Here is a 55,965-nt window from a genome sequence, read left to right on the forward strand (position 1 = left end):
CGGCGCGAGCGGGTGGTGCGGTGTCGCGGCGATGTTGAGCGTCGAGGTCAGGAAGCGCATGAGCGACGGGTCGGCGACGTTCGCACTGACGATCGCGCGCAGGAAGACGACGGCGCCGCTGCGCTCGGCGACCGGCATCAGGCCGTTGGAACGTTCGGCGTTCCACTGGTCGATGGTGGCGAGGAGGAGCCCGTCCCAGGTGGGGAAGACATCGTGGACGACGTCGAGCGGCTGGCCCGACTCGGTGGCGACGTGCTCGTAGGTGACCTCGTGGAGCGCGCGGACCCGGAGGACACGGATCATCGCGGCGACCACCTCGACCCGGAGCAGGGAGGACGTGTCGACGGTCGCGAGCGGTTGCATGGGTCCAGTCCACTCGGTGCGGGTCCGGGCGGACACCCCCAGTACTGGGAACCGCCGATACGCGCAGTCCGTACCCTTTGGCGGCTCGAACCTGAGGGAGACGGTGAGCGCGGGCGTTGAGTGGTTCCCATGAAGTACGTGGTGTACGGCGAGAACCGTGTGATGACCGGAACGGCGATCGCCGAGGCGGTGCTCGCCTACGCGGCAGCGCTGGGGGAGAACGGGACGACGGACATCGTCGAGGTCCCGACCGCGGATGCCGAGGGCTACGGCGTGACCGCGGAGATGCTCCTCGGGCCCGCATCGCAGATCATGGTCGAGGACGCTCCCGACGACGAGCTGGAGCCGGAGGACGAGGACCTCGTCAACGAGCTCGCCCGCCGGACGACCGCGGTCGGCGGCGGCCGCTTCGCCGACGCCGCGTCGTCACACTCGGACGAGCCCGAGGCCCGCCGCCTGCGGACCGACCCGCCGCAGGTCTGAGGACCGTTCGACGCACCGGTCCACTCGGTCGGCAGCGCGGGTGACGGAGGGCTGACGACGAACCGCTGATCCGGTACGGTGTGGCGCACCAGAGGCGCAGGCGTCACGACATCGCCGGTACCCGCCGTTCCGACAGGAGCCACCCATGCCGCACGTCGTCGACTTCGTCACCGTCTCCACCGAGGGTCTCGAGTCCTCCCCGGTCGCGGAGGCGCTCGCCGGGCTCCGCGCGAACGAGGCCCGGTACTTCCGGAACAAGTACGACCTCACGTTCACCACGCAGCCCGCAGCCGAGGTCCCGGAGCTCGTCGAGTACGTCGCGACGATCCTGCGCGAGGAGCGGGGCATCGTCGTCGCGTCCCCTGTGCTCGAGGCGACCCAGTTCGAGGTCGACGGGGTGCGCTGGACGTACGTGTTCCACGAGTCCGGGTTGTCCGTCAACGTGCTGTGGGCCATCGAACCGGGCGGCAAGCGCGCGGTGGGCTTCAAGCTGTCCGACGGGATGGAGGTGCCCGACGAGCTCGGCGCCTTCAAGTTCGCGCGGCAGCGGTCGAAGCTCGCCGGCACGATCCGCGGGTCCTACTTCGTCATCAAGGGCGAGTACTGACCGTCCGTCGTGCGGCCGGCTGGCCGCAGAACGCAGAGCCCGGACGGCGACTCGGCGCCCGGCACCTACCGTCAGTGGCACGAACTGCGGGAGGGCACGTGAAGTACATCCACTACGACGCCACCCTGATCCTGACGGGGGACCTGATCGCCGACGCGGTCGTCGACTACGCGGCAGCGCTCGGTGCGAACGGCCGGACCGACGCGATCTCGGTGCCGTCGGTCGGTGACGACGGGACCGTGACGCGGACGCTGCTGCTGGTCGGCCCGTCGAGCGAGCTGACGGTGACGGTGGCGCCGGACGACGAACTCGAACCGGAGGATCCGGCGTTCATCCGACGACTCCGGGACGCCGCTCGCCGCGCGGGGCCGGAGCGGCCGGTGAACGCCGACGAGCGGGAGCACTTCCGCGGAGCGGACGACCAGCCGACCGGCTGACCAGAGGTCCCGACAGTTCCCGGACGGGAACGACGAACGCCGCCGGCGTCGTGCCGGCGGCGTTCGTGGTGGTGGCGGTGGGTCGGTCAGGCGACCGACCGCTCAGCCGATCAGGCTGCGAGGGCGAGTTCGCCGGCGCGGACGGACCCGGCGAGCAGGATGGTCCGGCTCGCCTCGCCCCGCCAGGAGCGGCCCGGCACGGTCCAGCCGGACTCGCCGTCGACGTCCACACGGGCGTCACGGGTGACGAAGGTGCGCAGGTCGTCGGCGGGGATGCGGACGAGGTACTCGCGCTGCGAGCGGTCGTCGCGCACCGGGAACTCGGCGATGCGGTCGGGGGAGACGACGGGGGCGGCGAGTGCGGTCCCCGTGATGGTGATGCGGGTGTTCGTGGTGATGGTGTTCATGGTGCGGTACTTCCTGGTCGTTCGGCGCCCGTGCTGCCCGGTGTCGGCGCGGACGTCCCAGTCCGGCGCGACGCATCGGGTGCGGGCGCGCACGTCGTGTCTCGACGTGCAGCTCGTCCGTTCGGATCGAGCGGTGGTCTCGAGGGAATGCGGCCCAGGTGGGCCGGTTGCGAGACGGTCGGTGTGCGCGAGTCAGATGGGTTCGCTGCAGTGCACCAACGAGACACTGTACGCGAGGTCGCGCTCGACGTCCAGTGTCCGCACGGGAGGCGCGGTGCGGCTGTACCCCGCGCCTCCCGTCCGGCACGGGGTTCAGTTCAGGACCGGGGTGTCCTCCGGCACGACGCCGTCGCCGTACAGGTCGGTCGCCAGGTCGCGCAGCGCACGCAGGGCGACGCGCTGCGTCAGCGGCCCGTAGGAGATGCGGGCGACGCCCAGCGCCTCGTACTCGGCGGCGGGCAGGGCACCGGGCAGGCCGATCACGGAGAGCTTGCCGCGCCCGAGCCCGTCGACGAGTCGCTCGACCACGTCGCGCTGGATCGCGCCCGGGACGAACACGAGGGCGGCGCCGTTGTCGAGGAACGCCCTGCCGCGGGCGATGGCGTCCTCGATGCTCTCGTCGATGGGGCGGTCGCCACCGCGCGCGATCGCGTCGGTGCGGGCGTTGAGCTGGAAGGCGATGCCCTCGGCCTCGGCTGCGGCGGTGATCGCAGCGACCCGGGCGACGGCCTCGTCGAAGGGACGCAGGCGGTCCTCGACGTTCGCACCGACGACGCCCGCGGCGATGGCACGCCGGATCGTCTCGGCCGGGTCCTCGTAGCCGTCGTCGAGGTCGGCGGTGACGGGCAGGTCGGTCGCCGCGACGACGGTCGCTGCCCCGGCCAGGGCGACGTCGAGGGGCATGCCGCCGTCCTCGTAGCCGTGCGACGCTGCGATCGAGTGCCCGGCGGTCGCGATCGCCTTCGTGTGCGGCAGGTCGCTGACGACCTTGGCGCTGATCGCGTCCCACACGTTCACGACGCGGAGGATCTCGGGGGCCTCGTGCAGCTGCTGGAGGGTGGTCGCCTTGTCGGCGGTGCTCGTGGTCATGCAGCCGAGAGTAGGCCGACGCGCGGCCCTGCGGAGCGGTCGCAGGCGGGTTGTGGACGACCGTCCTGTGTCCACAGGGCCGATGCGTGGAGACGTGACCACCTGTGCGACGCGGGATGACGGCCGGACTCGCACCGCGCCTCCCGGCCGATGCATGCTGGGACGCATGGCGGACGACGAGCAGGACCCGGTCGGGACGCTCCGCGGGGTGCGGACGAGCATCAAGTGGACGCGGTACGCACCCGAGGTGCTGCCGCTGTTCGTCGCCGAGATGGACCACGACGTCGCGCCGGCGATCCGGCAGGCGCTCGTCGAACGGGTGCAGCAGTCCGACCTGGGCTACCTGGACGGGCCGGGTCCGCTCGCGCCCGCGTTCGCGCGGTTCGCGGCGGACCGGTGGGGGTGGCACGTCGACCCGGCACGGATCCACCTGGCGACCGACGTCAGCGTCGGGATCGTCGAGACGCTGCGGCTCGCACTGCCCGACGGCGGCCGGGTCGCGATCACGCCGCCGGTGTACCCGCCGTTCTTCGAACTCGTCGAGGAGGCACGGTGTCAGGTCGAGGAGGTGCCGCTCGCCGAGCAGTGGGGCGTCTACCGACTCGACCTCGACGGCCTCGAGCGGGCCTTCGCCGACGGTGTCCGGGTGTTCCTGCTCTGCAACCCGCACAACCCGATGGGACTCGTGCACGACCGCGCCGACCTCGAGGCGCTCGCCGCCCTCGCCGCGCGCTACGACGTCCTGGTCGTCAGCGACGAGATCCACGCGCCGCTCACCCACCCCGGCGTCCGGTTCACCCCGTTCTCGATGGTGGCCGAGGCCGCCGGTGCGCGCAGCGTCTGCGTGACGAGCGCGAGCAAGGGGTGGAACCTCGCCGGCGTGAAGTGCTCGGTCATCGTCGCCGGAGACGACCGCACCGCCGCCCTGCTCGAGTCGCTGTGGGAGGAGGTCGCCTGCCGCACGAGCATCCTCGGGCTGCACGCGAACCTCGCGGCGTTCAGCCTGGCGACGGACTGGCTCGACGAGGTGGTCGGGCGGATCGTCGCGAACGAACGGCTGCTCGGTACCCTGCTCGCCGAGCACCTGCCCGGCGTCGTCTACACCCGTCCGCGCGCCGGCTACCTGGCGTGGCTCGACTTCCGGGGGATCGGGCTCGGCGACGACCCGGCCGTGCCGCTGCGCGAGAACGCCTACGTGGCGCTGAACTCCGGGCTCGGGTTCGGCGCGCAGGGGCGGGGGTTCGCCCGGCTCAACCTCGCCTGCTCGCCGGAGACGCTGCGCGAGGCCGTGCACCGGATCGCGGCGGCGTACCCGTCGGGGGCGCAGGAGGGGCTGGTCTGGCACGTGGCGTGACCAGCGGCCGTCGTCGCCGCGCGGGATCCCGTGCGCTGCGACGAGGCGCGGGTCGGCGTGGCAGCGGCGTGGGAGCCTTGGCGTCAGCAGAGCACCCCGGGGCGATCGGATCCGTCGCGCCGAGCTGCACGTGCGGAGGACCGACAGGAGGGGACCGACGTGACCGAGCACACCGAACGTGACTGGCGACCCGTCTTCGCCGTGCTGGCGGACGACGACCGTCGGCGGGTGTACGCCCAGGTCGTCCTCGGCGTGGTGTCGTCGCCTGCGGGGGACGGGGAGGGCGGTCAGCTCCCGGCCCGGACCCGACGTGCACTGCGGGCGCTGCAGCGCGTGGGACTCGTGACCGTCACCGACGACGGCGGGTACGTCGCGGGACCGGAGGTGTTCGCCGCCGCGCTGGCGGCCGGAACGTCAGCGCGACCGCAGGGCGTCGAGCGCTTCCTGGAGGACGGCCGGATCGCGCAGTACCCGGCATCGCCCGCGGACCGTCGAGCCGTGCTGCAGTGGGTCGTGGAGCGGGCGCTCACCCCGGAGGAGGTCCTCGACGAACGCGCCGTCACCGAGCGACTCCGGCGGTTCCACGAGGATCCCGTGACGCTCCGGCGGTACCTGGTCGACTTCGGTCTCGTCGTGCGCGACGCCGACGGCAGCGCCTACTCCCGGACGCGCACGGCCGGCTGAGGGAACGGGGACGGGGTCAGGCGTCGACGTACTGGTTGCGACCGACCACCTGGATCCGCAGGTCGTCGTCACGGTCCATCGCGAGGAACTCGCGGGCGACGAAGGCGACGGACGGCCACCGCACCACCTCGGTGACGAGGGTCCCCTCGATGAACACCTGCCACGCGCCGCGCTCTCGGACGGCCTGCACCTGGTACGTCGCCATGCCGCGAGCGTACCGGCTCACCCCAGACGCTTCTCGTACCAGCGCACCACCGGGACGGACCCGTCCGGCTTCCGCCAGTCCGCGGGTCGGCGTCCGGTCAGCTGCCACCCACGCCGCTCGTACAGCCGCCACGCTCCGGGCGTCTCCTCGGTGACGTCGAGCCGGAGGACCTGCAGGCCGCGGGCCGGCCCGGCGAGGACACCGGCCGTCGCCTCGACCGTCGCCATCAGGGTGTCGGCGACCCCGCGTCCGCGGTGGTCCGGGTGGACGAGCAGGCGGGTGACCAGCGGCGGTGCGTCCGGATCGGGAGCAGCGAGCCCCACGTGGCCGACCGGGACGTCGCCGACCAGCGCCGTCCACGCCGCGAGGAACCCGGGCGGCGACAGCCATCGCTCGGGGTCGACGGGCCAGTGCGCCGGGTACCCGCCCTCGTGTGTCCGCCGGAGCACCTCGACGAGGGGCACGAGGTCGGCGTCCTGACGCGAGCGGATGTCCATCGCGCCCGACGCTACCGCCGGTCCGGTCACGCCAGGTCGAGCACCATGTGCACGTCCGCCCGGACGTACGGGCTCGGTGCCACCTCGTCGTGCCCGAGGTGCCGGAACCCGAACGCCTCGTACAGGTGCACGGCGCTCGCGAGCTGGCTGTTGCTCTCCAGGACGACGCGTCGAGCACCGAGCTCCCGTGCCCGGTCGAGCGCGACCGCGATGAGCTTCCGGCCGGTGCCGTGCCCTTGGTGTGCGGGGGAGACCGCCATCTTCACGAGCTCGAAGACCCGGTCGCCGACCGGCATCAGGCCGATGCACCCGATCACCTCGTCGTCCAGACGGGCGACGAACACGGCGCCCCCGGGCTCGACGATGCGGCCGGCCGGGTCGCCCAGGATCGCGCGGTCCTCGTCCTCGAGCGTGAAGTACCGCTCGATCCAGGACTCGTTGAGGGTGCGGAACGCATCGGCATCGGCGGGCGTCGCGAGTTCGACGATGGCCAGGGCCGAGGCCGGGTGGGAAGCGGGTGCGGGTGAGGCAGCGGCAGCGGCAGCAGCGGTGTCGGGCATGCGTCCATCCTCGGACGGTCGATGCATGCACGTCCAATACCGATCACGGTGGATCAGTACGCTGCGTGCATGGATGTGGACCTGCGCCAGCTCCGGGCGTTCCTCGCGGTGGCCGACGAACTGCACTTCAGTCGGGCCGCCGAACGGCTCCGCATCGCACAACCGGCGTTGTCGCAGCAGATCCGCCGCACCGAGCGCGACCTCGGCGTCGACCTGTTCGTCCGGACGTCGCGCAGCGTCGCGCTCACCCCCGCCGGGCGGGTGCTGCAGGGTCGTGCGCGCTCGCTGCTCGAGCAGGCGGAACGGGACCTCGACGAGGTCGTCCGGGTCAGCCGTGGCGAGGTCGGTCGGCTCGACGTCGGGTTCGTCGTCTCGGCGCTGCCCCTCGGACCGGTCGAACGCGTCCAGGTGTTCCGGCAGCGCTTCCCCCTGGTGCGGGTGGAGCTCACCGAGGGCTACTCGTCGACGCTCCTCGCCCGGATCGTCCGCGGCGAGCTCGACCTGGCCGTCGTGCGCGACCCCGACCCGGACCCGGCCGTGGGGCTCCTGCCGTTCCGCACCGAGCGGTTCGTCGCGGCGGTCCCGCGTGGGCACCGGCTCGCCGGCCGAGCGAGCATCGCCGGGACCGAGCTCGTCGACGAGCCGTTCGTGTTCTTCCCGCCCATCGCCGGTGCGGTGGCGACGGAGCGCAACCTGGCTCCGGTCGTCGTGGACGGACGCCGCCCCCAGGTGGTCCAGGAGGCCACGACCTGGGCCACCGTGCTGCACCTGGTCGGGGTGGGGCTCGGGGTGACGGTGGCACCGGAGAGCGCGACGCTCGCGGCCCCGGACACGGTCGTGCTGCTGCCGCTGGACGGCGACGAGCACCGGAGCGAGCTGCACTGGGCGGTGCGTGCCGACGACGACCGCGAGATCCTGCGGAACTTCATCGCCGCGACCGAGCGCTGACGGCGCAGGCCGGCAGCGATCCCCGGCCCGGCATCGAGCCCCGGCCCGGCAGCGAGCCCCGACGATGCGACGGAGCCCTGACGATGCGACCGAGCCCCGTCCCGACGACCGACCGCGCTGCCACTCAACCGAGCGGCAGCACCGCCGCCCGCTGGTCCCCGAGCTCGTCCTCGTGCCACGGCCGTGCCCCACGGAGCGTCACCCCGAGCTGCACGAGCACGAACCCCACGTGCGGCTCGACGTCCGGGTCCCACGCCCCCTCGACCCCGAGCCCGAACGCGCCGAGTTCGTCGTCCGCCTCGTCCCGAACCGACAGTCGCCACCGTCCGTCGCCGAGCTCCTCGACGACGGCCCAACGAGCGGTCGCGAACCGGCTCACGCGGTCTTCGACACGTCCGCGGTGAAGTTCTGCACCCGGCGCAGCAGCGCTTCGCCACGCATCGCGATGGTCGCCGGCGGGTTCAGGTGCGGCGGGGCGGTGCGGATGAGCATCGAGCACCCGAGGTCCTCGCAGATGTACGAGCCGATCGTGTTGCCGTTGCGTCCGGACTCGCCCGCGCGTGCCGCCGAGAACAGGCGGACCTGTGTCGCGGGCTGCGGGGAGTGGCAGAAGGAGCACATCGCGGCGATCCCCGGGCGGAGCGACCCACCGGCGGAGCGCACGACGATCCCGACGGGACGGTCGTCGACCCACGACACGATGTAGCCGCGGCGGGCGGCCTGCGGGTCGCGCCAGCCGAGGAACTCGCGTTCGTCCCAGAGCATCTCGTGCAGGCCGGGGATCGGCAGCTGCTCGAGTTCCTCCGGGGTGGCGTTCACGAACGACGAACGGATGTCTGCTTCGGTCAGTGGCTTCACGGTGCGTTCACCCTATGCCTCACCTCCGACGGTGGCCGCTACTCCAGTCTGGAGGCGCGGATCGCCCCGAGTGCGCTCGTCCCGTCCGCCACGAGCACCGCCCGACGCAGCGCGTCCCGCCCGACGCGGCGTGCGGCCGCGTCGTCCGCCGCGAACTCGACGAGGACGCGCGTCGAGCGCGCCATGGCGCGCGCGCCGGGCACCCACGGGACCGCACGTTCGATCGACTCGGCGACCGCGACCGCGACCGCGTGGCGCTGGGTCAGGTGCGCGCGTTCGTGGGCGACCACGGCCTCCAGTTCGTCGGTCCGCAGCAGGTCCGCGAGCCCGGTGCTGACGAGCACCCCGCCCTCCCGGCCGGGGACGGCACAGGCCAGTGCGTGGTCCGCCTCGACGACGGCGACGGGGGTGCCGTCGATCTCACGGTGCGGTGCTGCCCCGGCCCGCATCGCCTCGCGCACGGCGACCTGCTCGGCGCCCGGCCGGACCCGCACCGCGACGACGAAGGCGAGCACGGCGAGGAGCGCGACGCCGATGTTCAGGCCGTGCGTGGGGGAGTCGTCCAGCCGGAACGGGTCGGTGAGCGGTCGGTCGGCGAGCACCACGAACGCGATGCCGAGCACGAAGCCGACGACCCCGAGCACGACCGCGAGCGACCACGACACCAGTGCGGTGCGCGGGTGGCTGATCGTCCACGCCGAACGGGTCAGCACCCGGGGGGCGACCACCACGACGACGAGAGCGGACACGACGAGCGCGACCCCGGCGACGACCACTGGCGGTGCCCGGTCAGGAACGCGCTCGCGCGTCGAGGGCCCGGCGGAGGACGTCGAGGTCGTCCGAGGCGAGCGAGCCGGTGAACTGGAGCAGGGCGGCCTCGCGGTCGGAGGCGGCGGCGAGCGCGTTCGACATGAGCGACGCGGTCTGCTGCTCACGGGTGTGCACGGCGCGGAAGGTCAGGGGTGCGTCGTCGTGCTCCTGCCGGTCCACCTGGCCCTTGCGGCCGAGCCGGTCGAGCACGGTGAGGACGGTCGTCAGTGCCGGCCGCGGCTCGGGGAACGCGTCCAGCACCTGTCGCGCGGTCATCCCGGTGTCCGCCGACCACAGCGTCTCGAGCACCGCCTGTTCGAGCTGCCCGCGGGGGCGCGATCGCTGTCCTGCCATCCCCGCATTCTACGAGTCGTCGAACGTCCTCCGCAGCCCGGATCCGTCACATGCCGGAAACGCGGCATCGCTATGCTCGTCGCGGACAACTGAACACCGGCCGATCACCCGCCGCGGGAGAGTCGAGCGCACGCGCCCGGCACCGAAGGAGCAACCTCCCCGTCAATCTCTCAGGTCCCAGACCGCAGCGGACAGGCCACTCTGAAAAGCAGCCACGGGTCCCCCACCGGGACCGGCCCGTGTCTCGCCCACGGTGAAAGCCGCCGGACCTCACGGGCCGCGGTGAAACTCTCAGGCCCATGACAGAGGGGGAGTTCCGCCCGACGACGGCCGTCGGGACCTGCCGATGCCAGGAGAACTCCGTCATGCGTTCGTCCCCCCTCGAACCCGCGCACGAAGCAGCGGGCGCAAGCTTCACCGACTTCGCCGGGTACCGGATGCCCGTGCGGTACTCGTCCGACCTCGCCGAGCACCACGCCGTGCGCACCGCGGCCGGTGTCTTCGACCTGTCGCACATGGCCGAGGTCGGCGTGACCGGTTCCGACGCCGTCCCGTTCCTCGACCACGCGCTCGCCGGGACCTTCGGCGCGATGCCGGTCGGTCGGGCGAAGTACTCGCTCCTGCTCGCCGAGGACGGCGGCATCCTCGACGACCTCGTCGTCTACCGCACCGACGAGGACGTCTTCCTGGTCGTGGCGAACGCCGCCAACCGCGAGGTCGCCGTCGCCGCGCTGACCGAACGCGCCGCCGGCTTCGACGTCGTGGTGTCGGACGACTCGGACACCACCGCGCTCGTCGCGATCCAGGGCCCCGCCGCCGCGGGCACGCTCGACGCCCTGGTCGTGGCCGACCGCCTGCAGCCCGAGACCCCGCTCGACGAGCTCCGCTACTACCGCGTGCTGCACGCCACGTTCGACGGCAGCGAGGTGCTCGTCGCCCGCACCGGCTACACCGGCGAGGACGGCTTCGAGCTCTACGTCGCCCCGGACGTCGCGGTCGCGCTGTGGGACGCGCTGCTCGAGACCGGCGCCGACCGCGGTGTCGTCCCGGCCGGTCTCGCCGCGCGCGACACCCTGCGGCTCGAGGCCGGCATGCCCCTCTACGGGCACGAGCTGAGCACCGAGGTCCGTCCGGCGCAGGCCGGGCTCGGCCGGGTGGTCGCGACCGAGGGATCGTTCGTCGGCGATGCCGGTGTCGTGCCGGCCGACGACGCCCGCGTGCTCGTCGGCCTCGTCACCGAGGGCCGGCGCGCACCCCGGGCCGGCTACGACGTCCAGCTCGACGGTGCCGTGGTCGGCACCGTGACGAGCGGGGCGCTGTCGCCGACGCTCGGGCACCCCGTCGCGATGGCCTTCGTCGACCCGGCGGCGCTCGCCGCGGTCTCGGACGCCGACGGGGGACGAGTCCTCCACATCGACGTCCGCGGCACCGCCGTCCCCAGCACCGTCGTCCCGTTCCCCTTCTACCGCCGCACCCCGAGAGGCTGAGCCCCGTGACCGACCAGACCGCACTCCAGTACACCGCCGACCACGAGTGGCTCCTCGTCGAGGGCGACACCGTCACCGTCGGCATCACCGACCACGCCGCCGAGCAGCTCGGCGACGTCGTCTACGTCGAGCTCCCCGCCGTCGGCACCACGACGACCGCCGGCCAGCAGATCGGCGAGATCGAGTCGACCAAGAGCGTCGGCGAGCTGTTCGCGCCGATCGAGGGCCAGGTCGTCGCGATCAACGACGCCGTGGTCGACGCACCCGACACCGTCAACCAGGACCCGTTCGGCACCGGCTGGCTCGTCAAGCTCAAGGTGGACGGCACCTCGTTCCCCGAGGACCTCATGGACCACGACGCGTACCGGGCGTCCATCGCATGACGACCCTCGACGCGAACCAGCAGCCCACGGTCACGCGGGACGAGAACCTGCAGACCACCTTCGCCGACCGGCACATCGGCACCACGCCGGCCGACCAGCGGGCCATGCTCGAGGTCGTCGGGCAGCCGTCGCTCGACGCCCTCGTCCGCGCGGCGATCCCGGAGTCGATCCACGCCGCCCCGGTCGAGCGCTCCTCGATCCCGGCCGCCGTCGGCGAGACCGAGGCGCTCGCCGAGCTGCGCGCCAAGGCATCCCGCAACACCGTCCGCCGCGCGATGATCGGTCTCGGCTACCACGGCACCCACACGCCCGCGGTGATCCAGCGCAACGTGCTCGAGAACCCGAGCTGGTACACGGCCTACACGCCGTACCAGCCCGAGATCTCGCAGGGCCGGCTCGAGGCGCTCATCAACTTCCAGACGATGGTCTCCGACCTCACGGGCATGGCGACCGCCGGCGCGTCGATGCTCGACGAGGGCACGGCCGTCGTCGAGGGCATGCTCCTGGCCCGTCGTGCGTCCAAGGTGACGGGCGACGCGTTCCTCGTGGACGCCGACCTCCTGCCGCAGACCCGCGCGCTCCTCGACCACCGCGCCGACGCCGTCGGCATCGAGCTCCGCGGGTTCGACGCGGTGTCCGGTCCGTCCGACGAGCAGCTCGACGGCGCGTTCGGTGTCGTCCTGCAGTACCCGGGCGCCTCGGGCCGTGTCGTCGACCCGAGCGCCACCATCGAGCGCGTCCACGCGGGCGGCGGGATCGCCGTCGTCGCGGCCGACCTGCTCGCGATGACGCTGCTCGCCAGCCCCGGCGACCTCGGCGCCGACGTCGCCGTCGGCACGAGCCAGCGCTTCGGCGTCCCGCTCGGTTTCGGCGGCCCGCACGCCGGGTACCTCGCCGTCCGTGCCGGTCTCGAGCGCCAGCTGCCCGGTCGCCTGGTCGGTGTCTCGTTCGACGCCGACGGACAGATGGCCTACCGCCTGAGCCTCCAGACCCGCGAGCAGCACATCCGCCGCGAGAAGGCGACGAGCAACATCTGCACCGCGCAGGTCCTGCTCGCCGTGATGGCCTCGATGTACGCGGTCTACCACGGCCCCGAGGGGCTGCGGTTCATCGCGGACCGCGTCGCCCGGACGACGGGCGCCCTCGCCGGGGCGGCACGCGACGCCGGACTCGCCGTCGAGCACGACGCGTTCTTCGACACGCTGGTGCTCCGCGCCGAGGGCCGTGCGGGCGCGCTCGTCGACGCCGCCCGCGACGCCGGCTACCTGCTGCACCAGGTCGACGCCGACACGTTCCAGGTGTCGGTCGACGAGACCACCACGCCGGACGACGTGAGCGCGCTCGCCCACGTGTTCGGGGCCGTGGACGCGACCGTCCCGGCGACCGAGCGCGCCGTGCGCGACGCGACCACGGGCCTCCCGTCCGGTCTGCTGCGCAGCAGCGACTACCTGACGCACCCCGTGTTCAGCGCGCACCGCAGCGAGACCCGCATGATGCGGTACCTGAAGCACCTGTCGGACAAGGACTACGCGCTCGACCGCGGCATGATCCCGCTCGGCAGCTGCACGATGAAGCTCAACGCGGCGACCGAGATGGCGGCCGTGACCTGGCCGGAGTTCGCGAACGTGCACCCGTTCGCGCCCGCCGACGACGTCACGGGGTACCTCGACATGATCGGCGACCTGGAGACCTGGCTCGCCGAGGTCACCGGCTACGACACCGTGTCCCTGCAGCCGAACGCCGGCAGCCAGGGCGAGCTCGCCGGCCTCCTGGCGATCCGCGGGTACCACCTGGCGAACGGCGACACCGAGCGCACGGTGTGCCTGATCCCGTCGAGCGCGCACGGCACGAACGCGGCGTCGGCGGTCCTCGCCGGCATGCGCGTCGTGGTGGTCGCGTGCGACGAGAACGGCAACGTCGACCTCGACGACCTCCGCGCGAAGACCGCGCAGCACGGCGCGCAGCTCGCCGCGCTCATGGTCACGTACCCGTCCACGCACGGGGTCTACGAGCACGACATCCGCGACATCTGCGACGCCGTGCACGACGCCGGCGGCCAGGTCTACGTCGACGGCGCGAACCTCAACGCGCTCCTCGGGCACGCCCGCTTCGGGGACTTCGGCGGCGACGTGTCGCACCTCAACCTGCACAAGACCTTCTGCATCCCGCACGGCGGTGGCGGTCCGGGTGTCGGTCCGGTCGCGGCGAAGGCGCACCTCGCGCCGTTCCTCCCCGCGCACCCGATGGCCCAGCAGGCGGACCGTCGGCCGGGCTCCTCCTCCGCCGACGTCACGATCGAGGGTCGGCTCGCGCACGCGGGTGGTCCGGTCAGTGCGGCACCGTACGGCAGCCCGAGCATCCTGCCGATCACGTGGACGTACGTGCGGATGATGGGGCTCGAGGGCCTCACCCGGGCGACCGAGGCAGCGGTGCTCGGGGCGAACTACGTCGCGGCGCGGCTGCGCGACGCCTTCCCCGTCCTGTACACCGGCGACGCGGGGCTCGTCGCGCACGAGTGCATCCTCGACCTCCGGCCCCTGCGGGACACCACGGGCATCACGGTCGACGACGTCGCGAAGCGCCTCGTCGACCACGGCTTCCACGCGCCGACGATGTCCTTCCCCGTCGCGGGCACGCTCATGGTCGAACCGACCGAGAGCGAGGACCTCGCCGAGCTCGACCGCTTCGTCGACGCCATGCTCGCGATCCGTGCCGAGGCCGCAGCGGTCGAGCGGGGCGAGTGGCCGGCCGACGACAACCCGCTGGTCAACGCGCCGCACACCGCGGCGTCGGCGATCACGGGGGAGTGGACGCACCCCTACACGCGCGAGCAGGCCGTCTACCCGACGCCCGGGATCGTCGCCCGGAAGTACTGGCCGCCGGTGCGCCGGATCGACCAGGCGTACGGCGACCGCAACCTCGTGTGCGCCTGCCCGCCGATCGAGGCCTTCGCCTGATCGCGTCACACACCCCCGGAAGGGGGTAACGTGAGCCCCGTCCGGTCCTGCCGGGCGGGGCTCGCTGCGTCGGTGGCGCTGTCGGTCGCACTGTCGGTGGCAGACCAGCGCGGCTGGCCCCGGACAGGGTCCCGAGGTCGTCCCGGACGGTCCCAGAGGGGCTTCGAGGGTCGGAGCGCTCCACCACATCGAGGTGGCCGGCTGCTTGCACAAGGCTGTCGAGCAGTGCAACAAGTTCGTTGCAGAAGCAACGAATCCGCTCTACGAGCCGTAGAGCGCACGGAACTTGCATCCTGCCGCAAGGATCGTGCAACTTGGTTTCCGGTTTGTAACCGATGGCCGCAGGGTTTGGTCGGCGGTCGCGCCACTGCCTACAGTGCAAGGACAAGCGCGCCCGGTAGCACCTCTGTGCCTGGCGCGTCCCATGCACCAGGAGGAACCTTGATCAAGAAGCGCGCTGGGCTCTCAGCCCTCGCCGTGCTCGGGGCCACAGCACTCGCCCTGACCGGCTGCTCGACCAACAGCAGCAGCAGCAACGGCGGTGACTCGGGCTCGACGAACGCGTCCGGGATCGTCACCACCAACGGCAGCGAACCCCAGAACCCGCTCATCCCCTCGAACTCCACCGAGACCGGTGGCGGCAAGATCATCACGTCGATCTTCGAGGGCCTCGTCTCGTACGACGCCAAGGGCAAGCCGGTCAACGAGGTCGCGAAGAGCATCACCACCGATGACTCCAAGACCTACGACATCAAGCTCAACACCAACTACACCTTCACCAACGGCGAGAAGGTCACGGCGGAGTCCTTCACGAAGGCGTGGAACTGGGCTTCACAGTTCTCGAACGCGCAGGGCGCGAACTACTTCTTCGAGAACATCCAGGGCTACGACGCCGAGAAGGACTCGGAGCTCACCGGCCTCAAGGTCAAGAGCGACTCCGAGTTCACGGTGACGCTGAACTCCCCGCAGTCGGACTTCCCGCTGTCGCTCGGCTACTCGGCCTTCATGCCGCTGCCGTCGGAGTTCTACAAGGACACCAAGGCCTTCGGCGAGAACCCGATCGGCAACGGTCCCTACAAGCTGGCGAACGACAAGGCGTGGACGCACAACCAGTCCATCAAGCTCGTCACCAACAAGGACTACGAGGGCAAGCGCAAGCCGAAGAACGGTGGTCTGACGATCACGTTCTACACCACGCAGGACACCGCCTACGCGGACGTCCAGGGTGGCAACCTCGACATCCTGGACGCGATCCCGGACGCCGCCTTCAAGACCTACAAGTCGGACTTCCCCGACTCGAACGTCAACCAGGCCGCAGCGATCTTCCAGGGCTTCTACCTGCCCTACTACCTCGACCACTGGAAGGGTGAAGAGGGAAAGCTGCGTCGCGAGGCGATCTCGATGGCGATCAACCGCAAGCAGATCACCGACAAGATCTTCGACGGCACGCGCACCCCGGCCAAGGACTTCACGTCCCCGGTCATCGCCGGCTGGTCGGACGACCTCAAGGGCTCGGACGTCCTCGACTACGACAAGTCGAAGGCGAAGGACCTCTGGGACCAGGCCAACAAGATCTCGCCGTACGACGAGACCCTGACCATCGCCTACAACGCCGACGGTGGCCACGAGGCATGGGTGACCGCGGTCACGAACTCCATCGCGAGCACGCTCGGCATCAAGGCCGAGGGCAAGGCGATCCCGACGTTCCAGGAAGCCCTGGACGCGCAGAAGAACGACAAGCTCACGGGCGGTAGCCGCACCGGTTGGCAGGCCGACTACCCGTCGCTGTACAACTTCCTCGGCCCGACCATGGGCAAGGGCTCGTCGAGCAACTACGCGCGCTACGACTCGCCGGAGTACAACGCGCTGCTCGCCAAGGGCCGCTCGGCGTCCTCCGTCGAGGAGGGCAACAAGTACTTCGACCAGGCCCAGGAGCTGCTGTTCCAGGACCTGCCGGAGATCCCGCTCTGGTACGCCAACGTGACCGGTGTCTGGTCCGCTGACAACGTGTCGAACGTCAAGTTCGGCTGGGACTCGGTGCCGCTGTACTACGACGTCGAGGTCAAGAAGTAACACCCGTCTCCTCGGAGACACACCGCGAGCAGGTATCCTGCTCCGCGGCCACCGGACGGGGGTCCGGGGACCACACGGTCCTCGGGCCCCCGTACCACGGCGGTCACACCTTCCCCCACAACCGCGGGCGCCGCCGCCCGCACCGGACACCCGTGCCGACCCGCGGACCGTCCACCCCTCACGACATGAACCTGAACGACATGCGCGCCGCACAGGACCGGGCGATCTGATGCTCTGGTACCTCGGCAAGCGCCTCCTGCAACTCATCCCCGTGTTCTTCGGGGCCACGTTCCTCATCTACTTCATGGTCTTCTCGCTGCCCGGCGACCCGATCGCCGCGCTGTTCGGCGACCGCCAGCCGACGCCGCAGGTGATCGAGCAGCTCCGGCAGCAGTACAACCTGGACAAGCCGTTCATCGTCCAGTACCTGCTCTGGATCGGCGGGGTCTTCAAGGGCGACCTCGGCGTGACCTACTCGGGCCTGCCGGTCTCGCAGCAGCTCGCGTCGGCCTTCCCGATCACGGCACGCCTCGCGATCCTCGCGCTCGTCTTCGAGGCCGTCGCCGGCATCGTCGTCGGCGTGATCGCGGGCCTCAAGAAGGGCAAGTGGTTCGACGCCACGGCCCTCGTCGTGTCCCTGCTGCTCATCTCGGTCCCGACCTTCGTCGTCGGCTTCCTGCTGCAGTACGTGTTCGGCATCCAGCTCGGGCTGTTCCGCGTGACCGTCTCCGGACAGGCACCGTGGTCGGAGCTCGTCCTGCCGGCGATCGTGCTGGCGTCGGTGTCGTTCGCGTACATCGTCCGCCTGACCCGCGCGAGCGTCGCCGAGAACATGAGCGCCGACTTCGTGCGGACCGCGACGGCCAAGGGGCTCCCGCGCCGCCGGGTCGTCGGGGTGCACATCTTCCGCAACTCGCTCATCCCCGTGGTGACCTACCTGGGTGTCGACATCGGCAACCTGATGGTCGGCGCGGTCGTCACCGAGGGCATCTTCAACATCAACGGTGTCGGTGGCACGGTGTTCCGGGCCGTCAAGCTCGGCGAGGGCCCCACGGTCGTGTCGTTCGTCGCCGTGATGGTCATCATCTTCATGCTCGCCAACCTCCTGGTCGACCTGCTCTACGCCGTCCTGGACCCGAGGATCCGCTATGCCAAGTAACGCCGAGTCCCGTTCCGCGACGCACTACGTCGCGCCGATCGAGGAGACGCCGCTGCAGGCGGTCGACCAGGTCAACGAGGACGAGAAGACCCGTTCCACCTGGACGGACGCATGGGACTCCATGCGCACCCGTCCGACGTTCTGGATCTCGTCCGTCCTCATCCTGCTCGTGCTGGTCGTCGCGATCTTCCCCGGGCTGTTCACCCACGTCGACCCGCGTGCGGCGAACCTCGACTTCAGTGACGAGGGTCCCCGTCCGGGCCACCCGCTCGGGTACACCCGCCAGGGCTACGACGTGTACGCCCGTGTCATCTGGGGCGCGCAGAACTCGATCATCGTCGGCCTCGTGGCGACGGTCCTCGTGTCGATCGTCGGCATCGTGGTCGGCGCCCTCGCCGGGTTCTACGGCGGCTGGCTCGACACGATCGTGTCCCGCATCGGCGACATCTTCTTCTCGATCCCGACCATCCTCGGCGCGATCGTGATCATGTCGGTCATCCCCGCCCGCAACGCGATCACCGTCGCGCTCGTGCTCGCCGCGTTCGCGTGGCCGCAGATCGCGCGCATCATGCGTGGTGCCGTGCTCAGCGCGAAGCAGTCCGACTACGTGACCGCCTCGGCGGCGCTCGGCGTCGGCCGCTTCACCACGCTCGTGCGCCACGTCATCCCGAACGCGCTCGCACCGGTCATCGTCGTCGCGACGGTCTCGCTCGGCACGTTCATCGTGGCCGAGGCGACCCTGTCGTTCCTCGGTATCGGTCTGCCGCCGTCGGCGCTCAGCTGGGGCCTCGACATCGGCACCGCGCAGACGTCGATCCGCACCAACCCGGCGACGATCTTCTGGCCCTCGGCCGCCCTGTCCATCACCGTGCTCGCGTTCCTGCTCCTCGGCGACGTGGTCCGTGACGCGCTCGACCCGAAGGCGAGGGCCCGTCGATGACCGAGACGCTCACCGATCCCACCACCGACCGCCGCCGCACCCCCGGCACCCCGCTCCTCGAGGTCTCCGGCCTCCAGGTGGGGTTCCGGACCCAGAGCGGTCTCGTCCAGGCCGTCCGCGGCGTGGACTTCACCCTCGACCAGGGCGAACGCCTCGCCATCGTCGGCGAGTCGGGCTCCGGCAAGTCGACCAGCGCGCAGGCGATCATCAAGCTGCTCGCCGGCACCGGTGAGGTCACCGGCGGGTCGATCAAGTTCAACGGGCGCGAGCTCGTCGGGCTCAGCGACAAGGAGATGTCGGAGATCCGCGGGAAGGAGATCGGCTACGTCCCGCAGGACCCGATGTCGAACCTCAACCCGCTGTGGTCCATCGGTTTCCAGGTCGAGGAGGCCATCAAGGCCAACGGCATGGCGACCGGCAAGCACGCCATCCGCGCGCGCGCGGTCGAGGTGCTGCAGGAGGCCGGCCTCGGCGACGCCGCGACCCGGCTCAAGCAGTTCCCGCACGAGTTCTCCGGCGGCATGCGGCAGCGCGTGCTCATCGGCATCGGTCTGTCGAGCCGCCCGCAGCTGCTCATCGCCGACGAGCCGACCTCGGCGCTCGACGTCACGGTCCAGCGCGTCATCCTCGACCACCTCGAGACCCTGACGCGCGACTTCGGGACCTCGGTCCTGTTCATCACGCACGACCTCGGCCTCGCGGCCGAGCGCGCCGAGAAGCTCGTCGTGATGTACAAGGGCCAGGTCGTCGAGTCGGGTCCGTCCAAGGAGATCCTGGCGAACCCGCAGCACCCGTACACGCAGCGCCTCGTCGCGGCGGCACCGTCGCTCGCGAGCCGTCGCATCCAGTCGAAGGTGCAGCACCAGCGCATCGACATCGCCGACGCGGGGAGCGAGGACGACGAGCTCATCGCCCGCGCCCACGAGCGCGAGCAGCGTCCCGCCGAGGACCTCATCGTGGTGAAGAACCTCGAGAAGGTCTACAAGCTGCGCGGCAAGAACCTGCAGAGCCGCGAGCTGAAGGCCGTCGACGACGTCTCGTTCTCGATCCCGAAGGGCACCACCACGGCGCTCGTCGGCGAGTCCGGTTCGGGCAAGTCGACCGTCGCGAAGCTCGTCCTGCAGCTCGAGTCGATCACGTCCGGGTCGGTCACCTTCGACGGCACGGACATCGGCGCGCTGAAGGGCAAGGAGCTCTTCGACTTCCGCCGTCGCGTGCAGCCGGTGTTCCAGGACCCGTACGGCTCCCTGGACCCGATGTACAACGTCGGCAACACGATCGCGGAGCCGCTGGCGACGCACAAGGTCGGCGACAAGGCAAGCCGCCGGGCCCGCGTGCTCGAGCTGCTCGACCAGGTCGCGCTGCCGAAGTCGATGGTGAACCGCTACCCGAACGAGCTCTCGGGCGGTCAGCGGCAGCGCATCGCCGTGGCCCGTGCGCTCGCGCTCAAGCCCGAGGTCATCGTGCTCGACGAGGCCGTCTCGGCGCTCGACGTGCTCGTGCAGGGGCAGATCCTCGACCTGCTCACCGAGCTGCAGACCGAGCTCGGCCTGACGTACCTGTTCATCACGCACGACCTCGCGGTCGTCCGCCTCGTCGCGGACAACGTGTGCGTCATGCGCAAGGGACAGATCGTCGAGAAGGCGACCACCGACGAGGTCTTCGCCTCGCCGCAGGAGCAGTACACGAAGGACCTGCTCGCCGCCATCCCCGGCGCCGGGTTCGAGTTCGGGCGCTGATCCCGCTGCCCCACCCCGAGGCCGGACGCCCCGTCGTCCTCCGCGCTGGTCGCGGAAGTGCGGTGGCGTCCGGCCTCGTCGTGGTGCTGGGGGTGCTCCTGCTGGCCGACGCCGCGGCGCGCGGGAGCTGGGACGTGGTCCTCGTCGCCCTCGGTCCCGTCGCGGCCGCCGTGTGGGTCACCTGGGTCGCCACGGTCCGGCCGTGCATCCGGTTCGACGACGACGCGGTCACGGTCGTGAACCCGCTCCGGACGACCCGGGTGCCGTGGCCGGCGGTCCGGGCGGTCCGCCAGCGCTGGCAGGTCCTCGTCGACACGGTCGACGGGCGGACGGTCACCTGTCGCGGTGGCCCCGCGCTGCCCCGCCGTCGTCCCGGGGCCGGGGGACCGGCGGACGCCCCGGCGGTGCGGCCGCTGCTCGACCGCCTCGCGGAGCGACGGAGGGTCGCCGGAACGGTCGCTCCGGTCGCTCCGGTCGAGACGACCTGGGACCGCGTGCCGGTCGTCCTCGGCGCGGTCGCGGGCGTCCTGCTCGTGGTCTCCGTCGTGACCGCGACGGTGACCGCGGTCGCCTGACGGCGCGGCCCGTCGGGAGGCGCGTGGAGGCTCGGTCGTGCCCGTCACGTCCGGTGGGGGACCGGTCGGGAGGCGCGTGGCGGCTCGGTCGTGCCCGTCACGTCCGGTGGGGGACCGGTCGGGAGGCGCGCGGCGGCTCCGCCCCGCGCGTCCCGCTCCGGCGACTCCGGTCGGCCGCCCGGCGGATCCCGACGCGGCGGTCAGAGCTGCGCGGCCGCCATCGACGCGGCCACACCGAGCACGATCATCGCGAGCACCGACCACCCGTGCGCCCGGTGCGTGATCGGCTGCGCGACGACGGTCGCCGGCGGCGGACCGTCCGTCGCGACCACGGTCGGGACCAGCGCGCGCACCTCGGCAGCCGCAGCCTCGACGTCGACCGGTGTCGCGCCTCCCGGCCGACCGTCGTGCCGGACCGCGAGCCGGGCCGTGGGCCGGGTCGCCAGCCAGGTCCGCCGCACGCCCTCGCTGGAGACGACCTCGATGCCGTACTTCGTCCGGACCTCCTGCACGCGCGGCCAGGCGTAGGTGCTCGTCCGGCGCACGTCGACGACGACCAGTGCGTCCGGGCGGAGCTCGAACCGCGGACGCCAGAGGACCGCCCAGGCGACGAGCGCGATGAACAGGGTCGGGACGGGGGCGAGCCAGGGGTGGTCGCCGGTGACCAGTGCGAGCGGGAGGAGCACGACCGCGACGACCCAGAGGACGATCGCGAGCTGCCGCATGCCGGGGGCGATGATCGTGGTCACCGCGTCATCGTACGGGAGCGGTGCGGCGGGACCGCGGCGGCGGGTGGCTCCACGGTGCCTGCTCCACCGGGTCGGCTCCACGGTGCCTGCTCCACCGTGTCCGACCCACCGGGGGACGTGAGTGCCTCCCCGGGGACGTCCGGGGAGCGGATGTGACACACCGGCGCGTACCCTCGGACGACCTGGTTCCCCGGGGAGGCTGACCCTCGTGGTCGGTTCGTGCAGACCATGTTCCGCGCACCCCCGTCCGGGTGTCAACGGTCGACGCAGAACCTTCAGGAAGGGTCGTTCTCCGGGCGCCCCGGGTCAGCTGACGAGCTGTTCGACCTGCTCGCGGATGGTCGCGGCGCGGGGGAATCGGAGCCCGACCAGCCCGACGTGCCGCCAGCGCACCACGCCGTCCGCGTCGACCACGAACACCGACCGGCGCAGACCGATCCCGGGCGCCTGCACGCCGTAGGCGCGGACGACGTCGCCCGAGGTGTCGCTGAGGAGCGGGAACGTCAGCGAGGCACCGCGGGCGAACGCCTCGTGGGAGTCGAGTGCCTGCGGGCTGATGCCCCACACCACGGCACCGAGCTCGACGAAGTCGTCGAGCTCCTCCTGGTACGAGCACAGCTGCGCGGTGCACCGCGGGGTGGCGTCACCGGGGTAGAAGGCGAGCACGACCGGTCGCCCGATCGCGGCGGCGAGGGCGTACTCCCCGTCGATCCGGGTGCCGGCGTGCAGGGTCGTGCCGGGGAGGGTGAAGTCGGGTGCCCGGTCGCCGACCTCGGGGATGCTCATGCGCTCACCGTAGGGGCACGGTGCGCCGCGAGGGGACGACGCGCGGCCACGGACGTGGGACGGGCCCGGACGCGGGGTGCGTCCGGGCCCGTCGAGGGGTGGTGCGGTGTTGCGCGAGCGCTGTCGCTCGTGCGGTGTTACTTGGTGAAGCCGACCTTGGTCCAGTCGATGTTCTGGGCCCCCGCGAACGCGCCGTAGTTGGCGAGCTTCGGGTTCTGGGCCACGAGTGCGGGCTTGGCGGTGATCGGCATGGAGTGCCCGATCGCCCAGACCTTCTCGTCGATCTGGTTCCAGATCTTGTTGGCCTTGGTGGTGTCCGGCTCGGCGATGGCCTTCTTCACGAGCGCGTCGATGGTGGAGTCAGCGATGCGGCCGTAGTTCTGGCCGGTGTCGCCGGTCGTGTAGATCGATGCGCTGCTCGAGTGGAAGCCGGTGCCGCCCCAGACGAAGATCGTCATGTCGTAGTTGCCCGGCGTGACGTACTGCTCGAAGAAGTCGTCGACCGCCACCGACTTGAGCTTCAGCTGGATGCCGACGTCCTTGAGCTGCTGCTGCATGACCTCGGAGAGCTTCTGCGACGACGTCGCGCCCGACGGGATCGTGATCGACAGCGAGAGGGTCTTGCCGTCCTTCTTGCGGTAGGTGCCGTCGGTCTTCCACCCGTCGTCGTCGAGGATCTTCTTCGCCTTCTCGACGTCGAAGGTCCCGTTCGGGTCGGTGTTCGACTGGTAGCCGTCGTCCGTCGACAGGAACAGGTGGTTGTCGAGCGTGCCGAGCTTGTAGGGGAGGGTCCCGCCGATGACCTGCGCCAGTGCCTCGCGGTTGACGGAGTGCTGGATCGCGAGTCGGAGCTGCTTGTCCTTCAGGATGCCCTTCGACGAGAAGTCGACGTGCGTGTACTGCGCTGAGGTGGACGCGTAGATCTTCGAGTCCTTCGCGTCCTTGACGCGGTCGAACCGCTCGGACGTCGTCGTCAGGACCGAGTCGATCTCCTTGTTCAGGTAGGCATCCACGTCGGCGTTGCCGTCGAGCGCGCGGAAGATGACCTGGTCCAGCTTCGGCTTCTCGCCCCACCAGTTGCTGTCCGGCACGATCGTCACGGTCTGGGCGGTCTCGTCGAGCTTCCCGACCTTGTACGGACCGGACGACACGGGGACGTTGCCCTTGTACGCCTCGTTGAACTTCTCCGGGGTGTCCGTCTGGCTGGCCGGGTAGAGCGGGCTGAACAGCGACTTCCAGTCGGAGAAGGGCTTGGAGAACACGACCTTCACGTCACGCTCGTCCGAGCCCTGGGACACCGATGCGATGTCCTCGTAGCCCGTGGTCGAGCCGACGAGGTACTCCTTGTTCGACCCGTTCAGGGCCTTCCACTCGTTCTCGAAGTCCTTCCACGTGATCGCGGAACCGTCGTTCCACTTCGCGTCCGGGTTGATCGTGTACTCGATCGTGAGCGGGTCGTCGCTCGTGGCCTCGGCCTTCGAGACGTAGTCGGTGTCGAGTTCGGGGGCGCCCTTGCCGTCGATCGTGTACACGAACGGCATCGTCGCCTGTTCGATCGTCGCCGCGTCGACCAGTGCGCCGTCGACCTGGTTGTAGTTCCACTGGGTGATCCACTGCGAGATCGGGAGTCGCAGTGTGCCGCCCTGCTCCAGGTCGGAGACGGGGTGCTCGTTGATCTGCGCCGTGGTGGGCAGCGTCTTCTTGCCCGAGTCGTCCGAGGCGCCGCCGGACCCACCGTTGGATCCGCTCGAGCAACCGGTGGCGACGAGCGCGAAGCCGGCGAGTGCCGCCGTCAACGCGAGGACGTTCCTGTGCTTCATGTTCTTCCCCTCGTGAAGTTGGGGATCACTGTACGACCCCTGGGCGGGGGTGGTCGACCGGTTCTGTTGCACATGCCAATTCGTTACGCGGCGGGTCGGTGCACGACATCTGCCCGAAACAATCGGGGTCGTATGGTGTTCCGCATGACCCGCTTCCTGGCGCGTCGACTCGTGTACTACGTCGTGCTCGTGTTCCTCGCCACATCGTTGACGTACTTCCTCTCGTCGGCGACGTTCAGCCCCCGTTCCGTCTACGCCGAACGCAACCCGGCCCCGCCCGCTGCGACCATCGACCGGAAGCTCGACGACATCGGCGTGAACGACAAGACGCCGATCGTGGTCCGCTACGGACACTGGCTCGGCGACGCCGTGCAGGGCAACCTCGGTCAGACGATCCAGGACCGTCCCGTCGCCGACCAGTTCTGGCCGCGACTCGGGGTGAGCCTGCGGCTGCTGCTCGTGGGCACGATCGTCGGCATCCTGCTCGGGGTGCTCCTCGGGGTCTGGAACGCGATCCGGCAGTACCGGGTGTCCGACCGGGTGAGCGCGGTCGTGTCGATCGTCCTCATCTCGACGCCCGTGTTCCTGACGGCGGTGTTCCTGAAGATCGGAGCGACGAAGCTCAACCAGGACACCGGGACGCAGATCATCAACTTCACCGGTGAGGCGACGCCCGGGCTGTCCGGGAGCTGGGCCGAGCTCCTCCTCGACCGCGGCGTGCACCTGCTGCTGCCGACGATCTCGATCGCACTCGGCCTCATCGCGATCTACAGCCGGTACCAGCGCGCGACGATGCTCGACGTCCTCGGGTCGGACTTCCTCCGCACCGCGCGGGCGAAGGGCCTGACGAAGCGCCAGGCGACCTTCAAGCACGGGCTCCGGACGGCGTTGTTGCCGATGACGACACTGTTCGCGTACGGCTTCCTCGGCATCCTGACCGGCGCGATCTTCACCGAGAAGATCTTCGGGTGGAACGGTCTCGGGGCGTGGTTCATCGACTCGGTGAACAACAACGACGTCAACGCCGTCACGGCCTACTCGCTGTTCGCCTCGGTGATGGTGCTCATCGCCGGGTTCCTGGCCGACACCCTCACGGCTGTCCTCGACCCGCGCGTCCGGAGGAACTGACATGACCGACACCCGCATCGAGCCCGTCGACGGGACGACCGTCGGACGTGCGGACACGCCCCTCCCCGGCACGTCGGAGCCCGGCCGCAAGCAGCGCAGCCGCTTGGCGCAGACGATCGCCCGCGTCTTCATGAACCGCGGTGCCGGCGTCGGCGCCGTCGTGATCGTGCTGCTCTTCGCCTTCGCGTTCATCGGTCCGCTGGTGAGCCCCTACGGCTACGCCCAGATCGACTACACCGCGTTCTCGCAGCCGCCGAGCGGCGCCCACTGGTTCGGGACCAACGGCATCGGGCAGGACGTCTTCGCGCAGACCGCCCGGGGCATGCAGAAGAGCCTGCTCATCGGCCTGCTCGTCGCGGTGTTCTCGACCGCCATCGCCGCGCTCGCCGGAGCAGCCGCAGGCTACTTCGGTGGCTGGACCGACCGCATCGTGATGTTCTTCGTCGACATGCTGCTCGTGCTGCCGTCGTTCCTCATCATCGCGATCATCAGCCCGCGCATCCAGAACGCCGGGTGGATCGTGCTCGTCGTGCTCATCGCCGGCTTCGGATGGATGATCACCGCCAGGGTCGTCCGGTCGATGACCCTGTCGGTGAAGGAGCGCGAGTTCGTCCGGGCAGCCCGCTACATGGGCATCGGTCCGTTCCGGATCATCTTCCGGCACATCCTGCCGAACGTCGCGTCGTTCCTCATCATCGACGGGACGATCCAGGTCGGCGCCGCGGTGCTGTCCGAGACGAGCCTGAGCTACTTCGGCTTCGGCGTGCAGCCGCCGGACGTCTCGCTCGGCACGCTCATCGCGCAGAACCAGGACGCAGCACTGACCAGCCCGTGGCTGTTCTTCTTCGCCGCCGGCGCGCTCGTGGTCTTCGCGATCGCGGCGAACCTGCTCGGCGACGGCCTGCGCGACGCCCTCGACCCGACCTCGGCGACCGGCAAGCGGCAGAAGCGCACGGGCCGCAAGCGGGACCAGAACCAGGCCGCGGTCGACGCGGCGACGATCACCACGCAGGCGGGGGCCGGCGCATGAGCACCACCACGACCACCACCGACACGGTCCTCCGGGTCCGCGACCTCGACGTCCGCTTCCCGACCCCGCGCGGCGTCGTGCACGCCGTCCGCGGTGTCGACCTCGAGCTGCGCCGGGGCGAGGTCCTCGGCATCGTGGGGGAGTCCGGCTCGGGCAAGTCCGTCACGAGCATGGCGATCCTCGGGCTGCTGCCGGAGACCACGAAGGTCACCGGCTCGATCGAGCTCGAGGGCGAGGAACTCCTCGGCCGCAGCGACAAGCAGATGAGCCGGCTCCGCGGCGCGAAGGTCGCGATGGTCTTCCAGGACCCGCTGTCGGCGTTCACGCCCGTCTACACGATCGGCGAGCAGATCGCCGAGACCGTGCGTCTGCACCGAGGGGCGTCCAAGCAGGAGGCCCGTGACCGTGCGATCGAGCTGCTCCGGCTCGTCGGCATCCCGCAGGCCGACCAGCGCGTCGACGCCTTCCCGCACGAGTTCTCGGGCGGCATGCGCCAGCGCGCGATGATCGCGATGGCGATGGCGAACGACCCCGACGTCATCCTCGCCGACGAGCCGACGACCGCCCTCGACGTGACGATCCAGGCGCAGATCATCGACGTGCTCCGGACCGCCCAGCGCGAGACCGGCGCGGCGCTCGTCTTCGTCAGTCACGACCTCGGCGTCATCGCCGGGATCGCCGACCGCATCGCCGTGATGTACGCCGGACGCATCGTCGAGACCGCCACGGCCGAGGAGCTCTTCGCGCGGCCCCGGATGCCGTACACGATCGGGCTCATCGGCGCGCTGCCCCGGCTCGACGAGTCGAGCGGCGACCCGCTCGTGCCGATCCCGGGCTCGCCGCCGTCGCTGATCGGTCTGACCGACGCCTGCCCGTTCGCGGACCGCTGCCCGCTCGCCGCCGCGGTGTGCCGGGGTTCCGAGCCGCCGCTCGCCGCGGTCGACGTGGCCGCCGGCGTCCCCGGCGAGGAGCCCGTCGACACGGCTGCTCCGCACGCGGTCGCATGCCACCGGACCGACGAGGTCGCGGCGGCCCACGCGGACGCCGGTGCGATCTTCCACCTGCCCGAGGCCGTCGACACCGGCGCCGCACGGACCGCGACCGACCGGGCCGACCGGCCCGCCGTCGTGCAGGTCGAGGGCCTGACGAAGACGTTCCCGCTGCTCAAGGGCGCGCTGTTCAAGCGGAAGGTCGGCGAGGTCTTCGCGGTCGACGGGGTGGACCTCGACATCCGGCAGGGCGAGACGCTCGGCCTCGTGGGGGAGTCCGGGTCGGGCAAGTCGACGACGCTGCACCAGCTCATGGACCTCGAACGACCCGAGCACGGCACCGTCGAGCTGTTCGGGCAGCCCGTGGTCGCGTCGAAGCAGCTCCGGCAGCGCATCTCGATGGTGTTCCAGGACCCGGCAGCGAGCCTCGACCCGCGCATGTCGGTGTACGACGTCGTCGCCGAGCCGCTCCGCGCGGTCGGGGCGTCCGCCGACCGCATCGCCGCACGGGTGCCCGAGCTCCTCGGGCTGGTCGGCCTGCGCGCCGCCGAGGCTGATCGCTTCCCGCACGAGTTCTCGGGTGGCCAGCGGCAGCGCATCTCGATCGCGCGGGCACTCGCCACCGAGCCGGAGCTCATCGTGCTCGACGAGCCGGTCTCCGCGCTGGACGTCTCGATCCAGGCGGGCGTGCTCAACCTGCTCGCCGACCTCAAGGCGCGGCTCGGGCTGTCGTACCTGTTCGTGTCGCACGACCTGTCGGTGATCCGGCACGTGGCCGACCGCGTCAGCGTGATGTACCTCGGCCGCACGGTCGAGGAAGGATCCGTCGACGAGGTCTTCGAGCGGCCGATGCACCCGTACACGGCGGCGCTCATGTCGGCGGTGCCGGTGCCGGACCCCGCGGTCGAGCGCGCGCGGCGGACCATCCTGCTGCCCGGTGACCCGCCGAGCCCGACCGAGCGTCCGACGGGCTGCCGGTTCCGGTCGCGCTGCCCGCTCTACGCGATGCTGCCCGAGGCCGAGCAGGCCCGGTGCCGCGACGAGGTCCCGGACAAGGAGCCGCGCCGCGGCGAGGCCGTCGACCACCGCGCGGCGTGCCACTACCCCGAGAAGGTCCCGCAGCTCGTGGCCTGACCCACCGGACGCGACCCACGGGCGGTCGCGACCCACGGACGGACGGGAGGCGCGGTGCGGGCCCGCACCGCGCCTCCCGTCCGTCCCGCGGTCCCGTCCACCGCACGGATGGAGCAGCACCCGTCGGGTCCCGTCCGCCCACCCGACGGTTCCTGCTCCATCCCCGGACGCTGGCCGCGCAGGCCGGCCGGCGCTACCGGAACAGCTGCGGGAACGCGTGCGCGACGTACGGGTACCCGACGAACACCGCGGCGTCGAGCAGGCAGTGCGTGATGACCAGGGGGAGCAGCCGCCCCCACCGTGTGTAGATCCACCCGAACACCACGCCCATCACCGCGTTCCCCACGAACGCACCGAAGCCCTGGTACAGGTGGTAGCTCCCGCGCAGGACCGCCGTCGACAGCACGACCTGCCAGCGACCCCAGCCGAGCCCGCCGAGCCGCTCGTACAGGTAGCCGACGACGATGACCTCCTCCTGCAGCCCGGACCGGACGGCCGAGAGCAGCAGGACCGGGACCGTCCACCAGTACGAGTCGAGCGCCGCCGGGTCCACATCGACCGTGATGCCGAGCGCGCGGCCCGTGAAGTAGAGCGCGAGCCCGGGGACCCCGATGCAGAGCGCGATGAGCGCCGCGCCGCCGAGGTCGGGGCGCACACGGAACCGGTCGATCCCGAGTCGGGACAGGTGCGGCCGGGTCGTGCTCCAGAGGAGGTAGCACACGAGCGCGACCGGGGCGAGGTCGACCGCGACGCCCAGGAGCTGCCGCGCGAGGTCGACGTACTGCACGGTCGTGGTCGACTGGTTGAGCGCCGTGGACTGCTCGCCGAGCGGGGTCGTCTGCGACAGGTCGTCGATGATCTGCAGGACCGAGTACAGCGCGCTGGCACCCAGCGAGAGCATGAGGACGATCGTGATCTCGACCCACGTTCGCCGTCGGCTCATGCGCTGTACTCCTCACAGTTGCGAACTACCGGTAGACTGGCGTGTCGGGCGTTCTGCCCGCGGGTGTGGCGCCGGAAGGCTGCAGCCCCGACCCTCTCCAAAAGATCTTGAAGGATGTCCTGTATGGCGCTCGCCACCCGGTCCGACCTGCGCAACGTCGCCATCGTGGCACACGTCGACCACGGCAAGACCACCCTCGTCGACGCGATGCTCACGCAGACCAACTCGTTCGACGCCCACTTCGAGGGCGAAGACCGCATGATGGACTCGAACGACCTCGAGCGCGAGAAGGGCATCACCATCCTCGCGAAGAACACCTCGGTGCTCTACAACGGGGTGCACGCGAAGGAGTTCGGCGACGGCGGCCCGATCACGATCAACGTGATCGACACCCCCGGCCACGCCGACTTCGGTGGCGAGGTCGAGCGCGGCCTCTCCATGGTCGACGGTGTCGTGCTGCTCGTCGACGCGTCCGAGGGCCCGCTGCCCCAGACGCGCTTCGTGCTCCGCAAGGCGCTCGCCGCCAAGCTCCCGGTGATCCTGCTCGTCAACAAGACGGACCGCCCGGACTCCCGCATCGACGAGGTCGTCTCCGAGTCGCAGGACCTGCTGCTCGGCCTGGCGTCGGACCTCGCGGACGAGGTCGACGACCTCGACCTCGACGCGATCCTCGACGTGCCGGTGGTCTACGCCTCCGGTCGCGCCGGCGCCGCGTCGCGCAACAAGCCCGAGGACGGCACCCTGCCGGACAACGACGACCTCGAGCCGCTGTTCGAGGCGATCCTGCAGCACGTCCCGGCCCCGAAGTACGACGACGAGCACCCCCTGCAGGCGCACGTCACGAACCTCGACGCCTCGCCGTTCCTCGGCCGCCTCGCGCTGCTGCGCATCTTCCACGGCACGATGAAGAAGGGCCAGACCGTGGCCTGGGTGAAGCACGACGGCACCGTCGCGAACGCCCGCATCACCGAGCTGCTCATCACGAAGGCGCTCGACCGCTACCCGGCCGAGTCCGCGGGCCCCGGTGACATCGTCGCCGTCGCCGGCTTCGACACCATCACCATCGGTGAGACCCTGAGCGACCCCGAGGACGTCCGCCCGCTGCCGACCATCACGGTCGACGACCCGGCGATCTCGATGACGATCGGCACGAACACCAGCCCGCTCGTCGGCAAGGTGAAGGGCCACAAGCTCACCGCCCGCATGGTCAAGGAGCGCCTCGACCGCGAGCTCGTCGGCAACGTCTCGCTCAAGGTCCTCGACATCGGTCGTCCGGACGCCTGGGAGGTGCAGGGCCGCGGTGAGCTGGCGCTGGCCATCCTGGTCGAGCAGATGCGCCGCGAGGGCTTCGAGCTCACCGTGGGCAAGCCGCAGGTCGTCACGCGTCGTGACGAGAACGGCAAGCTCCAGGAGCCCTACGAGCACATGACGATCGACACGCCGGAGGAGCACCTCGGCGCGATCACGCAGCTCATGGCCGCGCGCAAGGGGCGCATGGAGAACATGACGAACCACGGCACCGGCTGGATCCGCATGGAGTTCATCGTGCCGTCGCGTGGCCTCATCGGCTTCCGCACGTCGTTCCTCACCGAGACCCGCGGCACCGGCATCGCCAACGCGATCTCGCACGGCTACGACGACTGGGCCGGCCCGATCCAGACCCGCATCAACGGCTCGATCGTGTCCGACCGCTCGGGTGTCGTCACGCCCTTCGCCATCACGAACCTCCAGGAGCGGATGACGTTCTTCGTCAACCCGACCGAGGAGGTCTACGAGGGCATGGTCATCGGCGAGAACTCGCGCGCCGACGACATGGACGTGAACATCACCAAGGAGAAGAAGCTCACGAACATGCGTTCGGCGAACGCCGACTCCTTCGAGTCGATGACGCCGTCGCGCCAGCTCTCCCTCGAGGAGTGCCTGGAGTTCGCGCGCGAGGACGAGTGCGTCGAGGTCACCCCCGACGCCGTCCGCATCCGCAAGGTCGAGCTCGACGCGCAGGCTCGCCAGCGCGCCTACGCCCGCCTCAAGCGCCAGGACGCGTAGCGGCAGGTCGCGTCAGCGACACGGCAGCAGCCGGGAGGTACGCCCTCCGTCCGACGGCCCGGTCACCTCGTCGAGGTGGCCGGGCCGTCGGCGTCGGTGCCGCCGGTCGCGCAGCCGCCGGTGGTCCTGTCGTCGGTGTGCGGGGTTACGGTGGACGGGTGACCCTCGATCTGCTCTCGCTGTACCAGGACCTGCACGCCCACCCGGAGCTCGGCTTCCAGGAGCACCGGACGGCCGGCGTCGTGGCCGACCGCCTCGCCGAGATCGGCGGGCTCGAGGTCGCGACGGGCGTCGGCGGCACGGGTGTCGTCGGCGTGCTGTCGAACGGCGACGGTCCTGTCGTCTGGCTCCGCGCCGACATGGACGGTCTGCCCGTGCAGGAGCGCACCGGGCTGCCCTACGCGAGCGAGCACACCGGTCGCGACGACGAGGGCAACGACGTCCCGACCATGCACGCCTGCGGCCACGACATCCACGTCACGTGGCTGCTCGGCGCGCTCGAGCGGCTCGTCGCCACCCGTGCGGACTGGCACGGCACCGTCGTCGCGGTCTTCCAGCCCGCAGAAGAGGTCATCTCCGGTGCACGCGCCATGATCGAGGACGGGCTCGTCGACCGCTTCCCGACGCCCGACGTCGTGCTCGGGCAGCACTCCGCGCCGGCCCCGGTGGGCGTCGTCGCGGTCGGCTCCGGCCCGGTGATGGCGTCGAGCGACCGCCTGACGATCACGTTCAACGGCCGTGGCGCGCACGGCTCGGCACCGCAGGCGTCCCTCGACCCGATCGTCACCGCGGCCAGCGCCGTCGTGCGACTGCAGACCGTCGTCTCGCGCGAGGTGTCCCCGTCGGACGCCGGGGTCGTCACCGTCGGCAGCTTCCACGCCGGCACCCGGCCGAACATCATCCCGGACCAGGCCGTCATCGAGATCTCCACCCGGGCCCGCAACGAGGAGACCCGCGAGCGCATCATCGCCTCGATCGAGCGGATCGTGCGCGCCGAGAGCGACGCCGGCGGGCTGCCCGCCCCGACGATCGAGCGTGCCCCGGGCGCCGAGGTCACCGTGAACGACGCCGACGCCGCCGCACGCGTGCTCGAGTCCCTGCACGGGGTGGTCCCGGACGCGCGCGACCTCGAGATCGGGCTGGCGATGGCGTCGGAGGACGTCGGTCAGCTCGCCACCGCCGCCGGTGCGCCGCTCGTGTACTGGTTCACGGGCATCACCGACCCCGAGCTGTTCCGGAGCGGGGCCGACGTGCCGAGCAACCACTCGCCGTTCTACGCGCCGCGGGCCGAGACCGCGATCCCGGTCGGCGTCGACGCCCTCGTGGCGGCGACCCGCGCGCACCTGTCCTGACCGACGGGCGGGGTGCCCGCTGTGCCCATGCGTGGTGTGGTCGCGACCCCGGCGCGGACCGGCGGCTTCCCAGGGAACGCACGCCGGGCCTCCCGGCAGTCGTCCTAGGGTGACCGCATGCGAACGTCACGGACCCTGATCGCCGCCGTCACGGCGGGCATCGCCCTCGCCGGTCTGACCGGCTGCTCGGCCGACGCGGTGCGGCAGGCGACCGACCTCGGCTCGTCCGTCGCGTCGAACGTGAGCGAGACCGTGCAGGGCATCGACGGCGGGGCGATCCAGGACGGCATGTCCTCGGTGGCCGGCGGCATCGACGGCGCGCTCGACACGGCGCTCAAGGGCACGGGTGTCACCTCGGACGGCAAGGTGCCCGACGGGTTCCCGACCGCCCAGGTCCCGCTCGTCGACGGCACGGTGCTCGGCGGCGGTTCCGGCCCCGACGGGTCCGGGTGGGTCGCGCAGGTCCGGGTCGCCTCGGTCGACGACTTCACGGTGGCCGCGCAACGCCTCGCGGACGCCGGGTACACCGAGTCGGCGAAGCGGGCGGACGCGTCGAGCGCGTTCGGCATGTTCCGGAGCGACGCGTACCGCGTGGTCCTGACGTTCTCGCAGACCGGCGACGGCGTCACGGCGACGTACATCGTGACCCCGCGCTAGCGAAGTAGCCTGGGGGACGATGTCCAAGGTCCCCGCCACGCGCCCCGAGCGCGTCCTCTTCGTGCACGCCCACCCCGACGACGAGACCCTCGTGTCGGGCGGCACCATCGCGACGCTGCTCGAGCTCGGCGCCGAGGTCACCGTCCTGACCGCCACGCGCGGGGAACGGGGCGAGGTGCTCGTCCCCGAGCTCGCGTCGATCGTCGGCGACGGTGCCCGCGTGGCCGCGCACCGCGAGACCGAGATCGCCGCGGCCCTCGCCGCCCTCGGCGGCCCGGCGCACCTGTGGCTCGGCGGACCGGGTGCCCGTCCGACCGACCTGCCGCACCGGCGGTACGGCGACTCGGGCATGCAGTGGGGCGCGGACGGTCGCGCCGTCGCGGCCGACGACGCACCGGCCGACTCGCTCACCGCCGCGGACCTCGGCGAGGTCGTCGACGACGTGCGCGCCGCCATCCGGTCGACCGGGGCCGACGCGGTCGTGAGCTACGCCGACGACGGCGGGTACGGGCACCCCGACCACGTGCGGGTGCACCACGCGGCGCGGTACGCGGCCCGTGCCGAGGAGGTCCCGTTCTCGATGATCGTCGAGCCCGGGTCCGCCGAGGTCGACCTGACCGTCGACGTCCTGCCCGTGCGGGCGAAGGTGCGTGCGGCGCTCGAGCAGTACCGGTCGCAGGTCACCGTCGACCCGGCCGACCCGGAGCAGCCCCGCGCGCTCAGCTGGGTGATGCCCCACGGCGAGCGGCAGCACGCCCCCGCGGTCGAGGCGTACCGGCACGACGCCGACCCCGTGCCGCAGGCCCCGCAGACCTTCGCCGAGATGTCCCGGCAGGGGAAGGCCGCCGCGGTGGTCGTCGCCGCGGTGCTCGGACTCGTCGCGGGTGCGCTCGGCACCGTGACCCACCAGCAGACCCTCGGCGGCTTCCCGGTCGGTGCCGTCATCACGACGCTGCTCGTGGTCGGGTTGCTCGTCGGGCTCCGCCTGCTCTACCGGTCGCGGGCGATGGTCGCCGCGGCCGGGATCGCGGTCATGGTCGCGACCCAGGTGCTCTCGTCGGTCGCCGGACCGTCCTCGCCCCTGGTCCCGCAGAACCTCGCCGGCTACGTGTGGACGTTCGCGCCGGCGGTCGTCGCCGCGTTCACGCTCGCCTGGCCGGACCTGTCCGGCCTCCGTGCGGCGCGGTCAGGGGCCCCGGCGGCCCGCGAGTAGACTCGGGTTCGCTCAGTCCGAAGGGAGCACCCGCACCGTGACCTACGTGATCGCCCAGCCCTGTGTCGACGTCAAGGACCGCGCCTGCATCGACGAATGCCCGGTCGACTGCATCTACGAGGGTGACCGGTCGCTCTACATCCACCCCGACGAGTGCGTGGACTGCGGGGCCTGCGAGCCCGTCTGCCCCGTCGAGGCGATCTACTACGAGGACGACCTGCCCGATCAGTGGGCCGACTACTACAAGGCCAACGTCGAGTTCTTCGACGAGGTCGGCTCGCCCGGCGGCGCCGCCAAGGTCGGCGTGATCCACAAGGACCACCCCGTGGTCCTCGCCGAGCCCCCGCGCGGCTGAGCCCGGGGCAGCACGTGGCGCTCGACCTCCCCGACTTCCCCTGGGACCAGCTCGTCCCGTTCAAGCAGCGCGCCGCGGCGTACGAGGGCGGCATCGTCGACCTCAGCGTCGGCTCGCCCGTCGACCCGACGCCCGCGGTGGTCCGGACGGCCCTCGCCGAGGCCACCGACGCGCACGCGTACCCGCAGGTCGCCGGTACCCCGGCCCTGCGCGAGGCGATCGCCGACTGGTACGGACGCCGACAGGGGATCGCCCTGACGCCGGAGCAGGTCCTGCCGACGATCGGCTCGAAGGAGTTCATCGCCGGGCTCGCGCTGTGGCTCGGCATCGGTCCGGGCGACACCGTCGTGTTCCCCGAGGCCGCCTACCCGACCTACGAACTCGGCGCCGCACTCGTCCGCGCCGAGGCACTGGCGTCCGACGACCCCGCCGCGTGGCCGGCGACGACGAAGCTCGTGTGGCTGAACTCGCCCGGCAACCCGGACGGCCGCGTCCTGTCCGTCGAGCAGCTCCGCGCCGCCGTCACCCGGGCCCGCGAGCTCGGTGCCGTGGTCGTCGGGGACGAGTGCTACGCCGAACTCGGGTGGGAGCCGCCGTACGACACCGCCCCGACCCCGTCGATCCTCGACCCGCGGGTCGTCGGCGACTCGGTCGACGGCGTCCTCGCCGTCTACTCGCTGTCGAAGCAGTCGAACCTCGCGGGCTACCGTGCCGCCTTCGTCGCCGGGGACGCCGCGCTGCTCGCCGAGGTCCTGGCCGTCCGCAAGCACACCGGGATGATGCCGCCGCTGCCGGTGCAGCAGGCGATGGTCGTCGCCCTCGCCGACGAGACGCACGTGCAGCAGCAGAAGGCGCGCTACCGGAACCGCCGGAACATGCTCCGACGGGCACTCGACGGGGCGGGCTTCCGCATCGACCACAGCGAGGCCGGCCTGTACCTCTGGGCCACCCGCGGCGAACCCGCGCTCGACACGGTGGGGTGGCTCGCCGACCGCGGCATCCTCGTCGCCCCGGGCACGTTCTACGGTCCGGCGGGCGCGGAGCACGTGCGGATCGCGCTCACGGCGACCGACGACCGGATCGCAGCTGCCGCGCAGCGGCTGGCGAGCACGCGGCGACTGTCCGCGTCCTGACGGGCGTGGGCCGCGCCTCCGGGCCGGTCCGCGGGTTCCGCACCGCCGGGCGTTCCGTGCACAATCCGCGGTTCCCACCAAATCCCGGGTCCCGGGTGGTGCACGACCGACAGTCGCCGCGATTAGGCTGTCGTCGTGACTGACACTGCCAACGACGCTCAGAAGACGGCCACACCGCCCACCACGCCCGTCCCCGTGAGCCCGGGCGCCGCCGAGTCGACGGAGACCGCGACGCTGACGTTCCCGGGGGGAACGGCGGAGTTCCCGATCCTGCCGAGCGTCGACGGAGCGTCGGCGATCGACATCTCGTCGCTCAAGAAGCAGACGGGGCTGAACACGCTCGACTACGGCTTCGTCAACACCGGGGCCACCCGCAGCGCCATCACGTACATCGACGGCGACGAGGGCATCCTGCGGTACCGCGGGTACCCGATCGACCAGGTCGCCTCCGGCTGCACGTACCTCGAGGTCGCCTGGCTGCTCATCTACGGTGAGCTCCCCACGGCCGACGAGCTCGCGTCGTTCGACGCGCGGATCCGTCGCCACACGCTGCTGCACGAGGACCTCCGTCGCCTGTTCGACGCGCTCCCGCACTCGGCCCACCCGATGTCGGTGCTGTCCAGCGCGGTCAGTGCGCTGTCGACGTACTACGAGGACGACATGGACGTCGACGACCCCGAGAAGGTCGAGCTGCAGACCGTCCGGCTCCTCGCCAAGCTCCCCGTCATCGCGGCGTACGCGCACAAGAAGGCGATCGGGCAGGCCTTCCTGTACCCGGACAACTCGCTGTCGTTCGTCGACAACTTCCTCCGCCTGAACTTCGGCACCATGGCCGAGACCTACGTGCCGAACCCGGTGCTGTCGAAGGCGCTCGAGCGGCTGCTCATCCTGCACGAGGACCACGAGCAGAACGCCTCGACCTCGACCGTGCGGCTCGTCGGCTCGACGAAGGCCAACATGTTCGCGTCGATCTCGGCGGGCATCAACGCGCTGTACGGGCCGCTGCACGGCGGTGCGAACGAGGCCGTGCTCGAGATGCTCCAGCAGATCAAGGACTCGGGCGAGCCGGTGTCGCGCTTCGTCGAGCGGGTGAAGAACAAGGAGCGCGGGGTGAAGCTCATGGGCTTCGGGCACCGCGTCTACAAGAACTACGACCCGCGCGCGAAGCTCGTCAAGGAGTCCGCGCACGAGGTGCTCCAGTCGCTCGGCGTGCAGGACGACCTGCTCGACATCGCGATGGAGTTGGAGCAGATCGCGCTCGAGGACGAGTACTTCGTCAGCCGCCGGCTCTACCCGAACGTCGACTTCTACACCGGCATCATCTACCGGGCGATGGGCTTCCCGCCGCGGATGTTCACCGTGCTGTTCGCCATCGGGCGGCTGCCCGGCTGGATCGCGCAGTGGCGTGAGCTGAACAACGACCCGCAGAACAAGATCGGGCGCCCGCAGCAGCTGTACGTGGGGCACCCGGAGCGGGACCTGCCCGCGCGCTGACGCGCGGCCCCGGTCCGGGCGGAAGGCCCGCTCGCGTCCCGCGAGTGGCGTCGGACGGGAGGCGCGGTGCGGACTGGCACCGCGCCTCCCGTCCGACGCTCCGCCCGTTCCTCCCATCCGCCCGGTTCGGCCGGTCAGGCCCGGTTCCAGGCGCGGAGGCGCGGGCGGCTACGCGTGCAGCGCGGTGTTCAGCTGGATGCCCTTGCCCTTGCGCTGCAGGGCTTCGACCGCGCCCGTGAGCGAGTTGCGGCGGAACAGCACGTTCGGGACGCCTGAGAGCTCGGCAGCCTTCACGGTGCGGGCGGTCCCGTCGGGCGCCGGGGCCGCGCCGACGAGCACGACCTTGGTGCCCGCCGTGACGTAGAGCCCGGCCTCGACCACGGAGTCGTCGCCGAGCGAGATCCCGAGACCGGCGTTCGCGCCGAGCAGGGCCCGCTCACCGAGGGACACCCGGTGCGTGCCGCCGCCGGACAGCGTGCCCATGATCGACGCCCCGCCGCCGATGTCCGTGCCGTTCCCCACGACGACGCCCTGGCTGATCCGGCCCTCGACCATCGCGTCACCGAGGGTGCCCGCGTTGAAGTTCACGAAGCCCTCGTGCATGACGGTCGTGCCCGGGGCGAGGTGCGCGCCGAGGCGGACCCGCGAGGCGTCGGCGATCCGGACCCGTTCGGGCACCACGTAGTCGAGCAGGCGGGGGAACTTGTCGACCGCGTGCACCGCGATGCCCGCGCGCTGCAGCACCGGGTGGAGCCGGACGAGCGCGTCGGGGTGGACCGGTCCGGCGTTCGTCCACGCGACGATCGGCAGATGCGCGAAGACGCCGTCGAGGTTGACGGTGTTCGGGCGGACGTGCAGGTGGCTGAGCAGGTGCAGCCGGAGGTACGCGTCGGGCGTGCTCGCCGGGGCGTCGTCGATCGCGACGGCGGTCGTCACGACCTCGGTGCGGACCTCGCGGCGCGGGTCCTCGCCCACGTGCGCGAGGAGGTCGGCGGGGGCGGCGGCGTCGGAGGGCAGGGTACCGAGGTGCGTCTCCGGGTACCAGGTGTCGAGGGTGGTGCCGTCGGCGGCGATCGTCGCCAGGCCGTGGCCCCAGGCGTGGGTGGGCTGCGCGGTGGAGGTCGTCTCGGTCACCGGACAAGGGTAGCGAGCGCCCGGAAGGGGCGACCGTCCGGGCGGTCCGGACGACGGCACCGGCGTCGCGGACTGCGGGGCCTGCGGTGCTCCACAGGTTCGCCACCGTCCACGGGACCGGCAGGGCTCGGCCGGTAGGCTGCCCGCATGCCGGAGCTGCTCGACCTCACCGCCTCGTCCATCGACATCACGCGTGCCATCTGCGACATCGAGTCGGTGTCCGGGAACGAAGGCCGCCTGGCCGACGCGATCGAGGCGACCCTCGCCCCGCTGGAGCACCTCGACGTGGTTCGCGACGGCGACGCGATCGTGGCCAGGACGCAGCTCGGGCGCGACCGCCGGGTCGTCATCGCGGGGCACATCGACACCGTGCCGCTGAACGGCAACCTGCCGACCGAGTTCCGCACCACCGACGACGGCACCGAGATCCTCTGGGGCCGCGGCACCGTCGACATGAAGGCCGGGGTCGGTGTGCAGCTCAAGCTCGCGCACGACCTCGTCGCACCGTCGGTCGACGTCACGTGGGTCTTCTACGACCACGAGGAGGTGAGCGACTCCCTGAACGGCCTCGGTCGGCTCGCCCGCACCCGACCGGAACTCCTCGCCGGCGACTTCGCGATCCTGGGGGAGCCCTCGGGCGCCCAGATCGAGGGCGGCTGCAACGGCAACCTCCGGGCCGAGGTCCGGACGTTCGGCAAGCGCTCGCACAGCGCCCGGAGCTGGATCGGCGACAACGCGATCCACAAGACCGCGCCGATCCTCGCGACGCTCGCCGCGTACGAGCCCCGGACCGTGACGGTGGACGGGCTCGAGTACCGCGAAGGCCTCAACGCGGTCGGCATCTCTGGCGGCATCGCCGGCAACGTCATCCCCGACGAGGCGATGGTCCACGTCAACTACCGCTTCGCGCCCTCGCGCAGCGCCGACGAGGCCGTCGCGCACATCCGGGAGCTCTTCGACGGGTACGACGTGCAGATCGTCGACCTCGCCGCCGGCGCCCGCCCCGGACTCGACGCTCCGCTGGCCCAGGACTTCGTCGCGGCCGTCGGCGGCCCGGCCCCGCGCCCGAAGTACGGCTGGACGGACGTCGCCCGGTTCTCGGCGCTCGGCGTCCCCGCCGTGAACTACGGCCCGGGTGAGCCGGTCTTCGCGCACCACGACGACGAGCAGGTCCCCGTCGACCAGATCACCGCGGTCGAGGACGGTCTGCGGCGGTGGCTGACGGCGTGACCACCGGTCCCGCGCCGGTCGTCGCGGGACCCCGGAGCAGTGCGCACTGGCGTGCCCGCTACCGCGCCGTGCCCTGGTGGGTGCGCATCACCGTCGTCTACGTCGCCGCCCGGCTCGTCACCGGCGCCATGCTGCTCGCCTTCGCGCGCGTGCAGACCGCCAACTCGTTCACGCCCGCGCACCCGTCGTACCTGTCCTTCGCGTCCATCTGGGACGGTGCCTGGTACCGGGTGATCGCGACGGGCGGCTACCCGTCCGTGCTGCCCGTCGACGCCGTTGGCCACGTGACCGAGAACGCGTGGGCGTTCATGCCCGCGTACCCGTTCCTGGTCCGCGGGCTCATGCTCCTGACCGGTGCGTCGTTCGAGGCCGTCGCGGTCACGGTGTCGCTCGTCGCCGGATGGGGTGCCGCCCTGGTCTTCCGGCGGCTCGTGGGCCGGTTCCTCGACGACCCGCGGGCCACCTTCGCGACGGTGCTGTTCTGCGTCGCCCCGGTGTCCGCGGTCTTCCAGGTCGCCTACGCCGAGGCGATGGGCCTGTTCCTGCTCGTCGTCGCGCTGTTGCTCATGGTCGACCGGCGCTGGTGGACGATGCTGCCCGTCGTGCTCCTGCTCGGCATGACGCGGCCCACGGGACTCGCCTTCGCGCTCGCGGTGGGGCTCTTCGTGGTCGTGTGGGCCGTCCGTCCCGCCTGGGTCCGCGAGGACGCTCGTCCGACGGTCCGGGGCGCGCTGCCACCGCTCGTCGTTGCCGTGGTGTCCGGCCTGGTCGGGCTGGCGTGGCCGGCGATCGCCTGGGCCGTCACCGGCGTCCCGAAGGCGTACACCGACACCGAGCTCGCCTGGCGGTCGTCGTACATCGGGTGGGGTGACCTCGTGCCCTTCGCGCCGTGGGTGCAGGGCTTCGGCTGGTGGTTCCGGCAGCCGGTGGGCGGGGTCCTGCTCGCGCTCGTGCTCGTCGGGTTCGCGGTCTTCGTGTTCCAGCCCGCCGCGCGGCGCATCGGTCTGGAGCTGCGGCTGTGGGCCGTGGCGTACCTGGTCTACCTGCTCGCGGTGTTCTTCCCGCAGTCGAGCACGTGGCGCATCCTGCTGCCGATCGCGCCCCTGCTCGGGATCGTCGCGCTGCCGCGGTCGCGGGTGTACCGGGTCCTCCTCGTGGCGGTCTGCCTCGGGCTGCAGTGGACCTGGTTGTACTACTGCTGGTGGGTCGACGGCTACGACTGGACCCCGCCGTGATCGGCGGCCCCCGCCGCTGAGTCCGACGACGCCCCGCCGGGGAGCACCGCGCCGTCCGGCCCGGTGCCGTCCGACCCCGCGCCGACCGAGCCCGCGCCGACCGAGCCGGCGCCGTCGGGCCCGGTGCCGTCGGGCTTCCACGCGGCCGCGGCGGTGACCATCGCGTTCACGGTGGCGATGAACGGCACCGCGAAGAACGCGCCGACCACGCCGGCGATGGTCGTGCCCGCGGTGACGCCGAGCACGACGCCGAGCGGGTGCACCTTCACGGCGCTGCCGGTGAGGAACGGGTGCAGGACGTGGCTCTCCAGCTGCTGCACGACCACGACGATGCCGAGCATCACCAGCGCCGGCACCCAGCCGCTGAAGACGAGCGCGATCACGACGGCCACCGTGCCGCCGACGATCGCACCGACGACGGGGACGAACGCACCGAGGAACACCACGACACCGATCGGGATCGCGAGCGGGAGCTGCAGGGCGAGCGCACCGATCACGATGCCGAGCGCGTCCGTGACCGCGACCACGAGCTGCACGCGGATGAAGCTCGTCAGGGTCTTCCACCCGGCGTTCCCGGCCACGTCGATGCGGGCACGGGCGCGACGGGGGAACAGCCGGACGACCCACGCCCAGATGCGCTTCCCGTCGATGAGCACGAACAGCGTCGTGAAGACCACGATGAACAGCCCCTCGAGCGCGTGCACGACGCCGAGTCCCGCGGCCTGGAACCCGGAGAGGATCGACGAGGCGTGCTTCTCGATGAAGTCGGTGCCCTGCGAGATCCACTTGTCGACCTGCGACGACGTGATGCCGAACGGCTCGGTGTTCAGCAGCGACTGGAGCGAGTCCGCGGTGTGGTGCAGTCGACGCTCGAGCGACGGCAGGTCGTACCGGATCTGCGCGGTGACGACGAGCGCGAGGACAGCGATCACGACGGCGACCGCGAGGAAGCACGAGAGCACCGCGAGCCACTTCGGCCACCGGTGCCGTTGCAGGAACGCTGACATCGGCGCGAGCAACGCGCAGAGCAGCAGCCCGATGCAGAACGGCACGACGATGTCCTGCAGGAGCACCACGAACGCGACGACGACGGCCAGCGCGGCGAGCACGACGAGGAACCGCCACGAGAAGGCGCCCGCGGTGCGCATGCCCGCCGGGACGGCCTCGACGGCGGGGTCGAGGGGGCGTGCACTGCGCGTGGAGCGGATGAACGGCATCCGCGCAGCGTACGCACGGGAGCCGAACGACAGCGGCGATCCGACACCCCCAACCTGGGCGGTTTCGCAGTTCGCCCCTCGATACGGGATAATGGCCAGGCATGTACTGCGCGAAAGGGGACATCTGATGGCAGCGATGAAGCCGAGGACCGGTGACGGGCCGATGGAGGCTGTCAAGGAGGGTCGACTCATCGTCGTGCGGGTTCCGCTCGAAGGTGGAGGCCGCCTGGTGGTCTCGGTCAACGACGCCGAGGCCAAGGAACTCCACGACGCACTCGCCGAGGTCGTCTCGGCATAGTCCGTCGAAGCACCACGTCGACAGGCCCGGAGCACGTACGCTCCGGGCCTGTCGTCGTCTGCGGGAGGCCGGGCGGCCGCGCCCGACAAAGCGGCCGCGCTCGACGAAGCGGCCGCGCTCGACGAAGCTGCCGCGCTCGAGAACGCGGCAGCGCTCAGGCGCGGACCGCTACGCGGACACCTTCGTCATCTGCAGCAGCCCGTCCCCGGCGGGGGAGAGCGCACTCCGCACCGCGCCCGAGGTCGACACCTCGGTGAGCAGCAGTCGGAAGTCCGTCGTCGCCCGGTCCCGGCGCACCGGGTCGGCCACGCGACCGCGCCACAGTGCGTGCGGGACGAGCACGGTGCCGCCGACACGGGCGAGCCGGAGCCCGTGCTCGACGTACTCGATCACGTGCTCTGGGTCGGCGTCGACGAGCACGACGTCGTACGACGCCTCGTTCATGCGCGGGAGCACCTGGTTCGCCCGGCCGGGGATGAGCCGGATCCGGGCGGGGGCGGTGCCGGCGGCGATGTACGCGTCGCGGGCGTACTGCTGGTGGTCCACCTCGACGTCGATCGTGGTGAGGGTCGCGTCCGGGGCCCCGGCGAGCAGGTACAGCCCGGAGACGCCGAGCCCGGTGCCGATCTCGATCATCGCCGTCGCACGCGAGGCAGCGGACACCACGGCGATCTGGGCGCCGATGGCGGGGGAGATCGCCTCGACCCCGAGTTCCAGGGAGTGCTCACGCGCCCGGGCGATCACCTCGGGCTCCGAGACGAGGTCCTCGGTGAACTTCCAGTTCGACTCTTTCTCTGACACGCACACTCCGTTCGGAGGACAACTCTACGGGTGCGGCGCAGTGGGACGGGTTACGCTCGTTTGCGTGTCCATCGACTTCAACAAGATCCTGATCATCGGGATCATCGCGGTGCTGCTCCTCGGCCCGCAGCGGTTGCCGATGTACGCGCAGAAGCTCGCGGAGTTCGTCAAGGCGGTCCGCCGGTTCGCGGACACCGCGAAGGACCGGATGCGCGAGGAGATGGGCCCCGAGTTCGACGACGTCGACTGGCAGAAGCTCGACCCGCGCCAGTACGACCCGCGGCGGATCATCCGCGACGCGCTGCTCGACTCCGGCGGCACGACCGCGGGTGGGATGGCGGCGGTCGAGACCGCGCAGGTCACCGCGTCGCGTGTCCGCGCGACGGCACCCGTCGTCCCGCTCGCCGCGGGCGAGCCCGCCCCCTTCGACGCCGAGGCGACCTGACCCCTCACGGCTGACGGACCCGACGTCCTGCTGATGGGCCCGACGCGCGGCTCACGAGCCCCAGGGTCCGACGAGCGGCCCACGTCCGCGACGTGCCCCGCTGACGGACGGGAGGCGCGGTGCCGGCCCGCACCGCGCCTCCCGTCCGTCAGTCCCTGGTCGCGACGACCGTGAACGTCGTCGGCATGCGGTCGCGGTCCGCCGCGGGCCAGACCCACGAGCCGTGGCCGTCCTCCTCCATGCGCGGGCTGAAGCGCCACGGGAGCGTCCGGCCCTCGTCGAGGAGCCGCAGTCGGAGGCCGGCCCCGAGCAGCGCGTTCACGACCTCGGACAGCGGGTGTGGCCACTCGTACGTGCGGGTGTTCGCGACGGTGCCCTCGCCGGCGTAGGTGCCCGCGCCCTCCCACTGCTGCGCGGTGCCGTCCGGGAAGTACCGGTACCGCGTGACGAGCTCGGACGCGGTCTCGTCGACCGCGTACAGCGCCGGGTGGCCGTCGCGGATGAAGAACACGCCGCCGGGGCGCAGGAGCGCGGCGACCTGCGCCGCCCAGCGGTCGAGGTCGTCGAGCCAGCAGATCGTGCCGATGCTCGTGTAGACGACGTCGAAGTCGCCCGTGACGGCCGCGCGGGCGTCGAGCACGTCGGACTCCACCCACGTGACGTCGAGCCCGAGCCGCTCCGCGAGCGCCGCACCGGAGGCGAGCGCGGGCGCGGAGAAGTCGACCCCGGTGACACGGGCGCCCTCGCGCGCGAGCGAGACCGTGTCGGTGCCGATGTGGCACTGCAGGTGGCAGACGTCGAGGCCGTCCAGCGAGCCGGACGGCAGCCAGCGCGCCAGCACCGGCAGGTCGTCGCGTACGACGTCGGAGCGGTGGCCGGGGTCGTCCAGCGCTGCGACGTCGTAGGCGCCCTCGTGGATCGGTACCCGGTCGTCCCAGTTCGCTCGGTTGGCGTCGCGGGCGGCGTCCCAGTCGACGGTGACGTGGTCGGTGTTGCTCATGCCGCCACGGTAGCGGGGGACGGGAGCGGTCCGCGCGCCGTGCTCAGGAGAGCGTCAACCCGAGCTTCCGCCCCGCGAGGCCGCGCCCCATCGTGGTGATCGTCTCCGCGACCTCCCGGAGCGCGCGGGCCGCGGGGTCCGCCGGGGCGCCGAGGACGACCGGCACACCGGTGTCCCCGCCCTCCCGGAGCGGCACCGACAGCGGCACGCGGCCGAGCACCGGCACCGGGACGTCCTGCCCGCGCGACAGACGTGCCGCGGTCTCGTCGCCGCCGCCCTCGCCGAACAGGTGCAGGACGCTGCCGTCGGGCTGCACGAGCCCGGCCATGTTCTCGACCACGCCGATCACCCGCTGCCCGGTCTGACGCGCGACGACGCCGCTCCGCTCGGCGACGTCCGCCGCGGCGGCCTGCGGGGTGGTGACGACGATGACCTCGGCGTGCGGGAGCAGCTGCCCGACCGAGATCGCGACGTCGCCGGTCCCGGGCGGCAGATCGAGCAGGAGCACGTCGAGGTCGCCGAACCACACGTCGGTGAGGAACTGGGCGACCGTGCGGTGCAGCATCGGTCCGCGCCAGGACACCGCGGTCGAGACGTCGTCGACGAACATGCCGATCGAGACGACCTTCACGTCGTGCGCGACCGGCGGCAGGATCATGCTGTCGACCCGGGTCGGTCGGGGTGCGACGCCGTCCGCGTCGGTCAGGCCCATCAGCCCGGGGACGCTGAAGCCGTGCACGTCGACGTCGACCACACCGACCCGCTGTCCGGCGGCGGCGAGGGCCACCGCGAGGTTCACGGTGACGGTGGACTTGCCGACCCCGCCCTTGCCGCTCGTCACGGCGATCACCCGGGTCAGCGAGTCCGGGGTGAACTGCACGCCGCGCGGGCGGTCGCCCCGCAGCCGCTCGGTGAGCGCTGCGCGCTGCGCGGGCGACATGACGGAGACGTCGACGTCGACGGCGGCGACGCCGTCGACCGAACGGGCGGCCGCGCGCACGTCCCGCTCGATCGTGTCGGCTGCCGGGCACCCGACGATCGTGAGCTGCAGGTCGACGCGCACCGTGCCTCCCGGCTGCACGTCGACACCGCGGATCATGTCGAGCTCGGTGACGGGTCGGCGTATCTCGGGGTCGAGGACGCGGCCGAGCGCAGCGAGGACCGCCGCGCCCAGCCGTTCGTCGTCCTCGTGCCGGTCGGCGGGGTCAGCCACGACCGGTCCGGCCGGCCTCGTCGGCCTCGGCCCTGCCGTGCACCGCTGCGTCGTCGGCGTCGCGCCGGTCGAGTTCCTCGAGCAGCGACCGGATCTCGGCGCGGATGAAGTCCTTCGACGCCATGTCGCGCATGGCGAGCCGGAGGGCGACGACCTCGCGGGCGAGGTACTCGGTGTCGGCGAGGTTGCGCTCGGCGCGCTGACGGTCCTGCTCGAACTGCACGCGGTCGCGGTCGTCCTGGCGGTTCTGCGCGAGCAGGATGAGCGGCGCGGCGTACGAGGCCTGGAGCGACAGCACGAGGGTCAGCGCGGTGAAGCCGATCGCCGCCGAGTCGAACTGCCACTTCGGCGGTGCGACCGTGTTGTAGATCATCCAGACGGCACAGAACACCGTCAGGCCGACGAGGAACCAGGGTGTTCCCATTGCACGTGCAATGCCCTCGGTCGCGCGACCGAAGGTGTCCCCGCGGCCACGTCGGCGGGTCGGGAGCACGCGCGTGCGCATGCCCTTGGGCGAGTCGAGCCGCACCTGTCGTGCGTCATCCGTTCGGGCCACGGGTGGTCCTCCTTCCCGTCGTCACGGGCGTCTTGCGCGGGCGTTGGCGGAGTCGCGAGGGGGAGTCCCCCTCGCCCCGACTTCGCCAGTCGTCCGGCAGGACGTGGTCGAGGACATCGTCGATCGTCACCACCCCGACGAGACGGTGGGCGTCGTCGACCACGGGGACGGACACGAGGTTGTAGGTCGCCATGACGCGCGTGACCTCGGCGGCGCTGGCGTCGACCCGCACCGGTTCGGTCTGCTGGTCGATGAGCGTGCCGAGCCGTTCGTTCGGCGGGTACCGGAGCATCCGCTGGAAGTGCACGAGGCCCAGGAACCGGCCGGTCGGCGGCTCGTACGGCGGCAGCGTGACGCACACGCTCGCACCGAGCGCCGGAGCGAGCTCGTGCCGACGGATGAGTGCGAGTCCCTCGGCCACGGTCGCGTCGGCCGAGACGATCACCGGCTCGGTCGTCATGAGACCACCCGCGGTGTCCGGCTCGTACTCGAGCAGCATGCGGACGTCCTGCGCCTCCTCGGGCTCCATGAGCTGGAGGAGGGCTTCGCTGCGGTCGTCCGGGAACTGGGCGAGCACGTCGGCGGCGTCGTCGGGCTGCATCTGGTCGAGCACGTCCGCGGCGCGGGCGTCCTCGAGGCGGGTCAGGATGGCGATGCGCTCCTGGTCGGGCATCTCCTCGAGCACGTCGGCGAGCCGGTCGTCGGGCAGCTCCTCGGCCACCTCGAACCGGCGCTCCTCGGGCAGGTCGAGCAGGGTCGACGCGAGGTCGGCCGGGACCAGGTCGGAGTACGCCGCGATGACGTGCTCGGCGGACTGGGCCTCACCGGGGAGCTCGTCCTCGGTGACCTCGTTCCAGGTCGAGAACGTCGTCGGACCCTTGCCGAACGGCGACGGGGTCGTCTTCGGCTTGCGGAGGAAGAGCTGCGAGACCTCCCAGTCGCCCTGCCCGCGGTCCTCGATCGCGACGTCCTCGATCGTGGCGCGGATGCGCTCCTTCTTGATGAGGACCTTGCGGCCGAGCATCTCGGCGATGACACGGACCTCGCCGCCGCGCTGCTCGAAGCGACGCATGTTCACCAGACCGGTCGTGATGACCTGTCCGGCGCCGATGGAGGTGATGCGGCCGATGCTCACGAAGATCCGACGCTTGCCGGGGACCTCGACGATCAGGCCGACCACATGGGGAGGGTCGACGCGACGGTAGACGACCAGGACGTCCCGGACGCGACCCACGCGGTCGCCCGCGGGGTCGAAGACGGAGCACCCGGCGAGGCGGGCGACGAAGACCTTCGTGGCGCTCACCCGGCCAGCGTAGCCGCTCGTGCCGGGGAGCCGCGGCAGCGGCGGGGGACGGGCCTGAGGAGACGCAGATGCGGCTGCGGTGGTGGCCGGGGTCCGGCGGTCGTCCGGGTGTCTCCCGTGAGGTGCACGTGCGATCGCAAGGTGCCCGGTGGATGATGGCTGGGTGAGCAACCAGAGCCCGTTCGCCGGACGCACCGCCCAGGCCTTCCCGACGCTCCCGCGCGGAGACGTCCTCGGCACCTACGACAGCTACCCCGACGCCCAGCGCGTCGTCGCGAAGCTCGCCGAGGCGGACTTCCCGGTGGCGAAGATCGCGATCGTCGGCAACGACCTCAAGACGGTCGAGCGCGTCACCGGCAAGATGACCTACGGTCGTGCCGCCATCGCCGGCGCGCTGTCGGGCCTCTGGCTCGGGTTCTTCCTCGGCATCGTGCTGACGCTGTTCTCGCCGAGCGCGGGCGGCCTCATCTTCGCCGCCGCGATCATCGGTGCGGCGTTCGGCATGCTCTACGGCATCGTCTCGTTCGCGATCACGAAGCGGCAGCGCGACTTCACGAGCGTGCACCAGGTGCTCGCCACGAACTACCAGATCGTCGTGGACCCGCAGCTGACGGGGCAGGCGCAGCGGATCCTCGGGCAGCACGGCGCGACGCCGTCCACGCACTGGAACGAGGCGCCGTCCGGTCCGCAGGGCACCCAGCCCCGCCCCCTGCAGGGGCAGCAGCCCTGGCGTCCGGGCCCGTCCCAGGGATCGCCCTACGGCGGGCACGCCACACCCCACCAGCCGGGAGGCGCGCAGCAGCCCGGGACGTCGGCCAGCGGCCAGCAGACGGGAGCGCCCCAGGGCGGGGCGCCCGGCCAGGACGCGCCACGGTACGGGACGAACGACGGCCCGCGGTACGGCACGAACGACGGCCCGCGGTACGGCACGAACGACGGCCCGCGGTACGGCACGAACGACGGCCCGCGCTACGGCGAGACCGCCGGGACCGCGCCTGCTCGCCAGCCCGCCGACCCGCGCGGTCCGCAGTCCCGACCCGACGAGCCGCCGCAGTACGGGGAGCGCGTCACCGGACCGGCGCCGACCGAGCCCGCACGTCCCGAGGACGGCGACGGCGCAGCCGACCAGGAGCGTCGGGGCTAGAGCACCTTCGAGTAGCAGATCGACCGGGCGGCACCGACGTACGGGCCGAACTGGGCGATGCGCGAGAAGCCCTCGCGCTCGTAGAACCCGATCGCGCGCTTCTGCTCGTCGCCGGTCTCGAGCACGAGGGCCGGCGAACCGAGGTCGATCGCCGCTTCCTCGAGTCGACGCAGGATCGCCGTCGAGACGCCGGCGCCGCGGGACTCCGGCCGCACGTACATGCGCTTCACCTCGGCGACGCCGTCCTGCACGATGCGCAGGCCACCGCAGCCGAGGGGCGTGCCGTCCTCGTCCCGGGCGAGGAAGAAGACCGCGATCGAGTCGGCGGTCGGCTTCTCGCCCGGTTCGGTGTCCCCGCCGTACGCACGGTCGATCTCGAGACGCTGCGCGGCCCGGAGGCGCTGGGCGTCGGGAGAGTCGAAGTGCTCCACGTCGATGGTGATCGTGGGGCGGTCGGAGGGCGTCGTGTCGGTGGGGGCCTCGGGCGTGGTCACGCCTTCAACCTAGCGGCCGGAGCGGGCGATCCACCCCTCCACTTCCGAGGGGGTCCGGGGGATGCCCACGGACAGGTTCTCGGCGCCGTCCTCGGTCACCAGGACGTCGTCCTCGATGCGGACGCCGATCCCGCGGAACTCCTCCGGCACGGTCAGGTCGTCCTGCTGGAAGTACAGGCCGGGCTCGATCGTGAACACCATGCCGGCCTGCACCACGCCGTCGAGGTACATCTCACGACGGGCCTTGGCGCAGTCGTGCACGTCGAGGCCGAGGTGGTGGCTCGTGCCGTGCACCATGTACCGGCGGTGGAACTGGTTGTCCGGGCGCAGCGACTCCTCCGCGGTGCCGGGCAGGAAGCCCCACTCGGCGGTCTTCCGCGCGATGACCTCCATCGCGGTGGCGTGCACCTCGCGGAAGGTGATGCCGGGCTGCACGATCGCGAACGCGGTGTCGGCCGCCTCGAGCACGGCCTCGTAGACCATGCGCTGCACGTCGGTGAAGGTGCCCGAGACCGGGAGGGTCCGGGTGATGTCGGCCGTGTAGAACGAGTCGACCTCGACCCCGGCGTCGATGAGGATGAGGTCGCCGGGCTGCACGGCACCGTCGTTGCGGGTCCAGTGCAGGATGCAGGCGTGGTGCCCCGAGGCGGCGATGGTGTCGTAGCCGACCGTGTTGCCGTCGGCGCGGGCACGGCGGTTGAAGGTGCCCTCGACGATGCGCTCGCCGCGGGGGTGCGCGAGGACGGCGTCGAAGTCGGCGATGACGTCGTCGAACCCGTGCTTCGTCGCGGCGACGGCCGCGCGGAGCTCCTGCACCTCGTAGCGGTCCTTCACCAGGCGCAGCTCGGACAGGTCGCGGGCGAGCACGTCGTCGGTCGCGGGGACGCCGTCGGTCTCGGACGCACCGCCGACCGCGGTGCCGAAGCGGGTGTCGAGTGACCGGGTGAGTTCCTCGTCGGCGTCGCGGACGACGAGGACGGCCGGGTCGAGGTCGTCGACCACGGCGTCGAACGCTCCGAGGTCGGCGGTCGCGATGCCGAGGTCGGCTGCGACCTCCTCGAGCGAGGGACGCGGGCCGACCCAGAACTCGCCGATCTCCGGGTTGGCGTAGAACTCCTCGGAGTCACGCCCCGCGGTCGCGCGGAAGTACAGCGTCGCGTCGTGGCCGGAGCCGGACGGCGTCATCACGAGCACCGAGCCCACCACGGTGTCGGTGCCCCAGCCGGTGAGGTGCGCGAACGTGGAGTGCGGGCGGAACGGGTAGTCGCAGTCGTTCGACCGGACCTTGGCGCGGCCCGCGGGGACCACGATCGTGCGGCCGGGGTGCAGCTCGGAGATCCGGGCACGGCGCTCGGCGGCGAAGGGGGCCTGCTCACGGGGCTCCGGCAGCGGCCGCTCGCGCTCGGCCCACTGCGAGGCGATGTGGTCCTTGAAGGTCGAGGAACCGGGGGTGGTGGAACGGTTGCTCGTCGCGCGGGGAGTCGTGTCGGCCATGTGCCCCATCATCGCACCGACCTGGACTGACGGCCTGAGCGGCTGTTCACCTGTCGGTACGATGGGCCGGTGCCCGATCCGTTCATCGACCTGCACACGCACTCGAGCGTGTCCGACGGCACCGAGCCGCCCGCCGACCTCGTCGCCGCGGCCGCCGCGGCGGGCCTCGACGGTGTCGCCCTGACCGACCACGACACCACCGCCGGTTGGGACGAGGCGATCGCCGCCGTCGCCGACCGTCCGATGACCCTGGTCCCGGGCCTCGAGCTGAGCACGCGCGTCGGGTACCGGAGCGTGCACGTCCTCGGCTACCTCGTCGACCCGACCGACCCGGACCTCGTCGCCGAGACCACCCGCATCCGCGAGGGCCGGCTCGCCCGTGCCCGCCGCATGGTCGACCGCATCGGCCGCGACCACCCGATCACCTGGGAGGACGTGCTCGCGCAGTCGAGCGAGGGTGCCACGATCGGTCGGCCGCACATCGCCGACGCCCTCGTCGCCCGCGGCCTGGAACCCGACCGGAGCGCGGCGTTCCGCGGCATCCTGCACCCGGCCTCGGGCTACTACGAACCGCACGACGCGCCGTCGCCCCTGCGCGGCGTCGAGCTCATCCGCGGGGCCGGTGGCGTCCCCGTCATCGCGCACCCCGCCGCCTCGTCCCGCGGGATCGTGATCGTCGAGCCGATGCTCCGCGAGCTCGTCGACGCCGGACTCGGCGGCCTCGAGGTCGACCACCGCGAGAACCAGTCGCACGGCAAGCGCACGCTGCTCGACTGGGCACGGCGCTCCGGCCTGTTCGTCACCGGGTCGAGCGACTACCACGGCACCGGCAAGCCCAACCGCCTCGGGGAGCACCGCACCGCGCGGGTGGCCTTCGACGCGATCGTCGCGCAGGCGACGGGCAGCGCCCCGGTGCACGGACCCGGCTCCCGCCTGGCCTGAGCCGTCCGGCTCGCCGCCGTCGGCCCCGGCCCCGACGTCATCGCCCCCGTCGTCGCCGTCGTCGCGGGATGGAGCAGAAAACGTCGGGCCGCGGGCGGGTACCCGACATCGTCTGCTCCATCGGTGAACGCTCCGCGTCTGCTCCGCCGGTGAACGCTCCGCGGCTGCTCCATCGGTGAACGCTCGGGCGGGTGGGGACGACGAAGGCCCCGTCGCGTCAGCGACGGGGCCTTGCGGACGGGAGGCGCTACTCGCCCTCGCCTGCTGCCTGCGGTGCCGAGCTGGTCGCCTCGGCGGAACCGCCGCTGCGACGGCGGCGGCGACGGCGACGCTTCGCGGCGCCGTCCGTCGTGCCCTCGGGGGAGGAGGCGTCCACCGCGGGCTGCGCGGTGTCGGTGGTGGTGGCTCCGGAGTCGGCCGACCCGGCGGCGCGAGCCGACGTGCCGGACTGCTCCGCGCCTCCAGACCGGGTGCGGCTCCGGCCGCGCGAGCCGCTGCGCTCACCGGCGGGGCGGTCGCCGCTGCGCTTGTCGGTGGTGCGTCGTTCGGTGCCCGCCGTGGCGGCGTGGCTCGACGCACCGGGCAGACGGCCCTTCGTGCCGGCCGGGATGTCGAGGTCCGTGAACAGGTGCGGCGACGACGAGTAGGTCTCGACGGGCTCGGGGATGCCGAACTCGAGGGCCTTGTCGATGAGCGTCCACTTGTGCAGGTCGTCCCAGTCGACGAACGTGACCGCGATGCCGGTCTTGCCGGCGCGGCCGGTGCGACCCGCGCGGTGCAGGTACGTGTCGGGGTCGTCCGGGATCGTGTGGTTGATCACGTGCGTGACGTCGTCCACGTCGATGCCGCGGGCCGCGACGTCCGTCGCGATGAGCACGTCGCGCTTGCCGGCCTTGAACGCCGCCATCGCGCGCTCGCGCTGCTCCTGGTTGAGGTCGCCGTGGACGGCTGCGGCGTTGAAGCCGCGGTCCTTGAGCTCCTCGACGATGCGGGCCGCCGCGCGCTTGGTGCGCGTGAAGATCACGGTCTTGCCGCGACCCTCGGCCTGCAGGATGCGGGCGATGACCTCGTCCTTGTCGAGCGAGTGCGCGCGGTAGATGACGTGCTTGATGTTCGCCTGCGTCAGGCCCTCGTCGGGGTCCGTCGCGCGGATGTGCACCGGGCGGGTCATGAAGCGGCGGGCGAGCGCGACGATCGGCGCGGGCATGGTCGCGGAGAACAGCATGGTGTGCCGGACGGCCGGGATCGCCTGGAAGATGCGCTCGATGTCGGAGAGGAAGCCCAGGTCGAGCATGCGGTCGGCCTCGTCGAGGACGACCTCCTGCACGTGGGAGAGGTCGAGCATGCGCTGGCGCTGCAGGTCGATGAGGCGGCCGGGCGTGCCGACCACGATCTGGGCGCCGGCCTTGAGCTGCTCGATCTGCCCCTCGTACGCCTTGCCGCCGTAGATCGAGACGACCTTGGTCGGGCGGTTCGAGGTCGCGAGTTCGAGGTCCTCGGTCACCTGCACCGCGAGTTCACGCGTGGGGACGACGACGAGTGCCTTGACACCGTGCTCGGGGTCGGGGCCGAGGCGCTGCACGAGCGGCAGGCCGAAGCCGAAGGTCTTGCCGGTACCGGTCTTGGCCTGGCCGATGATGTCCTGGCCGGAGAGGGCGAGCGGGATCGTCTGCTGCTGGATCGGGAAGGGCTCGCTGATGCCCTTCGTCGCGAGCGCGTCGACGATGTCCTGCTCGATGGAGAGGTCTGCGAAAGTCAATGGATCACCTTGGTCCTGGTGGGAGTCGCGGTCAGTCTACCGGCGGGGCGGGGCACCGCTGCCCGGCCGGTATGCTCGGGGCGTGGTGTCGTGGTGGAACCGGAAGCGCGCGGCGGAGCTCGCCGCCTCGTGGCTGGCGTCGCGGAACCCGCGGAACGCCTCGACGGTGGAGCGTCTGCAGCTCGACGACGTGAGCCCCGAGCTCGACGTCTACCTGGGCCAGGCCGCGTACCTGCAGCTGTCGCTGTACGAGACGATGGGCCGCGCCGGCGTCGCCGCCCCGACCATGTCCGGCCGCCTCGTGACGGGCGTGCTCGCGACCGCGGCCCTCGACCGGCACCGCACCATCGTCGCCGAGATCGAACGCGGCGGGGGTGACCCTGCCGAGCTGATGGAACCCCACCGCGAGGCGATCGACCGGTTCCTGCTGCGCACGAGCGGTGCCGACTGGTACGAGTCGATGCTCACCGGCTACGTCACGGCGGGCATCCTCAACGACCTGTTCAGCAGCCTGCTCCGCTCGCTGCCGACCGACGTGCGGCAGCGGCTGCGCACGGTGTTCGACGGCCGCGAGGAGCGCGCCGTCGTCGACGAGCTCGCGGCGCACATCGAGCAGGACCCGCGCGTGGGCTCCCGGCTGGCGATGTGGGGGCGACGGCTCGTGGGCGACACGCTGCTCGTGGCGCGGTCGGCACTGGCGTCGCACGCCCGCGAGGACCAGGAACGGCTCGAGCCGGTGTGGACCGAGCTCATCGCGGCGCACACCCGGCGGATGGACGCGCTGGGCCTGACGGCGTGACCGCAGCGCACCGCGCATCGCAGGACCTCGTCCGCGGTGCCGCGACCTGGCGTCGTGCGGTCCTCGGCGGTGCGTCCGCATGGGCGTTCTCGCGCGTGCTCGTGACGACGGTCGCGATGGTGTCGCAGTGGGCGGCGACGGGCTTGTTCCTGGGCGGGCGACCGTTCGTCGACCTGCTCGCGCAGTGGGACTCGGTGCACCTGGCCGAGATCGCCCGGCACGGCTACGACGCGGACTCGACGAACACGGCGTTCTTCCCGGGGTACCCGCTCGCTGCGCGCGCGGTGGCCACGCTCCTCGGCCCGTGGAGCCCGGACCCGGTCGCGCTGGCGCTCGCGGTCGTGGCGGGCATCGGGGGACTGGTCGCCAGCGTGCTGCTCTGGCGCCTGGTCGACACGAGCTCCGGGGTCCGTGCGGCCGAGGTCGCGACCGCGCTCTTCGTGCTCGGGCCGTACGCCGTCTTCCTGCACGCGTCGTACGCGGAGTCGTGCTTCGCAGCCGCCGCGATCGGAGCGTGGTACGCCGCGACGCGGGACCGGTGGCTGCTCGCAGGCGTCCTGACGGCGGTCGCGGGCGCGATCCGACCGAACGGCCTCTTCCTGCTCGCTGCCATCGTCGTCCTCTACGTCGTCCGGCGTCGCGCGGCCGGGCGTCGGCTCGTCGCGTGGCCGGCGCTGGGACTCGCCACGGGTGTGGCCGGCTTCCTCGGCTACATGCTGTACCTGTGGACGTCGACCGGCCGGTGGGACACCTGGTCGCGGGCGCAGGGATCCGGGTGGGGACGGCGGATCCAAGCGCCGTGGGACACGTTCTCGTACACGGTGCAGTCCGTCGCGCACCACGAAATGCCGTCCGCCCAGCCGCAGTTCCTGCTGGACATCGTCTTCGCGGGGCTGCTGCTCGCCGCGATCGCGTACTTCCTCGTCCACCGGTCGTGGGCGGAGGCCGTGTTCCTCGTGATCACGGCGGTGTCGCTCATGACGAGCTCCACCTACGTCTCGCTCGCGCGGAACACGCTGCCGCTGTTCCCGATCTGGGTGGCGCTCGGCGCCGCGTCGGTGCGGCACGCCACCGGACGGCGCGTGGCGCTCGTCGTGCTGGTG

The 55,965-nt window shown here is 71.7% G+C and carries 56 protein-coding genes and 1 riboswitch (2 of these 57 only partly in view); of the genes, 32 read left to right on the forward strand and 24 right to left on the reverse strand.

Annotated elements, in window-relative coordinates:
• Window positions 1-363 carry the 5' portion of a TetR family transcriptional regulator C-terminal domain-containing protein gene (locus tag QOL15_RS04500; RefSeq protein ID WP_071248361.1) on the reverse strand. Its footprint begins 273 nt before the window's first position, so the window shows 363 of its 636 coding nt (coding positions 1-363); it begins with the start codon at window positions 361-363; its stop codon lies beyond the left edge, outside the window.
• A 129-nt stretch (window positions 364-492) separates the two neighbouring features.
• Here QOL15_RS04500 and QOL15_RS04505 point away from each other — a divergent pair, with 129 nt between their 5' ends.
• The 3 genes from QOL15_RS04505 (at window position 493) to QOL15_RS04515 (ending at window position 1,890) form a co-directional block, all read left to right on the forward strand.
• Window positions 493-846 carry a hypothetical protein gene (locus QOL15_RS04505; protein ID WP_065959728.1) on the forward strand — a complete coding sequence of 118 codons (354 nt, stop codon included), beginning with the start codon at window positions 493-495 and terminating at the stop codon, window positions 844-846.
• A gap of 145 nt (window positions 847-991) precedes the next feature.
• Complete coding sequence (locus tag QOL15_RS04510) at window positions 992-1,453, forward strand: phage tail protein (protein ID WP_071248367.1); 462 nt, start codon at window positions 992-994, stop codon at window positions 1,451-1,453.
• A 98-nt stretch (window positions 1,454-1,551) separates the two neighbouring features.
• Complete coding sequence (locus tag QOL15_RS04515; RefSeq protein WP_071248370.1) at window positions 1,552-1,890, forward strand: hypothetical protein; 339 nt, start codon at window positions 1,552-1,554, stop codon at window positions 1,888-1,890.
• A 110-nt stretch (window positions 1,891-2,000) separates the two neighbouring features.
• Here the strand turns inward: QOL15_RS04515 and QOL15_RS04520 are convergent, their stop codons facing one another.
• On the reverse strand, window positions 2,001-2,297 hold the full coding sequence (locus QOL15_RS04520) for a hypothetical protein (protein ID WP_139197538.1): 297 nt from the start codon (window positions 2,295-2,297) through the stop codon (window positions 2,001-2,003).
• 312 nt (window positions 2,298-2,609) lie between these two features.
• The gene (locus QOL15_RS04525; RefSeq protein ID WP_071248376.1) at window positions 2,610-3,386 is read right to left on the reverse strand and encodes an isocitrate lyase/phosphoenolpyruvate mutase family protein; all 777 of its coding nucleotides are present in this window, start codon (window positions 3,384-3,386) and stop codon (window positions 2,610-2,612) included.
• A 166-nt stretch (window positions 3,387-3,552) separates the two neighbouring features.
• Between QOL15_RS04525 and QOL15_RS04530 the strand changes: the two genes are divergently transcribed.
• Together QOL15_RS04530 and QOL15_RS04535 are read left to right on the forward strand one after the other, a co-directional pair.
• Window positions 3,553-4,740, forward strand: a complete 1,188-nt coding sequence (locus QOL15_RS04530) for a MalY/PatB family protein (protein ID WP_254784143.1) — start codon at window positions 3,553-3,555, stop codon at window positions 4,738-4,740.
• Window positions 4,741-4,899: 159 nt separating this feature from the next.
• Window positions 4,900-5,424 (forward strand): DUF2087 domain-containing protein, encoded by a 525-nt coding sequence (locus tag QOL15_RS04535; RefSeq protein ID WP_071248381.1) that lies wholly within the window; start codon window positions 4,900-4,902, stop codon window positions 5,422-5,424.
• A 16-nt stretch (window positions 5,425-5,440) separates the two neighbouring features.
• On the opposite strand, the gene QOL15_RS04540 is transcribed toward QOL15_RS04535, so the two are convergent.
• Genes QOL15_RS04540 through QOL15_RS04550 form a run of 3 tightly spaced genes read right to left on the reverse strand, consistent with a single transcriptional unit; the run spans window position 5,441 to window position 6,686 of the window.
• Window positions 5,441-5,629: a hypothetical protein gene (locus QOL15_RS04540; RefSeq protein WP_065959716.1), complete on the reverse strand. Its 189-nt coding sequence runs from the start codon at window positions 5,627-5,629 to the stop codon at window positions 5,441-5,443.
• A 17-nt stretch (window positions 5,630-5,646) separates the two neighbouring features.
• Window positions 5,647-6,126, reverse strand: coding sequence for a GNAT family N-acetyltransferase (locus QOL15_RS04545; protein WP_071248384.1), 480 nt, complete (start codon window positions 6,124-6,126; stop codon window positions 5,647-5,649).
• A 26-nt stretch (window positions 6,127-6,152) separates the two neighbouring features.
• On the reverse strand, window positions 6,153-6,686 hold the full coding sequence (locus tag QOL15_RS04550) for a GNAT family N-acetyltransferase (RefSeq protein WP_071248387.1): 534 nt from the start codon (window positions 6,684-6,686) through the stop codon (window positions 6,153-6,155).
• Between the two features lie 69 nt (window positions 6,687-6,755).
• Between QOL15_RS04550 and QOL15_RS04555 the strand changes: the two genes are divergently transcribed.
• Window positions 6,756-7,634 (forward strand): LysR substrate-binding domain-containing protein, encoded by an 879-nt coding sequence (locus QOL15_RS04555; protein ID WP_071248390.1) that lies wholly within the window; start codon window positions 6,756-6,758, stop codon window positions 7,632-7,634.
• A gap of 124 nt (window positions 7,635-7,758) precedes the next feature.
• Here the strand turns inward: QOL15_RS04555 and QOL15_RS04560 are convergent, their stop codons facing one another.
• The 4 genes from QOL15_RS04560 to QOL15_RS04575 are packed head-to-tail and all read right to left on the reverse strand — an operon-like array spanning window position 7,759 to window position 9,656.
• The gene (locus QOL15_RS04560; RefSeq protein WP_065959710.1) at window positions 7,759-8,013 is read right to left on the reverse strand and encodes a hypothetical protein; all 255 of its coding nucleotides are present in this window, start codon (window positions 8,011-8,013) and stop codon (window positions 7,759-7,761) included.
• Complete coding sequence (locus QOL15_RS04565; protein ID WP_065959705.1) at window positions 8,010-8,492, reverse strand: FBP domain-containing protein; 483 nt, start codon at window positions 8,490-8,492, stop codon at window positions 8,010-8,012. Before QOL15_RS04565 ends, QOL15_RS04560 begins: the two co-directional genes overlap by 4 nt.
• Before the next feature lie 38 nt (window positions 8,493-8,530).
• Window positions 8,531-9,268: a M56 family metallopeptidase gene (locus QOL15_RS04570; RefSeq protein ID WP_071248392.1), complete on the reverse strand. Its 738-nt coding sequence runs from the start codon at window positions 9,266-9,268 to the stop codon at window positions 8,531-8,533.
• Window positions 9,269-9,281: 13 nt separating this feature from the next.
• Window positions 9,282-9,656 (reverse strand): BlaI/MecI/CopY family transcriptional regulator, encoded by a 375-nt coding sequence (locus QOL15_RS04575; RefSeq protein ID WP_065959699.1) that lies wholly within the window; start codon window positions 9,654-9,656, stop codon window positions 9,282-9,284.
• Between the two features lie 104 nt (window positions 9,657-9,760).
• Window positions 9,761-9,851, forward strand: a riboswitch (glycine riboswitch).
• A gap of 170 nt (window positions 9,852-10,021) precedes the next feature.
• Here QOL15_RS04575 and gcvT point away from each other — a divergent pair.
• The 8 genes from gcvT to QOL15_RS04615 all read left to right on the forward strand — a co-directional run bounded on the left by gcvT (window position 10,022) and on the right by QOL15_RS04615 (window position 20,969).
• Complete coding sequence (gene gcvT, locus QOL15_RS04580) at window positions 10,022-11,143, forward strand: glycine cleavage system aminomethyltransferase GcvT (RefSeq protein ID WP_253181531.1); 1,122 nt, start codon at window positions 10,022-10,024, stop codon at window positions 11,141-11,143.
• A gap of 5 nt (window positions 11,144-11,148) precedes the next feature.
• Window positions 11,149-11,526: a glycine cleavage system protein GcvH gene (gene gcvH / locus QOL15_RS04585; RefSeq protein ID WP_065959696.1), complete on the forward strand. Its 378-nt coding sequence runs from the start codon at window positions 11,149-11,151 to the stop codon at window positions 11,524-11,526.
• Window positions 11,523-14,483, forward strand: coding sequence for an aminomethyl-transferring glycine dehydrogenase (gene gcvP, locus QOL15_RS04590; RefSeq protein WP_083394052.1), 2,961 nt, complete (start codon window positions 11,523-11,525; stop codon window positions 14,481-14,483). The genes gcvH and gcvP overlap by 4 nt, the downstream gene beginning before the upstream one ends.
• A gap of 441 nt (window positions 14,484-14,924) precedes the next feature.
• Window positions 14,925-16,556, forward strand: coding sequence for an ABC transporter substrate-binding protein (locus QOL15_RS04595; RefSeq protein ID WP_065959694.1), 1,632 nt, complete (start codon window positions 14,925-14,927; stop codon window positions 16,554-16,556).
• 229 nt (window positions 16,557-16,785) lie between these two features.
• Window positions 16,786-17,715: an ABC transporter permease gene (locus QOL15_RS04600; protein ID WP_065959693.1), complete on the forward strand. Its 930-nt coding sequence runs from the start codon at window positions 16,786-16,788 to the stop codon at window positions 17,713-17,715.
• On the forward strand, window positions 17,705-18,655 hold the full coding sequence (locus QOL15_RS04605) for an ABC transporter permease (RefSeq protein WP_065959692.1): 951 nt from the start codon (window positions 17,705-17,707) through the stop codon (window positions 18,653-18,655). The genes QOL15_RS04600 and QOL15_RS04605 overlap by 11 nt, the downstream gene beginning before the upstream one ends.
• Window positions 18,652-20,394 (forward strand): ABC transporter ATP-binding protein, encoded by a 1,743-nt coding sequence (locus tag QOL15_RS04610; protein ID WP_065959690.1) that lies wholly within the window; start codon window positions 18,652-18,654, stop codon window positions 20,392-20,394. The genes QOL15_RS04605 and QOL15_RS04610 overlap by 4 nt, the downstream gene beginning before the upstream one ends.
• Window positions 20,395-20,456: 62 nt before the next feature.
• Complete coding sequence (locus QOL15_RS04615; RefSeq protein ID WP_071248395.1) at window positions 20,457-20,969, forward strand: PH domain-containing protein; 513 nt, start codon at window positions 20,457-20,459, stop codon at window positions 20,967-20,969.
• 200 nt (window positions 20,970-21,169) lie between these two features.
• Here QOL15_RS04615 and QOL15_RS04620 read toward each other — a convergent pair whose 3' ends face one another.
• From QOL15_RS04620 to QOL15_RS04630, 3 genes are all read right to left on the reverse strand, one after another.
• Complete coding sequence (locus QOL15_RS04620) at window positions 21,170-21,718, reverse strand: hypothetical protein (RefSeq protein ID WP_071249586.1); 549 nt, start codon at window positions 21,716-21,718, stop codon at window positions 21,170-21,172.
• 306 nt (window positions 21,719-22,024) lie between these two features.
• Complete coding sequence (locus tag QOL15_RS04625) at window positions 22,025-22,504, reverse strand: peroxiredoxin (RefSeq protein ID WP_071249588.1); 480 nt, start codon at window positions 22,502-22,504, stop codon at window positions 22,025-22,027.
• A 137-nt stretch (window positions 22,505-22,641) separates the two neighbouring features.
• The gene (locus tag QOL15_RS04630; RefSeq protein WP_071249593.1) at window positions 22,642-24,324 is read right to left on the reverse strand and encodes an ABC transporter family substrate-binding protein; all 1,683 of its coding nucleotides are present in this window, start codon (window positions 24,322-24,324) and stop codon (window positions 22,642-22,644) included.
• Window positions 24,325-24,468: 144 nt separating this feature from the next.
• On the opposite strand from QOL15_RS04630, the gene QOL15_RS04635 reads away from it, so the two are divergent.
• Genes QOL15_RS04635 through QOL15_RS04645 form a run of 3 tightly spaced genes read left to right on the forward strand, consistent with a single transcriptional unit; the run spans window position 24,469 to window position 28,605 of the window.
• Complete coding sequence (locus tag QOL15_RS04635) at window positions 24,469-25,452, forward strand: ABC transporter permease (RefSeq protein ID WP_065959770.1); 984 nt, start codon at window positions 24,469-24,471, stop codon at window positions 25,450-25,452.
• Window position 25,453: 1 nt separating this feature from the next.
• Complete coding sequence (locus tag QOL15_RS04640; RefSeq protein WP_083394163.1) at window positions 25,454-26,482, forward strand: ABC transporter permease; 1,029 nt, start codon at window positions 25,454-25,456, stop codon at window positions 26,480-26,482.
• A complete protein-coding gene (locus QOL15_RS04645; protein ID WP_065959683.1) occupies window positions 26,479-28,605 on the forward strand; it encodes an ABC transporter ATP-binding protein in 2,127 nt (708 codons plus the stop codon). The genes QOL15_RS04640 and QOL15_RS04645 overlap by 4 nt, the downstream gene beginning before the upstream one ends.
• A 193-nt stretch (window positions 28,606-28,798) precedes the next feature.
• Here the strand turns inward: QOL15_RS04645 and QOL15_RS04650 are convergent, their stop codons facing one another.
• Window positions 28,799-29,548, reverse strand: coding sequence for a CPBP family intramembrane glutamic endopeptidase (locus QOL15_RS04650; RefSeq protein ID WP_071249595.1), 750 nt, complete (start codon window positions 29,546-29,548; stop codon window positions 28,799-28,801).
• 123 nt (window positions 29,549-29,671) lie between these two features.
• On the opposite strand from QOL15_RS04650, the gene typA reads away from it, so the two are divergent.
• The 7 genes from typA to QOL15_RS04685 all read left to right on the forward strand — a co-directional run bounded on the left by typA (window position 29,672) and on the right by QOL15_RS04685 (window position 37,798).
• Window positions 29,672-31,594, forward strand: coding sequence for a translational GTPase TypA (gene typA, locus QOL15_RS04655; protein ID WP_065959680.1), 1,923 nt, complete (start codon window positions 29,672-29,674; stop codon window positions 31,592-31,594).
• Window positions 31,595-31,752: 158 nt separating this feature from the next.
• On the forward strand, window positions 31,753-32,946 hold the full coding sequence (locus QOL15_RS04660; protein ID WP_071249597.1) for an amidohydrolase: 1,194 nt from the start codon (window positions 31,753-31,755) through the stop codon (window positions 32,944-32,946).
• A 117-nt stretch (window positions 32,947-33,063) separates the two neighbouring features.
• Window positions 33,064-33,603 (forward strand): hypothetical protein, encoded by a 540-nt coding sequence (locus QOL15_RS04665; RefSeq protein WP_071249599.1) that lies wholly within the window; start codon window positions 33,064-33,066, stop codon window positions 33,601-33,603.
• Between the two features lie 19 nt (window positions 33,604-33,622).
• Entirely contained in the window at window positions 33,623-34,816 is a 1,194-nt protein-coding gene (locus QOL15_RS04670) for a PIG-L family deacetylase (RefSeq protein ID WP_071249601.1), read from the forward strand.
• A 37-nt stretch (window positions 34,817-34,853) separates the two neighbouring features.
• Entirely contained in the window at window positions 34,854-35,171 is a 318-nt protein-coding gene (gene fdxA, locus QOL15_RS04675) for a ferredoxin (RefSeq protein ID WP_065959672.1), read from the forward strand.
• Between the two features lie 14 nt (window positions 35,172-35,185).
• Window positions 35,186-36,304, forward strand: coding sequence for a succinyldiaminopimelate transaminase (gene dapC, locus QOL15_RS04680; protein ID WP_071249603.1), 1,119 nt, complete (start codon window positions 35,186-35,188; stop codon window positions 36,302-36,304).
• 195 nt (window positions 36,305-36,499) lie between these two features.
• Window positions 36,500-37,798, forward strand: coding sequence for a citrate synthase (locus tag QOL15_RS04685; RefSeq protein WP_083229989.1), 1,299 nt, complete (start codon window positions 36,500-36,502; stop codon window positions 37,796-37,798).
• Between the two features lie 168 nt (window positions 37,799-37,966).
• Here the strand turns inward: QOL15_RS04685 and dapD are convergent, their stop codons facing one another.
• Window positions 37,967-38,932 (reverse strand): 2,3,4,5-tetrahydropyridine-2,6-dicarboxylate N-succinyltransferase, encoded by a 966-nt coding sequence (gene dapD, locus QOL15_RS04690; protein WP_071249606.1) that lies wholly within the window; start codon window positions 38,930-38,932, stop codon window positions 37,967-37,969.
• Between the two features lie 147 nt (window positions 38,933-39,079).
• On the opposite strand from dapD, the gene dapE reads away from it, so the two are divergent.
• Together dapE and QOL15_RS04700 are read left to right on the forward strand one after the other, a co-directional pair.
• Window positions 39,080-40,162, forward strand: coding sequence for a succinyl-diaminopimelate desuccinylase (gene dapE / locus QOL15_RS04695; RefSeq protein ID WP_065959667.1), 1,083 nt, complete (start codon window positions 39,080-39,082; stop codon window positions 40,160-40,162).
• Window positions 40,159-41,397 (forward strand): hypothetical protein, encoded by a 1,239-nt coding sequence (locus QOL15_RS04700; protein WP_139197623.1) that lies wholly within the window; start codon window positions 40,159-40,161, stop codon window positions 41,395-41,397. The genes dapE and QOL15_RS04700 overlap by 4 nt, the downstream gene beginning before the upstream one ends.
• On the opposite strand, the gene QOL15_RS04705 is transcribed toward QOL15_RS04700, so the two are convergent.
• Window positions 41,376-42,614: an AI-2E family transporter gene (locus QOL15_RS04705; protein ID WP_071249608.1), complete on the reverse strand. Its 1,239-nt coding sequence runs from the start codon at window positions 42,612-42,614 to the stop codon at window positions 41,376-41,378. The genes QOL15_RS04700 and QOL15_RS04705 overlap by 22 nt on opposite strands.
• 127 nt (window positions 42,615-42,741) lie before the next feature.
• Between QOL15_RS04705 and QOL15_RS04710 the strand changes: the two genes are divergently transcribed.
• Window positions 42,742-42,912, forward strand: coding sequence for a DUF3117 domain-containing protein (locus QOL15_RS04710; protein ID WP_022905043.1), 171 nt, complete (start codon window positions 42,742-42,744; stop codon window positions 42,910-42,912).
• 168 nt (window positions 42,913-43,080) lie between these two features.
• Here the strand turns inward: QOL15_RS04710 and QOL15_RS04715 are convergent, their stop codons facing one another.
• Complete coding sequence (locus QOL15_RS04715; RefSeq protein WP_065959663.1) at window positions 43,081-43,713, reverse strand: O-methyltransferase; 633 nt, start codon at window positions 43,711-43,713, stop codon at window positions 43,081-43,083.
• A 64-nt stretch (window positions 43,714-43,777) separates the two neighbouring features.
• On the opposite strand from QOL15_RS04715, the gene QOL15_RS04720 reads away from it, so the two are divergent.
• Window positions 43,778-44,158, forward strand: coding sequence for a twin-arginine translocase TatA/TatE family subunit (locus tag QOL15_RS04720; RefSeq protein ID WP_065959660.1), 381 nt, complete (start codon window positions 43,778-43,780; stop codon window positions 44,156-44,158).
• A gap of 148 nt (window positions 44,159-44,306) precedes the next feature.
• On the opposite strand, the gene QOL15_RS04725 is transcribed toward QOL15_RS04720, so the two are convergent.
• The 4 genes from QOL15_RS04725 to QOL15_RS04740 are packed head-to-tail and all read right to left on the reverse strand — an operon-like array spanning window position 44,307 to window position 48,230.
• On the reverse strand, window positions 44,307-45,158 hold the full coding sequence (locus QOL15_RS04725; protein ID WP_071249610.1) for a bifunctional 2-polyprenyl-6-hydroxyphenol methylase/3-demethylubiquinol 3-O-methyltransferase UbiG: 852 nt from the start codon (window positions 45,156-45,158) through the stop codon (window positions 44,307-44,309).
• A gap of 43 nt (window positions 45,159-45,201) precedes the next feature.
• Window positions 45,202-46,371 (reverse strand): P-loop NTPase, encoded by a 1,170-nt coding sequence (locus tag QOL15_RS04730; protein WP_071249613.1) that lies wholly within the window; start codon window positions 46,369-46,371, stop codon window positions 45,202-45,204.
• Complete coding sequence (locus QOL15_RS04735) at window positions 46,364-46,876, reverse strand: DUF1003 domain-containing protein (protein WP_065959653.1); 513 nt, start codon at window positions 46,874-46,876, stop codon at window positions 46,364-46,366. Before QOL15_RS04735 ends, QOL15_RS04730 begins: the two co-directional genes overlap by 8 nt.
• Before the next feature lie 34 nt (window positions 46,877-46,910).
• A complete protein-coding gene (locus QOL15_RS04740; protein ID WP_065959650.1) occupies window positions 46,911-48,230 on the reverse strand; it encodes a magnesium transporter MgtE N-terminal domain-containing protein in 1,320 nt (439 codons plus the stop codon).
• Window positions 48,231-48,393: 163 nt separating this feature from the next.
• Here QOL15_RS04740 and QOL15_RS04745 point away from each other — a divergent pair, with 163 nt between their 5' ends.
• Window positions 48,394-49,374 carry a general stress protein gene (locus tag QOL15_RS04745; protein ID WP_065959648.1) on the forward strand — a complete coding sequence of 327 codons (981 nt, stop codon included), beginning with the start codon at window positions 48,394-48,396 and terminating at the stop codon, window positions 49,372-49,374.
• Here the strand turns inward: QOL15_RS04745 and QOL15_RS04750 are convergent.
• Entirely contained in the window at window positions 49,371-49,868 is a 498-nt protein-coding gene (locus QOL15_RS04750; protein ID WP_253181530.1) for a GNAT family N-acetyltransferase, read from the reverse strand. The two genes, QOL15_RS04745 and QOL15_RS04750, sit on opposite strands and share 4 nt — an antisense overlap.
• A gap of 9 nt (window positions 49,869-49,877) precedes the next feature.
• Window positions 49,878-51,362 carry an aminopeptidase P family protein gene (locus QOL15_RS04755; RefSeq protein WP_071249615.1) on the reverse strand — a complete coding sequence of 495 codons (1,485 nt, stop codon included), beginning with the start codon at window positions 51,360-51,362 and terminating at the stop codon, window positions 49,878-49,880.
• Window positions 51,363-51,431: 69 nt separating this feature from the next.
• Between QOL15_RS04755 and QOL15_RS04760 the strand changes: the two genes are divergently transcribed.
• Window positions 51,432-52,304 (forward strand): PHP domain-containing protein, encoded by an 873-nt coding sequence (locus QOL15_RS04760; RefSeq protein WP_083394165.1) that lies wholly within the window; start codon window positions 51,432-51,434, stop codon window positions 52,302-52,304.
• Window positions 52,305-52,551: 247 nt separating this feature from the next.
• On the opposite strand, the gene QOL15_RS04765 is transcribed toward QOL15_RS04760, so the two are convergent.
• On the reverse strand, window positions 52,552-54,063 hold the full coding sequence (locus tag QOL15_RS04765) for a DEAD/DEAH box helicase (RefSeq protein WP_071249618.1): 1,512 nt from the start codon (window positions 54,061-54,063) through the stop codon (window positions 52,552-52,554).
• Window positions 54,064-54,145: 82 nt separating this feature from the next.
• On the opposite strand from QOL15_RS04765, the gene QOL15_RS04770 reads away from it, so the two are divergent.
• Together QOL15_RS04770 and QOL15_RS04775 are read left to right on the forward strand one after the other, a co-directional pair.
• On the forward strand, window positions 54,146-54,862 hold the full coding sequence (locus QOL15_RS04770) for a ferritin-like fold-containing protein (protein ID WP_065959643.1): 717 nt from the start codon (window positions 54,146-54,148) through the stop codon (window positions 54,860-54,862).
• Window positions 54,859-55,965, forward strand: partial view of a mannosyltransferase family protein gene (locus QOL15_RS04775; RefSeq protein ID WP_065959640.1) — the 5' portion only. Its footprint extends 63 nt past the window's final position; only the first 1,107 of its 1,170 coding nucleotides appear in the window; its start codon is at window positions 54,859-54,861; the stop codon falls past the right edge of the window. The genes QOL15_RS04770 and QOL15_RS04775 overlap by 4 nt, the downstream gene beginning before the upstream one ends.

Origin of the sequence: Curtobacterium sp. MCBA15_012 (assembly GCF_001864935.2) — a bacterium.
GTDB lineage: Bacteria > Actinomycetota > Actinomycetes > Actinomycetales > Microbacteriaceae > Curtobacterium.

Excerpts from the sequence above, each read along its gene's own strand:
- QOL15_RS04505 (WP_065959728.1), top strand. The coding sequence starts at position 493 with ATGAAGTACGTGGTGTACGGCGAGAACCGTGTGATGACCGGAACGGCG.
- QOL15_RS04510 (WP_071248367.1), top strand. The coding sequence starts at position 992 with ATGCCGCACGTCGTCGACTTCGTCACCGTCTCCACCGAGGGTCTCGAG.
- QOL15_RS04520 (WP_139197538.1), bottom strand. The coding sequence starts at position 2,297 with ATGAACACCATCACCACGAACACCCGCATCACCATCACGGGGACCGCA.
- QOL15_RS04525 (WP_071248376.1), bottom strand. The coding sequence starts at position 3,386 with ATGACCACGAGCACCGCCGACAAGGCGACCACCCTCCAGCAGCTGCAC.
- QOL15_RS04530 (WP_254784143.1), top strand. The coding sequence starts at position 3,553 with ATGGCGGACGACGAGCAGGACCCGGTCGGGACGCTCCGCGGGGTGCGG.
- QOL15_RS04540 (WP_065959716.1), bottom strand. The coding sequence starts at position 5,629 with ATGGCGACGTACCAGGTGCAGGCCGTCCGAGAGCGCGGCGCGTGGCAG.
- QOL15_RS04545 (WP_071248384.1), bottom strand. The coding sequence starts at position 6,126 with ATGGACATCCGCTCGCGTCAGGACGCCGACCTCGTGCCCCTCGTCGAG.
- QOL15_RS04550 (WP_071248387.1), bottom strand. The coding sequence starts at position 6,686 with ATGCCCGACACCGCTGCTGCCGCTGCCGCTGCCTCACCCGCACCCGCT.
- QOL15_RS04555 (WP_071248390.1), top strand. The coding sequence starts at position 6,756 with ATGGATGTGGACCTGCGCCAGCTCCGGGCGTTCCTCGCGGTGGCCGAC.
- QOL15_RS04575 (WP_065959699.1), bottom strand. The coding sequence starts at position 9,656 with ATGGCAGGACAGCGATCGCGCCCCCGCGGGCAGCTCGAACAGGCGGTG.
- gcvT (WP_253181531.1), top strand. The coding sequence starts at position 10,022 with ATGCGTTCGTCCCCCCTCGAACCCGCGCACGAAGCAGCGGGCGCAAGC.
- gcvP (WP_083394052.1), top strand. The coding sequence starts at position 11,523 with ATGACGACCCTCGACGCGAACCAGCAGCCCACGGTCACGCGGGACGAG.
- QOL15_RS04600 (WP_065959693.1), top strand. The coding sequence starts at position 16,786 with ATGCTCTGGTACCTCGGCAAGCGCCTCCTGCAACTCATCCCCGTGTTC.
- QOL15_RS04605 (WP_065959692.1), top strand. The coding sequence starts at position 17,705 with ATGCCAAGTAACGCCGAGTCCCGTTCCGCGACGCACTACGTCGCGCCG.
- QOL15_RS04610 (WP_065959690.1), top strand. The coding sequence starts at position 18,652 with ATGACCGAGACGCTCACCGATCCCACCACCGACCGCCGCCGCACCCCC.
- QOL15_RS04625 (WP_071249588.1), bottom strand. The coding sequence starts at position 22,504 with ATGAGCATCCCCGAGGTCGGCGACCGGGCACCCGACTTCACCCTCCCC.
- QOL15_RS04630 (WP_071249593.1), bottom strand. The coding sequence starts at position 24,324 with ATGAAGCACAGGAACGTCCTCGCGTTGACGGCGGCACTCGCCGGCTTC.
- QOL15_RS04635 (WP_065959770.1), top strand. The coding sequence starts at position 24,469 with ATGACCCGCTTCCTGGCGCGTCGACTCGTGTACTACGTCGTGCTCGTG.
- QOL15_RS04640 (WP_083394163.1), top strand. The coding sequence starts at position 25,454 with ATGACCGACACCCGCATCGAGCCCGTCGACGGGACGACCGTCGGACGT.
- QOL15_RS04645 (WP_065959683.1), top strand. The coding sequence starts at position 26,479 with ATGAGCACCACCACGACCACCACCGACACGGTCCTCCGGGTCCGCGAC.
- QOL15_RS04650 (WP_071249595.1), bottom strand. The coding sequence starts at position 29,548 with ATGAGCCGACGGCGAACGTGGGTCGAGATCACGATCGTCCTCATGCTC.
- typA (WP_065959680.1), top strand. The coding sequence starts at position 29,672 with ATGGCGCTCGCCACCCGGTCCGACCTGCGCAACGTCGCCATCGTGGCA.
- QOL15_RS04665 (WP_071249599.1), top strand. The coding sequence starts at position 33,064 with ATGCGAACGTCACGGACCCTGATCGCCGCCGTCACGGCGGGCATCGCC.
- QOL15_RS04670 (WP_071249601.1), top strand. The coding sequence starts at position 33,623 with ATGTCCAAGGTCCCCGCCACGCGCCCCGAGCGCGTCCTCTTCGTGCAC.
- dapE (WP_065959667.1), top strand. The coding sequence starts at position 39,080 with ATGCCGGAGCTGCTCGACCTCACCGCCTCGTCCATCGACATCACGCGT.
- QOL15_RS04705 (WP_071249608.1), bottom strand. The coding sequence starts at position 42,614 with ATGCCGTTCATCCGCTCCACGCGCAGTGCACGCCCCCTCGACCCCGCC.
- QOL15_RS04710 (WP_022905043.1), top strand. The coding sequence starts at position 42,742 with ATGGCAGCGATGAAGCCGAGGACCGGTGACGGGCCGATGGAGGCTGTC.
- QOL15_RS04725 (WP_071249610.1), bottom strand. The coding sequence starts at position 45,158 with ATGAGCAACACCGACCACGTCACCGTCGACTGGGACGCCGCCCGCGAC.
- QOL15_RS04735 (WP_065959653.1), bottom strand. The coding sequence starts at position 46,876 with ATGCGCACGCGCGTGCTCCCGACCCGCCGACGTGGCCGCGGGGACACC.
- QOL15_RS04755 (WP_071249615.1), bottom strand. The coding sequence starts at position 51,362 with ATGGCCGACACGACTCCCCGCGCGACGAGCAACCGTTCCACCACCCCC.